Source organism: Cupriavidus lacunae (assembly GCF_003353055.1).
GTDB classification, from domain to species: Bacteria; Pseudomonadota; Gammaproteobacteria; order Burkholderiales; family Burkholderiaceae; genus Cupriavidus; species Cupriavidus lacunae.
Genome location: NZ_QKWJ01000012.1, coordinates 56,260 through 113,930, shown reverse-complemented (window position 1 = coordinate 113,930; position 57,671 = coordinate 56,260). Strand labels below are relative to the sequence as shown.

General features: G+C 65.9%; 49 protein-coding genes (2 of these 49 only partly in view). 35 read left to right on the top strand and 14 right to left on the bottom strand.

The annotated features are described in order from the left end of the window. The 4 genes from DN412_RS12825 to glaH all read right to left on the bottom strand — a co-directional run. Positions 1-924 carry the 5' portion of a porin gene (locus tag DN412_RS12825; RefSeq protein ID WP_115015927.1) on the bottom strand. 234 nt of this gene lie to the left of the window's left edge, so the window shows 924 of its 1,158 coding nt (coding positions 1-924); it begins with the start codon at positions 922-924; the stop codon falls past the left edge of the window. 406 nt (positions 925-1,330) lie between these two features. After that, positions 1,331-2,326, bottom strand: coding sequence for a Bug family tripartite tricarboxylate transporter substrate binding protein (locus tag DN412_RS12820; protein WP_115015925.1), 996 nt, complete (start codon positions 2,324-2,326; stop codon positions 1,331-1,333). A 272-nt stretch (positions 2,327-2,598) separates the two neighbouring features. Continuing rightward, complete coding sequence (locus DN412_RS12815; protein ID WP_115015923.1) at positions 2,599-3,873, bottom strand: alpha-hydroxy acid oxidase; 1,275 nt, start codon at positions 3,871-3,873, stop codon at positions 2,599-2,601. A 63-nt stretch (positions 3,874-3,936) separates the two neighbouring features. After that, positions 3,937-4,866, bottom strand: coding sequence for a glutarate dioxygenase GlaH (gene glaH, locus DN412_RS12810; protein ID WP_115015921.1), 930 nt, complete (start codon positions 4,864-4,866; stop codon positions 3,937-3,939). A gap of 51 nt (positions 4,867-4,917) precedes the next feature. Between glaH and DN412_RS12805 the strand changes: the two genes are divergently transcribed. Together DN412_RS12805 and DN412_RS12800 are read left to right on the top strand one after the other, a co-directional pair. After that, positions 4,918-5,874, top strand: a complete 957-nt coding sequence (locus tag DN412_RS12805; RefSeq protein WP_244222647.1) for a LysR family transcriptional regulator — start codon at positions 4,918-4,920, stop codon at positions 5,872-5,874. A gap of 170 nt (positions 5,875-6,044) precedes the next feature. Continuing rightward, on the top strand, positions 6,045-6,236 hold the full coding sequence (locus DN412_RS12800) for a hypothetical protein (RefSeq protein ID WP_244222646.1): 192 nt from the start codon (positions 6,045-6,047) through the stop codon (positions 6,234-6,236). A 156-nt stretch (positions 6,237-6,392) separates the two neighbouring features. Here the strand turns inward: DN412_RS12800 and DN412_RS45480 are convergent, their stop codons facing one another. Further along, positions 6,393-6,515: a hypothetical protein gene (locus tag DN412_RS45480; RefSeq protein ID WP_279635181.1), complete on the bottom strand. Its 123-nt coding sequence runs from the start codon at positions 6,513-6,515 to the stop codon at positions 6,393-6,395. 90 nt (positions 6,516-6,605) lie between these two features. On the opposite strand from DN412_RS45480, the gene dsdA reads away from it, so the two are divergent. From dsdA to DN412_RS12780, 3 genes are all read left to right on the top strand, one after another. Further along, complete coding sequence (gene dsdA, locus DN412_RS12790; RefSeq protein WP_115015919.1) at positions 6,606-7,961, top strand: D-serine ammonia-lyase; 1,356 nt, start codon at positions 6,606-6,608, stop codon at positions 7,959-7,961. A 42-nt stretch (positions 7,962-8,003) separates the two neighbouring features. Further along, a complete protein-coding gene (gene dsdC / locus DN412_RS12785) occupies positions 8,004-8,951 on the top strand; it encodes a DNA-binding transcriptional regulator DsdC (protein WP_115015914.1) in 948 nt (315 codons plus the stop codon). 116 nt (positions 8,952-9,067) lie between these two features. Then, on the top strand, positions 9,068-9,658 hold the full coding sequence (locus DN412_RS12780; RefSeq protein WP_115015912.1) for a J domain-containing protein: 591 nt from the start codon (positions 9,068-9,070) through the stop codon (positions 9,656-9,658). 31 nt (positions 9,659-9,689) lie between these two features. Here the strand turns inward: DN412_RS12780 and DN412_RS12775 are convergent, their stop codons facing one another. Next, positions 9,690-11,084 carry an aminotransferase-like domain-containing protein gene (locus DN412_RS12775; RefSeq protein WP_115015909.1) on the bottom strand — a complete coding sequence of 465 codons (1,395 nt, stop codon included), beginning with the start codon at positions 11,082-11,084 and terminating at the stop codon, positions 9,690-9,692. 168 nt (positions 11,085-11,252) lie between these two features. On the opposite strand from DN412_RS12775, the gene cyoA reads away from it, so the two are divergent. The 6 genes from cyoA to DN412_RS12745 are packed head-to-tail and all read left to right on the top strand — an operon-like array spanning position 11,253 to position 17,532. After that, on the top strand, positions 11,253-12,245 hold the full coding sequence (gene cyoA / locus DN412_RS12770) for a ubiquinol oxidase subunit II (RefSeq protein ID WP_115015907.1): 993 nt from the start codon (positions 11,253-11,255) through the stop codon (positions 12,243-12,245). Positions 12,246-12,247: 2 nt separating this feature from the next. Continuing rightward, the gene (cyoB, locus tag DN412_RS12765) at positions 12,248-14,224 is read left to right on the top strand and encodes a cytochrome o ubiquinol oxidase subunit I (protein ID WP_115015905.1); all 1,977 of its coding nucleotides are present in this window, start codon (positions 12,248-12,250) and stop codon (positions 14,222-14,224) included. A gap of 2 nt (positions 14,225-14,226) precedes the next feature. Beyond that, on the top strand, positions 14,227-14,859 hold the full coding sequence (cyoC, locus tag DN412_RS12760; RefSeq protein ID WP_115015902.1) for a cytochrome o ubiquinol oxidase subunit III: 633 nt from the start codon (positions 14,227-14,229) through the stop codon (positions 14,857-14,859). Next, positions 14,856-15,233 carry a cytochrome o ubiquinol oxidase subunit IV gene (cyoD, locus tag DN412_RS12755; protein ID WP_115015900.1) on the top strand — a complete coding sequence of 126 codons (378 nt, stop codon included), beginning with the start codon at positions 14,856-14,858 and terminating at the stop codon, positions 15,231-15,233. Before cyoC ends, cyoD begins: the two co-directional genes overlap by 4 nt. Before the next feature lie 27 nt (positions 15,234-15,260). Continuing rightward, positions 15,261-17,000, top strand: a complete 1,740-nt coding sequence (locus tag DN412_RS12750) for a nitrite/sulfite reductase (RefSeq protein ID WP_115015895.1) — start codon at positions 15,261-15,263, stop codon at positions 16,998-17,000. Further along, the gene (locus DN412_RS12745; RefSeq protein ID WP_115015892.1) at positions 16,993-17,532 is read left to right on the top strand and encodes a DUF934 domain-containing protein; all 540 of its coding nucleotides are present in this window, start codon (positions 16,993-16,995) and stop codon (positions 17,530-17,532) included. The genes DN412_RS12750 and DN412_RS12745 overlap by 8 nt, the downstream gene beginning before the upstream one ends. 338 nt (positions 17,533-17,870) lie before the next feature. Here DN412_RS12745 and DN412_RS12735 read toward each other — a convergent pair whose 3' ends face one another. Further along, entirely contained in the window at positions 17,871-18,251 is a 381-nt protein-coding gene (locus DN412_RS12735) for a hypothetical protein (protein WP_115015885.1), read from the bottom strand. A 448-nt stretch (positions 18,252-18,699) separates the two neighbouring features. Here DN412_RS12735 and DN412_RS12730 point away from each other — a divergent pair, with 448 nt between their 5' ends. The 10 genes from DN412_RS12730 to DN412_RS12685 all read left to right on the top strand — a co-directional run bounded on the left by DN412_RS12730 (position 18,700) and on the right by DN412_RS12685 (position 32,459). Beyond that, a complete protein-coding gene (locus DN412_RS12730; protein ID WP_115015883.1) occupies positions 18,700-20,994 on the top strand; it encodes a TonB-dependent receptor in 2,295 nt (764 codons plus the stop codon). 143 nt (positions 20,995-21,137) lie between these two features. Then, positions 21,138-22,160 carry a 2,3-diaminopropionate biosynthesis protein SbnA gene (gene sbnA, locus DN412_RS12725; RefSeq protein ID WP_115015880.1) on the top strand — a complete coding sequence of 341 codons (1,023 nt, stop codon included), beginning with the start codon at positions 21,138-21,140 and terminating at the stop codon, positions 22,158-22,160. After that, positions 22,157-23,185, top strand: a complete 1,029-nt coding sequence (gene sbnB / locus DN412_RS12720) for a 2,3-diaminopropionate biosynthesis protein SbnB (RefSeq protein ID WP_115015877.1) — start codon at positions 22,157-22,159, stop codon at positions 23,183-23,185. Before sbnA ends, sbnB begins: the two co-directional genes overlap by 4 nt. Before the next feature lie 296 nt (positions 23,186-23,481). After that, positions 23,482-24,969 (top strand): IucA/IucC family protein, encoded by a 1,488-nt coding sequence (locus DN412_RS12715; protein WP_425267414.1) that lies wholly within the window; start codon positions 23,482-23,484, stop codon positions 24,967-24,969. Continuing rightward, positions 24,966-26,168, top strand: coding sequence for an MFS transporter (locus DN412_RS12710; RefSeq protein WP_115015872.1), 1,203 nt, complete (start codon positions 24,966-24,968; stop codon positions 26,166-26,168). The genes DN412_RS12715 and DN412_RS12710 overlap by 4 nt, the downstream gene beginning before the upstream one ends. Positions 26,169-26,172: 4 nt before the next feature. Beyond that, positions 26,173-27,996, top strand: coding sequence for an IucA/IucC family protein (locus tag DN412_RS12705; RefSeq protein ID WP_115015868.1), 1,824 nt, complete (start codon positions 26,173-26,175; stop codon positions 27,994-27,996). 7 nt (positions 27,997-28,003) lie between these two features. Further along, positions 28,004-29,767 carry an IucA/IucC family protein gene (locus DN412_RS12700; protein WP_115015865.1) on the top strand — a complete coding sequence of 588 codons (1,764 nt, stop codon included), beginning with the start codon at positions 28,004-28,006 and terminating at the stop codon, positions 29,765-29,767. Next, positions 29,764-30,540, top strand: coding sequence for an HpcH/HpaI aldolase family protein (locus tag DN412_RS12695; protein ID WP_115015862.1), 777 nt, complete (start codon positions 29,764-29,766; stop codon positions 30,538-30,540). Before DN412_RS12700 ends, DN412_RS12695 begins: the two co-directional genes overlap by 4 nt. Before the next feature lie 18 nt (positions 30,541-30,558). Next, positions 30,559-31,761, top strand: a complete 1,203-nt coding sequence (locus tag DN412_RS12690; protein WP_115015858.1) for a type III PLP-dependent enzyme — start codon at positions 30,559-30,561, stop codon at positions 31,759-31,761. A gap of 131 nt (positions 31,762-31,892) precedes the next feature. After that, entirely contained in the window at positions 31,893-32,459 is a 567-nt protein-coding gene (locus DN412_RS12685) for a YbhB/YbcL family Raf kinase inhibitor-like protein (RefSeq protein ID WP_115015855.1), read from the top strand. 59 nt (positions 32,460-32,518) lie between these two features. Here the strand turns inward: DN412_RS12685 and DN412_RS12680 are convergent, their stop codons facing one another. The 4 genes from DN412_RS12680 to DN412_RS12665 all read right to left on the bottom strand — a co-directional run bounded on the left by DN412_RS12680 (position 32,519) and on the right by DN412_RS12665 (position 38,867). Beyond that, on the bottom strand, positions 32,519-33,379 hold the full coding sequence (locus DN412_RS12680; protein ID WP_115015851.1) for a hydroxymethylglutaryl-CoA lyase: 861 nt from the start codon (positions 33,377-33,379) through the stop codon (positions 32,519-32,521). 22 nt (positions 33,380-33,401) lie between these two features. Next, the gene (locus DN412_RS12675; RefSeq protein WP_115015848.1) at positions 33,402-35,417 is read right to left on the bottom strand and encodes an acetyl/propionyl/methylcrotonyl-CoA carboxylase subunit alpha; all 2,016 of its coding nucleotides are present in this window, start codon (positions 35,415-35,417) and stop codon (positions 33,402-33,404) included. A 73-nt stretch (positions 35,418-35,490) separates the two neighbouring features. Then, positions 35,491-37,098 (bottom strand): carboxyl transferase domain-containing protein, encoded by a 1,608-nt coding sequence (locus tag DN412_RS12670; RefSeq protein WP_115015844.1) that lies wholly within the window; start codon positions 37,096-37,098, stop codon positions 35,491-35,493. A gap of 44 nt (positions 37,099-37,142) precedes the next feature. Continuing rightward, entirely contained in the window at positions 37,143-38,867 is a 1,725-nt protein-coding gene (locus DN412_RS12665; RefSeq protein ID WP_425267411.1) for an AMP-binding protein, read from the bottom strand. A gap of 349 nt (positions 38,868-39,216) precedes the next feature. Between DN412_RS12665 and DN412_RS12660 the strand changes: the two genes are divergently transcribed. The 12 genes from DN412_RS12660 (at position 39,217) to DN412_RS12605 (ending at position 54,021) form a co-directional block, all read left to right on the top strand. Next, complete coding sequence (locus DN412_RS12660) at positions 39,217-39,912, top strand: TetR/AcrR family transcriptional regulator (protein WP_115015841.1); 696 nt, start codon at positions 39,217-39,219, stop codon at positions 39,910-39,912. 53 nt (positions 39,913-39,965) lie between these two features. Then, positions 39,966-40,334, top strand: a complete 369-nt coding sequence (locus DN412_RS12655) for a VOC family protein (RefSeq protein WP_115015838.1) — start codon at positions 39,966-39,968, stop codon at positions 40,332-40,334. A gap of 156 nt (positions 40,335-40,490) precedes the next feature. Next, complete coding sequence (locus DN412_RS12650; RefSeq protein WP_115015836.1) at positions 40,491-41,003, top strand: hypothetical protein; 513 nt, start codon at positions 40,491-40,493, stop codon at positions 41,001-41,003. A gap of 43 nt (positions 41,004-41,046) precedes the next feature. Next, positions 41,047-41,808 (top strand): cell envelope integrity protein TolA, encoded by a 762-nt coding sequence (tolA, locus tag DN412_RS12645; protein ID WP_115015832.1) that lies wholly within the window; start codon positions 41,047-41,049, stop codon positions 41,806-41,808. A 201-nt stretch (positions 41,809-42,009) separates the two neighbouring features. Next, complete coding sequence (locus tag DN412_RS12640; protein ID WP_115015828.1) at positions 42,010-42,585, top strand: cysteine dioxygenase family protein; 576 nt, start codon at positions 42,010-42,012, stop codon at positions 42,583-42,585. A gap of 59 nt (positions 42,586-42,644) precedes the next feature. Then, the gene (locus DN412_RS12635; protein ID WP_115015825.1) at positions 42,645-43,103 is read left to right on the top strand and encodes an Lrp/AsnC family transcriptional regulator; all 459 of its coding nucleotides are present in this window, start codon (positions 42,645-42,647) and stop codon (positions 43,101-43,103) included. Between the two features lie 318 nt (positions 43,104-43,421). Beyond that, positions 43,422-45,389 (top strand): RNA polymerase sigma factor RpoD, encoded by a 1,968-nt coding sequence (gene rpoD / locus DN412_RS12630; protein WP_115015821.1) that lies wholly within the window; start codon positions 43,422-43,424, stop codon positions 45,387-45,389. Positions 45,390-45,445: 56 nt separating this feature from the next. Further along, positions 45,446-46,036, top strand: coding sequence for a DUF2760 domain-containing protein (locus tag DN412_RS12625; RefSeq protein WP_115015818.1), 591 nt, complete (start codon positions 45,446-45,448; stop codon positions 46,034-46,036). Further along, on the top strand, positions 46,033-47,880 hold the full coding sequence (locus DN412_RS12620; protein WP_115015814.1) for an Hsp70 family protein: 1,848 nt from the start codon (positions 46,033-46,035) through the stop codon (positions 47,878-47,880). Before DN412_RS12625 ends, DN412_RS12620 begins: the two co-directional genes overlap by 4 nt. Beyond that, positions 47,855-50,683, top strand: a complete 2,829-nt coding sequence (locus DN412_RS12615; protein ID WP_115015810.1) for an Hsp70 family protein — start codon at positions 47,855-47,857, stop codon at positions 50,681-50,683. Before DN412_RS12620 ends, DN412_RS12615 begins: the two co-directional genes overlap by 26 nt. A gap of 100 nt (positions 50,684-50,783) precedes the next feature. Next, entirely contained in the window at positions 50,784-51,548 is a 765-nt protein-coding gene (locus DN412_RS12610; protein ID WP_115015808.1) for a protein-L-isoaspartate(D-aspartate) O-methyltransferase, read from the top strand. 31 nt (positions 51,549-51,579) lie between these two features. Continuing rightward, positions 51,580-54,021, top strand: a complete 2,442-nt coding sequence (locus DN412_RS12605; RefSeq protein WP_115015805.1) for a spermine/spermidine synthase domain-containing protein — start codon at positions 51,580-51,582, stop codon at positions 54,019-54,021. Positions 54,022-54,040: 19 nt separating this feature from the next. Here the strand turns inward: DN412_RS12605 and DN412_RS12600 are convergent, their stop codons facing one another. Together DN412_RS12600 and DN412_RS45475 are read right to left on the bottom strand one after the other, a co-directional pair. Next, positions 54,041-54,892, bottom strand: coding sequence for a class II glutamine amidotransferase (locus DN412_RS12600; RefSeq protein ID WP_115015801.1), 852 nt, complete (start codon positions 54,890-54,892; stop codon positions 54,041-54,043). A gap of 293 nt (positions 54,893-55,185) precedes the next feature. Continuing rightward, the gene (locus DN412_RS45475) at positions 55,186-55,308 is read right to left on the bottom strand and encodes a hypothetical protein (protein ID WP_279635180.1); all 123 of its coding nucleotides are present in this window, start codon (positions 55,306-55,308) and stop codon (positions 55,186-55,188) included. A gap of 164 nt (positions 55,309-55,472) precedes the next feature. Here DN412_RS45475 and DN412_RS12595 point away from each other — a divergent pair, with 164 nt between their 5' ends. Both DN412_RS12595 and DN412_RS12590 read left to right on the top strand, forming a co-directional pair. Continuing rightward, positions 55,473-55,673 (top strand): hypothetical protein, encoded by a 201-nt coding sequence (locus tag DN412_RS12595; RefSeq protein WP_115015798.1) that lies wholly within the window; start codon positions 55,473-55,475, stop codon positions 55,671-55,673. Between the two features lie 90 nt (positions 55,674-55,763). After that, positions 55,764-56,336 carry an ankyrin repeat domain-containing protein gene (locus tag DN412_RS12590; RefSeq protein WP_115015795.1) on the top strand — a complete coding sequence of 191 codons (573 nt, stop codon included), beginning with the start codon at positions 55,764-55,766 and terminating at the stop codon, positions 56,334-56,336. On the opposite strand, the gene aspT is transcribed toward DN412_RS12590, so the two are convergent. Continuing rightward, positions 56,329-57,671, bottom strand: partial view of an aspartate-alanine antiporter gene (gene aspT, locus DN412_RS12585; protein ID WP_115015792.1) — the 3' portion only. The gene runs 355 nt beyond the window's last position; the window shows 1,343 of its 1,698 coding nt (coding positions 356-1,698); its start codon lies off the right edge, out of view — the gene reads right to left on this strand; its stop codon occupies positions 56,329-56,331. The two genes, DN412_RS12590 and aspT, sit on opposite strands and share 8 nt — an antisense overlap.

Below are 57,671 nucleotides of genomic sequence, written 5' to 3'. Positions count from 1 at the left end.
CAGGCTCTTGACGTCCTGGTAGTTGTACTCAAGTGTCAGGGTGAGATCATTCAAGACCTTGTAATTGCCGCCGACCCAGTAGAAGTCATCTCGCAGCAACAAGGCGCCATTCTGGTCACGATTCTGTCCCCAGCGATAGCCGGCGCTGACATTGGCCTTGTCGGTACCAAAGTTGGCCATCACGGCAGCCTTCTTGTAGGTGCCGGAGCCGGTGCCGATGGTCGGGTTCCACTGGTCGTAGCCCACGCCCAGCCTGAAGAGGCCGGCGCCGTATGACAGCGCTGCGCCGTAGCCCGTGTCGCGGCGAAACTCCCCCGGGACTTCGCCGTTGCCGCCGGCGGTGACGGCAGTCGGACTGGTTCGCGGCAGGGTCAGGCCGGCGCCGAACGTCCAATGCGCCATCGCTGTCAGTGGACCGAACACGCCGGTGTACTTGACGGTATTGTCCTCCCGATAGTTGAAGCCGGTAATCAGCGCGGCCGGTTCATACTGGGTGGCAAAGCGTGCCGGAACGAAGTTCGCCACGGTACTGAACAGCGATGTGTACTGGCGGCCGAAGATAAGCTGACCGTAGTTCGTCTGCAAGCCGACAAAGGCCTGGCGGCCGAACAAGCGCCCCCCCTGTTGCGCCAGGCCGGAATCGATATTGAAGCCGCCTTCGAGCGCGAAGACGGACTTCAGCCCCCCGCCAAGATCCTCGGTGCCGCGCAGGCCCCAGCGTGAGCCCGAAAGGCCTCCGGAATTCTCGCGAAAGACATTGTTCGCCGGCCCCGGATTGAAGTTATTGCTTGCCTGAGGCGGAGCGCCGACGTGATTGACATATTCCACATTGGCGTCAGCCACCCCATACAACGTGACGCTGGACTGCGCCTGGACCGCGCCGCAGGCACAGCACGCGGCAACGGCCAGAATGGTTTTCTGCATCTTGTTTTCTCCTCCATTGATGTAGTGCAACGTCTTCTGGGGACTTGCTCAGGCGCGATCCCCGTCTGTCTTGCAGAAGGCTTCTTCCCGGGAACGTGCGGATGAATGGTTCCGACAGCGCGCGCCGTTCTTCAGGAAGGTCCTTTCTGTCCTCGTTCCTGCGACTGAGCTACCAATGATGTCCGCAGGGAGGCGTTGGCCGCCACTATAGCGCCATTATTAATTGATGTCGACATTATGCAGATTATAGGGAATCCGCGAATGGCAGGAAGTTGACGGATGTGGCCGCTCCCGGCTGTCCACCGGGACGATGGCCCATATGGCAATGGGCGGACTGCTGTCACGCAGAACCGCCCATCGTTTGGGTTGTCAGGCGATCGCCTGGATGTCGCAACCGCTACGCTGCTCAGTTCTCGATCTTGATATCCGAGCTCGTGGCAATTTGCTTCCAGACGTTCAGGTCCGTAGCGACGATGTCTCGAAATTGCTTCTGAGTCTTGACGGGAGGCGGTTCAAAATTCATGTTCTTCATCAGTTCCTTGAGACCCTCCGAACCTTGAATCTTGTTGACCTCGTCCGCCAGGCGGGCAACGATGGCTGCATCGGTACCAGGCGGGGCGAACATCCCGAACCACCCCACCGTATCGAACTGGAATCCCTGCTCGCCCAGGGTCGGGACGTCCAGCAACTGCGGAGCACGAACATTGCCGCTGACGGCAATACAACGAATCCTTTCCGACCGCAGCAATGGCAGTGGCGCGACCGGATCCGCCCAGCCAATCTTCAAGACGCCCGCCGACATCTCCGCCAGCAACTGCGGGACGGACCGATAGGCCACGTGACTCATCTTCATGCCTGTCTTTGTCTTTAACCACTCCATCATCAGGTTTCCGGATGAGCCATTGGCCCAGGTGCCGTATGTGTACTGCCCGGGGTTAGCCTTGACCAACTCCACCAGTTCGCGCAAATTGCTAACGGGCAGGTCCTTGTTGACGATGAGCAGTACGCCGCCTGCCGCAGTCTGTGCAATGGGCAAAAGGTCGCGCGTCGGATCGAACGTGATACTCCTGATGACTGCAGGCGCAACCACCGCGAACGAGGCATTCGTGTACAGCAACGTGTAGCCATCCGGAGCGGCCTTTACCACCGCGTTAGTGCCGATCATGCCGCTGGCGCCCGGCTTGTTCTCAACCACGACAGACTGCCCCAAGGCATGGCCGAGCCGTTGCGCCATTGCCCTTGCCATGACATCCGATCCGGAACCCGCTGAAGCCGGCACGATCATGTGGATCGGTCGATCCGGCCACTTCCCGACCAATGGTCCGGCAAAGCTTTGCGGCCCTCCGCACAACGCAGCCACCGTTAGTGAGAGCGATGCCAAAAGTCTTCTGACTGACGCCATGTCCCCTCCTGTGTGAGTTCTCACATCAATTCATCGACACTCATTCATGTCGACAGGAATAGTAGATGCTTATCTTGTCGACATCAATAAAAACGCGATGATGAGACTTCTCAAGCCATGGGGACCAGAGCGAAGGTGTGAAAGCAACAGGCGTGCGCAGTGCCGCTACCGGCGGCGGGCCTGCGCCTGTTGCAGGTCGTGCTGATCATGCCAAGCGGCGTGTTCCCGACTTTCTCGCGCGCCCCTCCCGAGGCTGCACACCAGGGGTTGGCTTACCTGGACGCAATTCTTCCGGTTCCGTGGCCCTGGACGATGACGGTGTCGTTCACGTCTGCGATGGTCGTCGCGCCAAGCATGGCCATGTTTCGATCGACCTCATCGCGCAAGAGCGTGATGGCGTGGCGAACGCCTTCGGCTCCCCCAACGGCCGCAGCGTAAATAAAGGGCCGTCCCAGGAAGACGAAGCGGGCTCCCAGTGCCAACGCCTTCAGGACATCACCGCCGCGACGGATACCGCTGTCCATCATGACGGTTGTCTTGTGGGCGACTGCCTCGCAGATCTCCGGCAGGACTGCCAGCGGTTCCACGGCGCCGTCCAGTTGGCGCCCACCGTGATTCGAGACAATGATGCCGTCGGCGCCCAGGGCGACAGCGCGTTCGGCGTCGGACTTATGCAAAATGCCCTTGATGACCAGGTTGCCGCGCCATCTTTTCCGGATTCGTTCGATATCCGTCCAGCTCAGGTGATCGCGCCCTGTCGTATCGCGAATGGCGGAGGCCGACAGGATCGGTGCGCCGCGAGACGCAAAGGAATTCTCAAAATGCGGCATCCCGCTCGAAATAAGCGTTCTGGCGAACGTCCCGGCCAGCCAGCGCGGCCGGAACACGCCATCGAATGCCAGACGCACAGATGGTCGCAAGGGCAAGGAGAAGCCGGTACGTACGTTATTCTCCCGGTTGGCCCAGACAGGGATATCCACCGTCAGGACAAGCGTTTCGAACCCGGCCGCTTCAATCCGGTCGATCAGCGCGTCCCTGCGCGTGGCGTCACCTGGCAGGTACGCCTGAAACCACGTGCCTGGCGCGGCCGCGTGAACGGTTTCCATCGGAATCAGCGACGTGCCGCTCATGATGGCGGGTATCCGCTCTTCCCGCGCCGTTTGCGCGAGGACCACATCGCCGCGGTAAGCGGCAATCGCACTGATTCCGACGGGCGCCACGCCAAAGGGCGCAGCGTAGCGTTGCCCGAAGATCTCGGTCGCCTGCGACCTTCCCGACACGTCGACCAGGACTTTTGGACGAAACCTGAACTCGTCGAAAGCGGTCCTGTTCGCGGCAAGCGACCTTTCATCCTCCGCGGCGCCGGCAATATAGCCAAAGATCGGGCGCGGCAGCATCCGCTTTGCCGCGACTTCAAAATCGGCAAGCGAGAGGATCGGCCGCAGTCGCCGATGAAGCTGACGATTGACGCCGTAGGCAGGCTTGGCAGGTTTTCCAGTGCTTGCAACGGCCTGGCTTCTTGCAACTTCGGTTTGAGATGTCATCATGATTTGAAGCTTCTGTCAGGCCCAACCGCTGTCACTGTCAGCCACGCCGGATCACATTGATAATTAGGCGAACGTGCCTCGCTGGCGCATCAACTCACGGAACAGGGCCTCATTCCTTTCGAACGGCGCACGCCCGTGGAGGTAGAAGTAGTTGTTCAGGACAACCAGGTCGCCGACGGGCAGCGACACTTCCCTGGTTCCCGGCGAAGCCTCCATGGAAGTCGACAGGTCGTTCAGGAATGCGGCCTCCTCGCGATTGCGAGGCTGTACAAACTGATCGATGAAGGACATCGACAAGCCAAACTCGTTCTGGAAGAAGAGCGGGCGCTCAACCCTTTCGCTGACATTCTTGGACCCCGGCGCCTTGTAGAGGAAAGGCTGCGTCCCGAGACGGTGACTGACAAACCGGTCACGCCCTTCCCAATCGTCCAGATGCAGGAATCGGGACTCGCCGCCGATTGCATTCTGTTCCGCAAATTTCATCATCAACAGCCAGTCCGTCGCTTCGGTAACGAAGGTGCCGTCGGTGTGCATCGTAAAGAGTCGATAGGCCTGGCGCAGATAGGAGTCGCTGTCGTCCGTATGCTTGACCAGGAAGCGAGCATAGTAAGTGCCCGACATCGAATCGTGGTTGCTGGGCCCCAGGAGATGCCCGATGGCAGTGCCGAAGCGAACGAAATCGTCGGCGTCCGTCGTCAGGCCCTGGAGGCCTACGGTAAAGCCACCGTGCTGCCGATCCTTCACGATCTCGTTGATGGTTATAGCGAAGTCTTCGCCGACATGCTTCGCGAGTACGTCCGCGAGCTCGTAACGCATGAAGGGGACATACTCCAGGTTCTGAACATCGACCTTGCGTACGTCATGCAGGAACCCAAGCAGAGCATCGCGCTCAACGGTCACATGCAGGATGCGATGGTGATCAGGGTGGGCAGACAACTGGAAGCGGCACTCGTCTTGGCTGGCAAGCACTGCCGCAGGAAGCGGGGCATTCATCGTTAGCTCTCATGGATGTGGTATGGCGTTATTTCATCTGGATTCTTTGATATGATCCAGATGGAAGTCTGTAATCTTTGTTCCGGAATCGAGATTAAAACGATGATTGACGTTCGCCAGCTGCAGAGCTTCCTCGCCGTGGCGGAAGAGCTTCACTTTGCGAAGGCGGCAGACCGCCTGGGGGTCGCACAGTCAGGGCTCAGCACCCAGATCCAGCGCCTTGAGCAGGATCTGGGGGTCACGCTCCTGAACCGCAACAAAAGGAAGCCGGTGTCACTTACCGACGCGGGGCACCTGTTCCATGCCGAGGCTGTCGCTGCGTTGCGGCACATTGAGCGAGCCGACCAGGTGGGACGCCTGGCTGCCCGAGGGCTGGCTGGCGTCATCCGTGTCGGCTATGTCGCATCTGGCGCAAGCAGCGGCCTGTTGTCCATGATGCTGAGCGAATTTCGGAAATCACATGAGATGGTCCGCATCGAAGTCGTGCCAATGGAAACCCCAAGGCAGCTCGAAGCGCTCAGCGACGGCCAGATCGATGTGGGAATTGTCAGGCCCAGACGGCTCTATCCGACTGGCGTTGTCACGAAAGTCGTACAGACTGAACGGCTGCTGGCTGCCATGACAGAAAGCCATCCCCTTGCAAGGCGAAGGACCATTTCAGCGCGCGCGCTGGCGGATCAGTCCTTCATCGTCCCGCAGTTTGCCGACGAGGAAGGATTCGGATCCGCGTTATCCGCCCTGGGCGAAGCCGGCGGGTTCACGCCGCATCTGGAATATCGCGTCCAGGATTTCATCTCGGCAATTTGCCTCGCGTCTGCGGGATATGGAGTGGCCATCGTGCCCGAGTCAATGCAGAAGTTTTCCCAGCCAGGTATCTTCTACACGCAGATCGCCGACTTTAAGCTCTCGGTGCACCTGGTGCTGGCTCACAGGCGTCGGGAGATCTCCCCGGCGGTACGGGCATTTGTGCATGTCGGCACCGAGATGTTCAATGACCGGGCATCCTAGCCTCGCATACTTTGCCGGATACCTGTCCATCACAAGGAGAGAAAATGGAAGACAACAGCGACGACCTGCGCATCGTTCTGCATGCGACCCACCGCCGCCGCGCTAGCCCGGGCGCGTAGCAACGCACCAACCTGAGCAAGAACTCGCCCCAGACGACCGTTCGCATCGTTGTGAATTCCGAGGCCGTGGAGGCCGCGCTGGACGTGCCGGATTCCTCTTCCGACGCCCTCACCCTGGTCTGTCCCAACACGCTGGCCAAGATCGGCCGGGAGGCGCGCGCGCCATTTACCGTGCTGCCCGAAGGTGCCGTGCTCGCGCTGGCGCGGATGCAGCGTGAGGGTTGGTGCTACGTTCGTGCCTGATCGGCCTGCTGCCCTGACGCTGGCCGCCCCGGCGTGTCACAGAAGTCGCCAGGTCGTTGATTTACCGGATCTTTTTCGCAACTCTGGGCTGGCGTCCTCACTGCACTTCACGACAGATGACGTACGGTCATCTGTCCCATGACAATCCATCCTTTGTCAGCCCTGCCACGGAAGCCGTTTAATGCGTCGACCGCAATAGTTCACCGCGCGGCTCTGCTGATTGAGCAGGCCGTTCAGCGACTTCACCCGGTAGCGATAGACAAGAAGCATGCTGGTCATTCTAAATCTGGATTGCTTGCTGCCGGCAGCACTCCTTCCACTCCCCGCCCTGAAGGGCCCTGAAGGGCGGGGTTTCTCGGAGCAAGTCTGATGATCTTGGGTAAGACACTGGAGAGCTGGTATGCAACGCATCCGCTGATCCGGGATCTGGTCGAGTGCCAGGAAACCAGCTGGTTCAATCCCGGCACCGCGCCGGCCGCCGATGCCTTGCAGGATGTCGGCCTGACCGCGGACGATGTCGCGGACGCGAGCGCCCGCCTGGCTCGCTTTGCCCCGTACATTGCGCGGGTGTTCCCGGAAACGGCCGGCAGCGGCGGCATGATCGAATCGGACATTCGTCCTCTGCGCGCACTGCAGCAGGCCTTGTGCCAGCAGTACGGCGTCGAACTGAACGGCACCATGTGGCTGAAGACGGATAGCCATCTGCCTATCTCCGGCTCAATCAAGGCCCGTGGCGGCATCTACGAAGTGCTCAAGCACGCGGAGGATGTCGCGCTTGCAGGTGGTTTGCTCCGGGCAGGAGACGACTACGCCGGACTGGACAGCGAACAGGCGCGCGCGCTCTTCAGCGGCCGCAAGATCGCGGTCGGCTCGACCGGCAATCTGGGCTTGTCCATCGGCATCATGGGTTCGACGCTCGGCTTTCAGGTGATCGTCCATATGTCGGCCGATGCGCGGCAGTGGAAGAAGGACAAACTGCGATCGCACGGCGTCACGGTCGTCGAGCACGAGCACACGTCCGACTATAGCGTGGCGGTCGCGGAAGGCCGCAGGCAGGCCGATGCCGATCCCACCTGCCACTTCATCGACGACGAGAACTCAACCAATCTGTTCCTCGGGTACGCGGTTGCGGCGGAGCGACTGAAGGCGCAACTGGCCAGCGCCGGTGTGGTGGTCGACAACGAGCATCCGTTGTTCGTGTACTTGCCCTGCGGCGTCGGCGGCGGTCCCGGTGGCGTGGCGTTTGGACTGAAGCTCGCGTTCGGCGATGCGGTGCATTGTGTCTTCGCCGAACCCACCCACTCGCCGTGCATGTTGCTCGGCGTTTATACGGGCCTGCATGACGAAGTGTCCGTACAGGACTTCGGCATCGACAACGTTACCGCTGCCGATGGCCTGGCGGTCGGGCGCGCGTCGGGGTTCGTCGGCAAGGCGATGCAACGTCTGCTGGATGGCTACTATACGGTCAGCGATGAATCACTGTACCGACTGCTCGCCGTGATGGAGCAAAGCGAAGGCGTCTGCCTGGAGCCGTCCGCGCTCGCGGGCGTTCCCGGAATCATGAGAGTCCTGGGCGAGCAACAAGGTTATCGTGCGCGCGCCGGCCTGAGCGCGCAATCCCTCGCGCAGGCGACCCATCTGGTCTGGGCAACTGGTGGTAGCATGGTTCCACCCGACGAGATGAAAGCCTACCTGGCCAAGGGTCGCGCGTTGCTCGAAACGTGAAACGACTTCCACGCGGCTTGTCGGTTCAAGGAAACCATCGCCTTGCTGAACCTTCCTCCCCGCGCTGGCTCCCGGCTTAACAGCAGCCAGTTTGCCAACCTCCATACGTTCCTGGTGGCGGCCCGGCACCTCAGCTTCGCCCGCGCCGCCGACGAGCTTTGCCTGACGGCGAGCGCGGTGAGTCACCGCATCAGCCGGCTGGAAAGCGCGCTGTCGATACGGCTGTTCGTGCGCCTGACGCGCCAGGTGCGCCTCACCGAAGAGGGCGAGCGCATCTTCTGGATTCTGCAGAATGCAGTGGGCGATCTGTCCGAGGCATTGCAGCAGTCGTCGCAAGCTGACATCGCGGGCGCGATCGTCCTGTATGCGAGGCCTTCCGTGGCGCAATGCTGGCTGGTGCCCCGCCTGGCCGATTTCGCGCGACGCTATCCGCTGGTGTCGGTGGATCTGCGTGTCGGGAACGAAAGCGTCGACTTCCGGACCCGAAACATCGATCTCGCACTCTATTACGCCAGCGGAGATTTCCCCGGGCTGACCGGCCTGAAGCTGATGGAGGAGCAGATGGCACCGGTCTGCAGTCCCGAGTACGCAAAACGCCATCGTCTGGTGGACAGGCCTGGCAATTTGCAGCACTGCACGCTGCTGCACGACTCGCTTGCATGGGAAAACGCCTCGCACGACGCGGAATGGAGGCTGTGGGCGCGCCAGCACGGCATGGAAGCATCGCTGCCCACCTGTCATTTCACGTTCGACAGCTCCAACCTGTCAGTCATCGCCGCGATGAATCACGCCGGGATTGCCATTGGCCGACAACGATTGGTTCAGGAGCGGGTCAGTCGAGGCGAGCTTGTGCTTCCGCTGGGCGATTTTTCCAGATGCGGCCACTACGACTACTACCTGGTCCACCCGCCTCTCGATCCCGTTCCCCGGCGGCTACTGGTCTTTATGGATTGGCTGAGGGAATGCGCGGACGGGGCGCTGTCAACTTGACGATAGCGGGGCAACGCAGTGGCACGCGGAATACAAGACGCGGCTGGTGCCAGTCACCGGCGGCTGTCCTCGTGCTAGCATGAGTGCTGCCTCCAGCCCCGCCGCTCCGCTCTCTCATGACCACCCTATACGCAACCCTCGGCGTACTACCGACCGCGACCCTGGACGAGATCAAGCGCGCCTACCGTCGCGCTGCCATGAAATGGCACCCCGACCGCAACCTTGGCCGCGAGGCGGAGGCGCATACGGCATTCCAGGAAATCCGCGATGCCTACGCCATTCTTTCCGATGCCGTTCAGCGCCAGGTCTACGACGAGGTATTCGAGCGAGAGATGCAGCGCTGGCAGGCCGAATGCGAGGCGCAGCAGGAACAGGAGCGCGAGGCGCAACGCGCCGCGCAGGAACACTACGAGAAAATGGTCGCCATCGCCATGCGCTTTGCCGACGAGGGCCACAACCGCGACGTGATCTTCGGCGTGCTGCTTGGCCGGGATTGCCAGGCCGAACTGGCAGCACGCATCGCGGACAGCACCTGGGCATTGCAGGCGTCGCGCAGGGCAAATGAGCCAGCCACGGGCGCGCCCGACACCGAGGCTGCCGCAACGTCTGCCGGCGCGGCGTCAGCACGCGACGAGGGGACCCGACCCAGGCGCCATCCCGGCGCCTTCGATTCGTTCTGGCACGGCTTGTTCGGGATCCGCTCGTAGAGGCACGGCTAAGGACCTGGGCTAACGGAACTCACACCACCATTTCCAGACCCGGCGTCGGCCGGCGTTCCAGCAAGGCGGCCAGTCTGCGCAGCGCAGCCGATAATTGCGCGCGGTCATCCACGCCACCGAGCGAGATACGGATGGCATTCGGCGCGCTGGGCCCCTCCCAGAATGCGTCAGACGGCGTGACGCGCAGGTCCTCCGCCAGCGCGGCCCGGGTGAGCTGCTGCGCCGACCAGTGCTCCGGCAAGCGGTGCCATGCGTGGATGGCGCTGGGTGGGAGCTGGCCGATCCCGCTCAGCCATCGGCTTGCCAGCGCGCATCTGGCCAACGCTTCGGTCCTGATGCCGTCGAGCAGCTGCATGGCCGAGCCATCGTGGATCCATTGCGTCGCCAGGGCCGCGGTCATCGGTGCAGCCATCAGGGCGAAGGCCCGCAGCGATGCCAGCAGATCGTCGCCGCGCCTGCCCTCCGGCAGCATGACATACGCGGTGCGCAGCCCCGGACTGAGCGTCTTGGACAGGGTCGAGACATAGTACGTGCGCTCGGGAGCGAAGCTGGCCAGCGGCGGCGGCGCCGACGGTGTCAGCAGCCAGTAGGGATCATCCTCCAGCAAGGTGACATCACAGTGCTCCGCGGCCCTGGCAATAGCCTCCCTGCGTGAGGCCGGCATGGTGTGCGTAGTGGGATTCTGGGCGGTCGGATTGAGGTAGGCCAGCGTCGCACCGTCGGCGCGGGCCGCTTCGAGGGCGTCGGGACGCATCCCGTCGGCGTCGACCTGCGCGATGACCACACGCCGCCCGAGTTGTGCCGCGGCTGCGCGAATGCCGGGGTAGGCCAGCGGCTCGGTCACGATTGCATCGCCTGGCCGGGTCCGGGCCAGGATCACGGCGGACAGGGCAGCCTGGGCGCCCGGGCACACCACGAGCCGCGCAGTCGCGATGGGCCCGAATATCTGCGCGAGCCAGAGCGTTCCGGCCGATCGGTCGGCAGCGCTTCCACCGCCGAGCTGGTAGGTCATCAGCAGGTGCGGGTCGCTGTGCAGCAGCACCTGCGACAGGCCGCGCCGCAACAGGTCCTGGAAATCCAGGCCCGCCGGTGGCGGCGGCACGTTCATGCTCATGTCGATCACGCGCGCCAACTCCGCCCGCGGCGCGGCGATGAAGGTGCCGAGTGCCCCGCGGGCATCGATCAGATGGCGCCGCTTGGCCTCGTTGTAGGCACGCGTCACGGTCGTCAGGTCCACGCGGAGGGCCTTGGCCAGGCTGCGCTGTGGCGGCACGCGGTCGCCGGCTGCCAGCCGGCCTTCGCCGATCGCCCGCTCGATAAAGTCCACGATCTGCAGGTAGCGTGCACCGCCACCTGTTGTGATCTCCAGATCCCATTTGGCACTGACATCGGCACGGACATCGGTTCCTTGCATGGATTTCATAGCGGCAGATTTCTTCGATGTATGGGTTTTGTCTTGCATTAGCATGCCAGACATTACCGAGGGAATCCATACAAACCACGCTCGCGCGGGGCTGAGACAGCACTTGAATCGGAGCGCGTGGCCGGGTGCCTTCGGTGATCCGTAACCAAGGTGTCTGAAATGCTCAAACATACTGCCGGGCCGGCAGACAAGAATCGACAAGGCCCGCTCCCCCGCCCGTCCCCCGGGCCGACGCGCCGATTTCCCACACTGTTGCTGTCCGCCTGCCTGAGCGTGTTGCTGAGCGGCTGCAACCTGGAACTGCTCAATCCCAAGGGCAGCATTGGGGAACAGGAAAAGTCACTGATCCTGGTCGCGCTGTTCGTCATGCTGATGGTCGTCATTCCCGTGATCGTCCTGACGCTGTGGTTTGCGTGGCGCTACCGTGAAACCAATACGCGCGCCACCTATGCCCCCAAATGGGCGCACTCCACGAAGATCGAGGTCGTGGTCTGGGGCATCCCCTGCGTGATCGTGGCCTGCCTGGCCGTGCTGATCTGGGACTCGACGCACAAGCTCGATCCCTACCGGCCGCTGCAGTCGCAGGTCAAGCCGGTCCAGGTCGACGTGATCGCCCTGAACTGGAAATGGTTGTTCATTTATCCGGAGTACGGCGTCGCGTCGCTGAATCAGCTTGCGATCCCGGTCGGCACGCCGATCAATTTCCGGCTGACCGCGGAATCGATGATGAACTCGTTCTTCATCCCGCAACTCGGCAGCATGGTCTACGCCATGGCGGGAATGCAGACGCGCCTGCACCTGATCGCCGACACGCCGGGCACCTACCTCGGCCAGTCTGCCGCCTACAGCGGCCCCGGCTTCTCGGACATGCACTTCAAGACCGTCGCGACCTCGCGCAAGGCGTTCGATGCCTGGATCCAGGCTGCCCGCGCTTCGTCCCAGGCGCTCGACCTGAAGACCTATCGCACGCTTGAACTGCCCAGCAGCAAGGATCCCGTGACGCTGTACGCCACCGTTGCGCCAAAGCTGTTCGACCAGGTCGTCGACAAATACATGCTGGCAAACGGCCAGATCTGCCGCGCGGACACCCCGGAATCTCTGCAGGCCTTCCAGCGCGTCCCGCCGGCGCCCGCTGGCCGCATGGAGCAATAAGAATGCTTGGAAAACTCAACCTGGACGCCATCCCCCTCCATGAGCCGATCATCATGGGGACGCTGGCCGTCGTGATCGTGCTGGGCATGGCGCTGATGGGCGCCATCACGTACTACGGCAAGTGGAAGACCCTGTGGAACGACTGGATTTGCTCCGTCGATCACAAGAAGGTCGGCGTGATGTACATCATCCTGGCGCTGGTGATGCTGCTGCGCGGCTTTGCCGATGCCATCATGATGCGCGTACAGCAGGCGATCGCGGTTGGCGATGCCGCGGGATACCTGCCGCCCCATCACTACGACCAGATTTTCACCGCCCACGGCGTGATCATGATCTTCTTCGTGGCCACGCCGCTGGTGCTCGGCCTGATGAACGTGATCGTGCCGCTGCAGATCGGTGCGCGCGACGTCGCCTTCCCGTTCGTCAATTCGCTGAGCTTCTGGATGTCGGCAATGGGCGCGGTGCTGGTGATGCTGTCGATGTTCGTCGGCGACTTCGCGGCCACTGGCTGGGTCGCCTACCCGCCCTTGTCCGGGCTCGGCTACAGCCCAACGCCAGGCGTCGACTACTACATCTGGTCACTGCAGATATCCGGGCTTGGCACCACGCTGACGGGCATCAACTTCATCGTCACGATCCTGCGCATGCGCGCGCCGGGCATGAACCTGATGAAGATGCCGGTCTTCACCTGGACTGCCCTGATCACCAACATCCTGATTGTGGCGATCTTCCCGGTACTGACCGCCACGCTCGCCCTGCTCACTGCCGACCGCTACCTCGGCATGCATTTCTTCACCAACGAGCTCGGCGGCAACGCCATGATGTACGTGAACCTGATCTGGATCTGGGGTCACCCGGAGGTCTACGTGCTGATCCTGCCGGCGTTCGGCGCCTTCTCCGAGATCATCGCCACGTTCTCGCGCAAGCCCCTGTTCGGCTACAAGTCGATGGTGTACGCCACCTCCTCGATCGGCGTGCTGTCGTTCTTCGTCTGGCTGCACCACTTCTTCACCATGGGCTCCGGGGCGAACGTCAATGCCTTCTTCGGCATCATGACCTCGATCATCTCGATCCCCACGGGCGTGAAGCTGTTCAACTGGCTGTTCACCATGTACCGGGGCCGCATCCGCTTCCATACCTCGACCATGTGGACCATCGGCTTTATGGTGACGTTCGCGGTCGGCGGCATGACCGGCGTGCTGCTCGCTATTCCGGGGGCGGACTTCGTGCTGCACAACAGCCTGTTCCTGGTCGCGCACTTCCATAACGTGATCATCGGCGGCGTGCTCTTCGGCTGCCTGGCCGCGATCAGCTTCTGGTTCCCGAAGGTGTTCGGCTTCAGGCTGAATGAGTTCTGGGGCAAGGTGTCGTTCTGGTGCTGGCTGACCGGCTTCTTCCTGGCCTTCATGCCGCTCTACGTGCTCGGCTTCAAGGGCATGACCCGCCGGATGAACCACTATGCCAACGTCGACTGGCATCCCTACCTGGTGGTGGCGCTGGTGGGTGCCTTTGTCATCGGCGCCGGCATCCTGGCGATGATGGTGCAGTTCGCGGTCAGTATCCGCGACCGCAAGCAGAACCAGGACCTGACCGGCGACCCGTGGGATGGCCGCAGCCTGGAATGGTCGACGGCCTCGCCCGCGCCGTTCTACAACTTTGCCCATGTGCCGAAGATCACGTCGCTGGAACAGCACTGGGACGACAAGGAAGCCGGGCGCGCGTGGCGCCAGCCCGCCCGCTACGAGGACATTCACATGCCGCGCAATTCCTCGGCCGGCTTCATCGTTTCCGCGTTCGGGCTGCTGCTCTGCTTCGCGCTGGTCTGGCACATGTGGCTGGTCGCCGTCGCGGGGCTGGTCGGCGCCATCGCCACCTTTATCGTGCGCAGCTATGACCGCGACGTGGACTACTACGTGCCGGCCGCCGAAGTCGAGCGGATCGAACGCGCGCGCTATGCACAACTGCAGGAAGCTGCCTGAAGATGACTCCGACTCTCTCCCCTACCCTGCACCACCCCGGGCACGAGGCGGCCCACGACGCGGCGCACCACCATCACGAAGCCGGCTCGCACACCCCGCTGGGGTTCTGGCTCTACCTGATGAGCGACTGCCTGATCTTCGCGGTGCTGTTCGCCACCTTCGGCGTACTGTCCGGCAACACAGCTGGCGGACCGGTCGGGCGGCAACTGTTCGAGCTGCCGTTCGTGTTCGCCGAGACCATGGTGCTGCTGCTCAGCAGCTACACCTTCGGCCTGGCCATGCTCAGCCAGGGCGCCGATGCCGCGCCGCGGATGATCCGCTGGCTGACGGTCACCTTCGCGCTCGGCGCGCTGTTTATCGCCATGGAAGTCTACGAGTTCGCGCACCTGCTGCATGAAGGCGCGGGTCCTGGCGTCAGCGCCTACCTGTCGGCCTTCTTCACGCTGGTCGGCACGCACGGGCTGCATGTCACGTCGGGCCTGCTGTGGCTCGCGGTGATGATTCACCAGATCCGGCATTTCGGGCTGGACGATATCGTGCGCCGCCGCCTTGCCTGCCTGAGCCTGTTCTGGCACTTCCTGGACCTGGTCTGGATCTGCGTCTTTACCTTTGTCTACCTGCGGGAATTCGCATGAAATCGTCCCATCTCCATGCCGTGCATGCGGACCAGCCGGCCGCGCATGGCAGCGTGCGCAGCTACACCATCGGACTGCTGCTGTCGGTGGCGCTGACGATCGCGTCGTTTGCGGCAGTGATGACCGGATCCCTGCCAACGCAGGCCGCGATCGCATTGGTCGTCGGCCTTTGTGTCGCGCAACTGCTGGTGCAGCTGGTGTACTTCCTGCATCTGGGCACCGGCCCCGGCCAGCGCGGCAACACCGCCATCTTTGCCTGTACCGGCTTCCTGATCGTCATCGTCGTGGCCGGCTCGTTGTGGGTGATGCACAACGCCGATATCAACATGATGCCGACCGACATGTCCATCCAACGGGCACGGGCAAAAGACTAGCGCTCGCGCGCAAGGAGGCTTTCCACCATGTACGTCTATGACGCCATTGACCAGAAGCTCGTCGACGAACGCGTCGTGCAGTTCGCCGACCAGACGCGCCGCTTCCTGAACAGCCAGCTTACCGAGGATGAGTTCCGTGTGCTGCGGCTGCAGAACGGCCTCTATATCCAGCGCCATGCGCCCATGCTGCGCGTGGCGATTCCCTACGGCATGCTGGCGTCCCGGCAGTTGCGCAAGCTCGCGGAGATCGCGCGCCGCTGGGATCGCGGCTACGGGCATTTCAGCACGCGGCAGAACCTGCAGTTCAACTGGCCGCGGCTCGAGGACGCTCCCGCGATTCTCGCGGAACTGGCGACGGTGCAGATGCACGCGATCCAGACCAGCGGCAACTGCATTCGCAACACCACCACCGACCACTTCGCCGGCATTGCGCCCGACGAACTGGTGAACCCCCTGGTGTGGTGCGAGATCGTCAGGCAATGGTCGATGCTGCATCCCGAGTTCGCCTTCCTGCCGCGCAAGTTCAAGATTGCCATCAGTGGCGCGCGGACGGACCGGGCAGCGGTCGGCGTCCACGACATCGGGCTACAGGCGGTTGAACAGGACGGCCAGGCCGGCTTCAAGGTCTGGGTCGGTGGGGGCATGGGCCGCACGCCGATGGTGGGCAAGCTGATCAACCCCTTCGTCCCCTGGCAAGACCTGCTGACCTACCTGCAGGCCACGCTGCGCGTCTACAACCTGCATGGCCGCCGCGACAACAAGTACAAGGCGCGCATCAAGATCCTGGTGAAGGACCTGACCCCGGAGGTGTTCCGTGCCCAGGTGGATGAGCAGTGGCAACGCATCCGCGGGGGCCCGGACACCGTGTCTGAAGGCTTTGTCGCGTCCATCGCCGAGCGCTTCACGATCCCGCCGTATGACCCCGCTGTCGCACACGAACCGGACGAGTCAGCCGAACTGGCGAAGACTGACCGCGCCTTCCGCCTCTGGCTGAGAAGCAATGTGCATCGGCACCGGGTGCCTGGCTACGCGGCCGTCACGGCATCGCTGAAAGCCGCGGGCCAGGCGCCCGGCGACATCACTGCCGACCAGATGGAAATCATGGCCGACCTGGCCGAGCGCCACGGCTTCGGCGAGCTGCGCGTGTCGCATGAGCAGAACCTGATCCTTGCCGATGTCCGCCGCAGCGGCCTGCACGCCTTGTGGCAGGAACTGGACGCCGCCGGGCTGGCCACGCCGAACGTAGGCCTGATCACCAACATCATCGCCTGCCCCGGCGGCGACTTCTGCTCGCTGGCCAATGCGGTCTCGATCCCCCTGGCGCAGGCCATCCAGGAGCGCTTCGACGACCTCGATCACGTGCACGACATCGGCGAACTGGACCTGAACATCTCCGGCTGCATCAACTCCTGCGGCCACCACCATATCGGCCACATCGGCATCCTCGGCGTCGACAAGGCCGGCGAGGCCTGGTACCAGATCACCATCGGCGGCCGGCAGAACGGCGCCGACGGCCAGGGCCGCACGGATGGCGTGGCAGCCGGCGGCGCGGCCATCGGGCGCATCATCGGGCCGTCCTTTGCCCAGGAGCAGGTTCCGGATGTGGTGGAACGACTGATCGAGACCTATTTGTCGCATCGGGACAGCGAAGCCGAGCGCTTTGTCGACGTGGTCGGCCGCATCGGCATCGAACCATTCCAGCGCGCTGTGTACCCGGACCTTGCCACCGGCGCGCGGCGAACTCGCCAGGAGACGGTGAATGCCTGACCACGACCATTCCGCCGGGCAGGACCGGCGCACCGTCATCCGTGACGGACAATTGATTGCGGACAACTGGCTCGCTCACATCGGGGATGCGCAAGACGCCGACAATGCCTGCCCCCCCGACGAGCCCGGCTACCTGGTAACACTGGAGAACTGGACCGCCAATCGCAAGCGGTATCGGCTTCGACAGCATTCGCTCGCGGTCTACCTGTCGCCGGATGCGGAGCCTCAGACCCTGCTGGAACCTGGTGCCACGGTTGTCGATCCGACCGGCATCGCGATGATTGCCATCGACTTTCCGATCTACACGGACGGGCGCGGCTATTCGATTGCACAGCTGCTCCGGCACCAGCTAGGCTGGACCGGAGAGCTGCGCGCCGTAGGTGACGTGATGATCGACACCGTGCACTACCTGGCGCGTTGCGGGTTCAACAGTTTTGCGATCAAGCCCGGACACGACCCTGCAGCGGCGATGCGCGCTCTGGCCACGTTCTCATCGTCGTACCAGCGTAGCTATGGCCCTGCGAGCCGATAGCAATAGCTGCTTGGCGCCGATACGAGAAATGCCCGTCCAACCCTGCGCAAAGCCTGATGACTTCTGGTCCGTTATCGCCGAACTTTCGGGCGAGCAGCTACATACGATTCTCGATATCGCGCACCTCGCACCGAAGGTAACGACAGATATGGCTTCGTTCAGGGCTCGCATTCTCGGTGTCTTCGAAAACGTCGCCGGCTTTGAAATCACACCGCCTTCGGAATCTATCCTGCGAGCGCTCTGGGAAAGATATCGCACCACACTCTCCTCGTTGTAGCACCGCGGATCATTCGAAAGACGTCGAGGCAGCTGGCTCGGCCTGGGGCGATGCCGAGCGCTCAGAAGTTTGCCTCGATGGCCATCCTGGCGCCCTCTGGCACCTCGTTCGGAATGACCCGGTGCGCAAGGATCGCGTAGCCGCGGGCGGCTGCCACTGCCGTGGGATTCACGAGCCGCTTCGGGCCTCCCAGCCACGCAAAATGGTCTCTCCCGTCGTCACTGCTGAACCAGGCAAAGTCGCCGATGGCGTCAAGGCCGCGCTTCACCATCTTCAGCAACGCCAGGGCTTCCTCTGAAACCCCCAGGTGCCGTCCTGTGTCATGAATGACCGTGGCCAGATGGCGGAGCTTGTTGGCCGGGGTGCCCTCTGCGTTCGCCTGGTCGGGTAATAGTTCGACGACCAGAATCCCCCTGTGCGCGGTGATGCGTGCGTGCTGCATAGATCCTCCCGACTGATGCCTGTCGCCTTGCGACCTTAAGCATTGAGCAAGCAAGTTTGTGGCCAGGCCTTGCCAAAAGTGCAGCCTACAGTCCCTGTATGACATGACGACCCGGCCCTGGCATGCGTGCGCGCCAGAAGTGGTGCCGGGATCAACGCCGGCGGACCCCGCCAGGCCAAGCCAGTGTGCCAACGCCGGTGCAGCGGTATGGGGGATGTTGGTGCCAGCCCGGCACTTCCCCGCGGACCGTTGGACCGCAGCGTCGCTGCGGCATCGTGGCGCGCTCGCGCCCCGAACCGCCCAATGACATCGTCTTCCTGCCCCTGAACGACCTAGAACGTCACGATCATCGTCATCGTCGTGTTGTAAATGCAAATCATTACTATTACAATTCGCGAACTTTGTTACCCCGCGTTACGCACATCACTACATTGACCTGACCATCACCATGCATACCGTAACTCGCCCACTGACTCCGGCGGCGACGGCCGGCCGTCGCCGGGTACGTCCGCTCGCATTTCTTGTGGCCGCCATCGGCGCGGGCTCGCCTGCGCTGGCCGAGGCACAGGGCGTACCCACAGGGTCCGCGGTCGCATCCACCGGCGCACCCGGTGCGGGCGCGAAGCAGAACAGCTCGTCGGCCCAGGCCGACGGGGGCGAGCTGAACGCGGTGGAGGTCAGGGTCGACCGGATCAAGAGCGACCTCGTCAGCCCGACCCGGCAGGTCACGGTGCTGGAGCGCGAGGAAATCGAGGAACTGAAGGTGGGTTCCAACAATCTCGCGACCATGCTGAGCAAGCTGATCCCGGGCATGGCGGACTCCAGCCGCACGGTCACGGACTTTGGTCAGACGCTGCGCGGCCGCGGCACGCTGATCCTGGTCGATGGCATTCCGCTCAACACCAACCGGGATTCGGCGCGAAACCTCGCCACCATCGATCCCAGCAACATCGAGAAGATCGAAATCATGCGCGGCAGCAGCGCGATCTATGGCGCCGGCGCCAACGGCGGCATCATCTCGATCACGACGCGGCCCGCGGGCGGCCCGCCCAGCGCGGATACCACCGTGACGCTCGGCACGCCGCTGACGCGGCTGAGCAAGGAAGGGCTCAGCGCCAATATCCAGCAGCATTTCTCCGGCAGCCAGGGGCCGCTCGACTACGCGTTCCACCTGGGCGCGCAGCATATCGGCAGCCCCTATGACGCGCACGGCCAGCGCATTGCCCCGGAGCCCAGCCAGGGCGACCTGTTCGATTCCAACGTCTACAACGTCAGCGGCAAGCTGGGCTGGCGCATCGACAGCCAGCAGCGCATCGAACTGAGCGTGAGCCAGTACCAGGCCAGGCAGAACACCGACTACGCCTCCGATCCGTCGGTGGCCAAACTGCCGCCGGGCACCGCCGCCGCGCGGGCGATCAAGGGGCTGCAGCTCGAAAACCAGAACGAGTTGCGCAATACCGTGGTCAACCTGGGCTACCAGAACCTGGACCTGTTCGGCAGCACGGTGTCCACGCAGATCTACTACCGCGACTATTTCACCCGCTTCCCGCCGTTCGATGCGCGCGCGGTGGCCACGCGCGGCGGCAATGTCGACCAGGTCAGCCAGAACAGCGACGTGTTCGGCGGACGCCTGACCATCAGCACCCCGCTGGGTGCCGACAAGAAGACCAGGCTGCTGTGGGGCGCGGACTACAACCAGGAGCGCAGCGACATGCCGCTCGACGTGTTCGATCCGCGCGCCTATGACCAGAGCGGCGGGCTGGTCTTCAACAAGACCGGTTCGCTGACCTACATGCCGCCGCTGACCACCCGCAGCGGCGGCATCTTCGGGCAGCTGCAGCACAAGTTCAACGAGCAGTGGTCGATGGAGGGCGGCATGCGCTATGAGCGCGCCAGTGCCACATTCGACGACTTCGTGCCGCTGTCGCAATCGCGGGTCAGCAACCCGGTGGCGGTCCAGGGCGGCACGGTCAACTACGGCGCCTGGCTCTTCAATATCGGCGGCGCGTACGCGCCGGTGAAAAACCAGGAGTTCTATGCCTCGTTCGGCCAGGGCTTCCAGTTGCCCGATATCGGCCTGCAGATCCGCAATGCGCGCCCGGGCTTCGATATCAACTCGTCGAATCTTGAGCCGGTCAAGACCAACAACTATGAAATCGGCTGGCGCGGCGCGTTCGGCAATACGATGGGGAGCCTGGCGCTGTTCTACAGCACCTCGCAGCTGGGCGACGTGCAGAGCTTTAACAACGGCCTGATCCTGACCCGCACCAAGGAGCACATCGCGGGCGTGGAAGCTTCCGCCGACTACCTGAGCGACAGCGAGACCTGGGGCGCGGGCGGCACGTTTACCTGGATCAACGGCCGCGAGCAGCCGCAAGGCAGCAGCGGCTTCCAGAACATGACGGGCTATCGCATACCGCCGCTGAAGCTGACCGCCTACGTCCAGTACCGGCCAATCAGCACGTGGAGCAATCGCCTGCAGGTGACGTACTACGGTGGCCGCGACTACCGGCTCAACGACCAGAACGGCTTCGGGCGGCGCGAGGTCAGCAGCTACACCACCGTCGACCTGATCAGCCGCTACCAGGTCAGCAAGAAGGACGCGATCACGGTAGGGATCGAGAACCTGTTCAACCGCTACTACTACCCGCTGTACAGCCAGTTGATGCGCAACAGCAATAACACCAGCCGCCTGCCGGCTGCGGGCATCACGCTGACTGCGATGTACCAGCACCGCTGGTAATGCCGCCGCCGGGCGGCGATGGCCTTGTCGGGACCATCGCCGTCCGGCATTTTTTTAAACTCAGATGTAAATAATTCTCATTTACAAAACGATACAAACTGGCCCGGGCACGCTGCAGGCCAACATCGAATGAGGGGTAAGCCATGGTTTGCAGCAGCATCATCGAGAGTATCGGCGGGACACCCGTGGTCCATCTGCGCCGCCTGTTCGGGGACACCGGGGCCGAGGTCTTTGCCAAGCTGGAGCTGTTCAATCCCGCCGGCAGCGTCAAGGACCGCCCTGCCCGCTACATCATCGAAAAGGGCCTCGCCGAAGGCACCATCGGCGCCAACGCCCACGTCGTCGAAAGCTCGTCGGGCAATCTGGCGATCGCGCTGGCCATGGTATGCCGCCTGAAGGGACTGCGCTTCACCGCCGTGGTCGACCCGAAGATCTCGCAGACCAACCTGACGATCCTGCGCTGCTATGGCGCCGGGATCGAGCTGGTCACCGAGAAAGACAGCCAGGGCGGCTACCTGGAAACGCGCATCGCGCGCGTGCGGCAGATGCTGCGCGACCTGCCGGATGCGGTCTGGATCAACCAGTACGGCAATCCGCGCAACTGGGAAAGCCATTACCACGGCGAAGGCGAGGAAATCCTGCGCCAGCTGGACCGGCCGGTCGACATGCTGGTGCTCGGCGTCAGCACCTCGGGCACGGTGCATGGCATCGCACGCCGGCTGCGCGAGGCGTGGCCCGCGCTGAAGGTGGTCGGCGTGGACGCCGCCGGCTCGGTGCTGTTCGGGCATCCGCCGGCCAGCCGCGAGCTGCCCGGCATCGGCGCGAGCCGCGTGCCGGAGCTGCTGTGCCGCGAAGAAATCGACCAGGTCATCCATGTGGACGACCACGCCGCGGCCCTCGGCTGCAGGCGCCTGCTGGCGCAGGAAGGCATCTTTGCCGGCGGCTCCTCCGGCGCGGTGGTTGCCGCGATCGGCCGCCTGTTGCAGGACCTGCCGCGCAGCGCACGGCCGCCCCGCATCCTCACGCTGTTTCCTGACCGCGGCGAACGCTACCTCGACACCGTCTACGACGACGCATGGCTTGAACGCGTCGCTGCCATCCATCGCGCGCGGACGGCTTCCGCTGCCGCGCAATCGTCCACCCCCGCACACGGAGTCACCGCATGAACGCTTCCATCCAGCCACCCGCAGCCGAGTTGCGCTACCTCAGCCGCGCCGACCTGATCGCCCTTGGCGCCGACCACTCCGACGCCTTCGTGCAGGCCATCGCCGAAGGCCTGGCGCTGCATGCGCGCGGCGCATGCGTGCAGCCGCTCAAGCCCTACCTGCGCTGGGCCGGCGCCGACCATATCGCCGATCGGATCATCGCGATGCCCTGCTACGTCGGCGGCGACAACCCGGTCGCCGGCATCAAGTGGATTGGCAGCCGCCAGCACAACCCGCAGCGCCACGGCCTGGAGCGCGCCAGCGCCGTGATCGTGCTCAACGACGCCCAGACCAACTATCCGGTCGCCATCATGGAAGGCGGCCTGATCAGCGGCATGCGCACCGCAGCCATCACCGCGGTCGCCACGCGCCACCTGGCGCGCGCGGGCTTTACCGACGTGGCCTGCATCGGCTGCGGCCCGATTGCGCGCATGCAGCTGCAGACGCTGCTGGAACAATTCCCCGGCATCCGCTGCATCCACCTGTTCGACCTGTCGCGCGACGCGATGCACGCGATGCGCAGCCAGCTGGGCGCGCGCTTCCCGGCGGCAGGCTGGGAGCTGTCGGCCAGCGCGGAGGCCGCGGTGCGCGCCGCCGACGTGACTGTGACCTGCACGGTTGCGGATGCGCCGTACCTCGAGCATGCCTGGCTCAAGCCCGGTGCCTTTGTCGCCAACGTCTCCATCATGGACGTGCACAAGGACGTCTATGAAAAGGTCGACAAGGTCGTGGTGGACGACTGGGACCAGTCGAACCGTGAAAAGAAGATCATCAACCAGCTCGTGCTGGAAGGCCGCTTCAGCCGCGAGCAGCTGCATGCGGAGCTTGGCGAGATCGTGATCGGCGCGAAGCCGGGGCGCGAGCGCGACGACGAGATCATCCTGCTCAACCCGATGGGGATGGCACTGGACGATATGGTGTGCGCGCGCCATTTCTACCAGCTCGCGCTGCAGCACGGCGTCGGCGTACGCCTGCCCCTGCTATGACGGTGCTGCCTCACGACCCCGTACGCGAGCGGATGCTGGCGCAGGACCTGCTGGACGCGTTGTGGCAAGAGGACCTGTACGGCATGCGCAAGCACTGCCGCGTGGTGGCCGCCGACGACGCAGCCCTGGCAGCGCTCGCCGTCGACCTGGGCGCGGCCGGAACGCTGCTCTGGCTTGGCCGCCGCCTTGACGGCCCCAGGCCGCTGCAGCTTGGCGCCGGCGATGACAGGCCACCGGTCGTCCTGCAACGCGACGGCAGCGCCATGGCGCTCGGCGCCGCCGCGGCGCTGGAGGCCTTGCAGTCCGCGGACTGGTGGCCGGGCCGCAGCCAGCGCCTGCAGACCCTGTTCGCGCTGGCCGAGGCGCAAGCCGCGCAGACGCTTGCGCATGAGCCGGCCATCCTGGACCGGCTCGCGGCGGCGCCGCGCTCGCTGCTGTCGTGGGAGGCGGTTTGCTGCCTGCGCGACCGCCCCTTCCATCCGCTCGCCCGCGCAAAGGCCTGGGGCGACGCGGCCGGGCCACACGCCGGCTTCGACGCGGAATCCGGGCAGCCTGTCTGGCTGCACTGGATTGCCGTGCCGTTGCACCGGGTCCGGACGGGTTCGGCAATGGAAGCGTCGGCGCAACCGCTGGCCCGTTCGCTGCTGCAGTCCGACGAGCTCGATCGCCTGGCGGCACGCGCGCAAGCCGCCGGCGCGCAGCGCGGCTACCTGTGGATGCCGGCGCATCCGTGGCAATGGCAGCAGCAAGCGCATGTCGCCACCGACAGCGGGCAAGCGCCGTGCATCGACCTCGGCGGCGGCATCGGTGCCGCCTACCCCACCGCGTCGCTGCGCTCGCTGGTCATGCACGAACATCCCGGCCTCCATCTCAAGCTCTCGCTGGGAATGCAGGCGCTGGGGGCCAGCCGCACCCTGCCCGTACGCTATCTGCACAACGGTGCGCTCGCACAGCAATGCGTGGCGCAACTGCGGGATCGCGATCCGTGGCTCGCCCAGCACCTGCTGCTTTGCGACGAGCGTGACTGGTGGGCACTGCGCCAGCACGAACCGCTGATCGCGGAGCCGGGCGACCTCGCCTGCGTGCTCAGGCGCTACCCCGGCGACCTGGCCCCGGGCACGTGGCTGTTGCCCATGGCAGCGTGCGCGGCACTGACTGCCAGCAACGACCTGCCCGCGCTGCGTCGGTCGTCCTGCACCGATGCCGCCCAGGCCTGGGCGACGTTCCGGCGCATCGCGGCCCTGTTGCTGGAAACCGGCCTGCGTTGCTTTGCCAACGGCGTCATGCCCGAGCTGCACGGACAGAACGTGGTGCTGGTGGTTGGCGAGGACGGCCCGCGGGCGCTGCTGCTGCGCGATCACGATACGCTGCGCATCTGCCCGTCGCTGCTCGCAGAGGCCGGCGTGGACGTGCCCGCGTACGCAGTGGACACTTCAACGCCGAATACGCTGGTGCTCGACGCCCCGCCGCAGCTGCTCGCGTACTTCCAGACGCTGGCCATCGAAGTGAACCTGTACGCCATCGCCGCAGCGATCGCCGTGGCCTTCGACAGCGACGAGCGCCTGGGCTGGCGCATCCTGGGCGAGGAGATCGCCACGCTGCTGCCAGCCGGCACCGGCAACCGGACCACAGAGATCGCGCGGGCTGCGTTGCTGGATGCGCCGGATTGGCCGTTCAAGCAATTGCTGGCGCCGCTGCTGGCGCGCGAGACCGCCGGCACCGGCATGCCCAGCGCGCTCGGCAGCCTGCGCAACCCGCTGCACGACAACGGAGTCCCGTCATGACGCCGGCGGCGCAAGCCGGCCCGTCGCGCGGCATCGCCCTGCTGCTGGCCGGCCAGGCAGTGGTGACGACCGGCCTGATGACGCTGGTGCCGATCATGCCGCTCTACCTGCGCGACCTCGCCGGCGCCGATGCCGCGCACTGGAGCAGCCTGGCGCTGGCCGCGCCCGGCGTTGGCGCGCTGCTGCTGGCGCCGTTCGCCGGCAGCTGGTGCGAACGCTGGGGCTATCGCCGGCCCTTGCTGCTGTCGTTGTCGGCCTTCACCGCCAGCCTGCTGCTGATGGGGCTGTCCACGCATGTGGCCGGCTTCATGGCCGGCCGACTGTTGCAGGGCGCGAGCGCGGTCGGCGTCCTGCTGACCATCTGCATCGGCCGCCTCAGCACGCCCGGCATGCGCGGGCGCGCCTTCGGCATGCAGGAATCGGCCGTCGCCACTGGGGCCTTGCTCGGTCCCGTGCTTGGCGGCGTGCTGCAGGACTGGTGGACGGTGCGGCCGATGCTGCTGGCCGTGGCCGGAGTCAACGCGGTGCTGACGCTGCTGCTCGCGTGGCGCCTGCGCGAACCGGTGCCGCAGGCACCGGCTAGCGCGGACACACCGAGAGGATTCGCCGCCATGCTGGCGGACGCGTCGCTGCGCCGGTGGCTGCTGGCCGGCTGCCTGACGCAGGCAGGCGCGTTCGCCCTGGTGAACGTGTTCGCGCTCTACCTGCAGCAGCGCTACCCGCACGATGCCATGCCCGGCAGCAAGACCGGCTTTCTGCACGCGCTGGGCTGGCTCGCCGCGTTGCTCGCCAGCCCGCTGTGGGGCGCGCTCAACGACCGCGGCACGGCGGTCCGCGCGTTCATGCTGGCCGCCGGCGGCTGCGCGCTCGCGCTGGCGTTGCTGCCGCTCGCGGATGCGCTCTGGCAGATCGGTGCGCTCCGCATCGTGCAAGGCGCGCTGTTCGCGGCGCTTGCGCAATCGATGCTGTCCTATTGCTGCGCCCGACTGCCCGCGAATTTGCACGGCAGCGCCACCGGCATCGCCAGGAGCGCCATGACCGCCGGGCAACTGGTCGGGCCGCTGGCGGTGATGGCATGGCTGCCGCGCACCGGTCCGGCCGGCACGTTATGGCTGATCGCCGCCATGTTCGCGCTGGCCGCCGCACTCGTCGTCCCTGATCGCTCATCGTTGTTTGCCACCGTTCCTGATGCGAGGTAACCACATGCTATCCAGTCTCCTGCCCCCGACCTCCGTGCTACCACAAGGGCGCCTGCGCCCCCATTGCCCGGACCATGATGTCGCAGCGCCCGACGCCATCGAGCGCCGCCTGATCGAGCAGTTCTTCAATACCTACTGCCGCGAAACCGGCATTGTCGATCCGCGCCGGGCCACGCACCTTCCCGCCCCGATGCCGGCCGCACTGCAAAGCACCCTGGCCCGCTGGCGTGCAGAGGGGCTGGAACCGGCGGTGCTGGCGTTGGCAGACCGCCATGGCGGCCACCGCTGGCTGGCCGCTGCGCTGGCCTACGTCTCCCCCATCGGCTACCACCGGCTCGCGGATGCGGTGCTGTCCGAGGGCAGTGTCTTCGCGCCTGTCTTCGCCCCATTACGCCGCGCCGAGAAGCTGGCCGATGCCATCACCGAGGCGCTCGCGCATGCCTACCCGCAGAGCGTCGCCACCGACTGGCCAGCGCGCTTTGCCGCGCTGATGAAGAACGGGATCCGGAAGGTGCGCCAATATCACCGCGAAGCGCCCGCACGGCAAGCGCCCTCGCGCTTTATCGCTGCCGAGCAAGGGCTGCGCTTCGGCCATATCTTCCACGCTACCTCGAAGGCGTCGGAAGGGTTCAGCGCTGACGCGTTGCAACGCTATGCGCCGGAACTGGGCGCCGCCTTCCAGCTGCACTACTTCGCCGTCGCCAGCGAACAGCTGGAGAGCGGTACCATCGATGGCCAGCCGCTGCCGATCGACCCCGCGGTCATGGAGACGGCCGCAGACCTGCTCAAGGAAGGCGATTACCGCCTGCTGCCGTGCCATCCCTGGCAGGCCGGGCAGTTGCTCTCGCACCCCGGGCTCCAGCCACTGCTGGCGAGCCGCGCCATGATTTCCCTGGGCCCCCTCGGCGAGCTGGCATGGCCGACATCGTCGGTACGCACGGTGTGGCTGCCACAGCAGCAACGCTTCCTCAAGCTGGCGCTCGATATCCGCATCACCAATTTTGTCCGCAACAATCCGCCCGAGCATGTCCGACGCGCGCTCGATGCCAGCCGCGCCATCGCGATGCTGCCCGAGGCAGCGCGTTCGTCCGCGCACTTCACGGTGCTGGCCGAGACCGGTTACGCCGTACTGGCGCTGCCCGACAACGCCCTGCGCGCCAGCACCGCGGTGATCTACCGACAGGGCATGACGGGCCCGCATGGCGACGCCGCGCAAGTCCTCGCCACCGTGCTGGAAGAGTCCGCGCAAGGCACCGGCATCCTGGAGCGCCTGCTGCACGAGGCGCTGGGCCATCGCCACAGCACAGCCGATATCCGCCGGTGGTGGGCCAGCTATCTCGACGTTACGCTGCTGCCGCTGGCGCGCCTGTTCGCCGATCACGGCATCAGCCTGGAAGCGCACCTGCAGAACAGCATGGTCGCGTTCGAGGGCGGCTGGCCGGTGCACGGCTATGTCCGCGACATGGAAGGCGCCAGCATCAGCCGCACCCGCTTTGCGTGGGCGGCGCAGTTCGATGCCGACAGCCCGGTCCTCTACACCGAGGAAGCGGCGCTGCATCGCTTTGCCTACTACGTACTGGTCAACCACATCGGCCACTTCATCGCTTGCCTGGCCCGCACGGGCGCCTGCGACGAAGCGACGCTCTGGCGGGACACCGCCGCCGCGCTCGACGCAGGCGGACCTTCGCTGCGCCACCTGCTGGCGTCGCTGCAGGCCCTGGAGACCCTTCCTGCCAAGGCGAACATGCTGAGCTGCTTCGGCCGCCACGGTGAAACGCCTGCATGGGCAGGCGTTCCGAACTTCCTCGTATCCGCACCGCAATCCTGAGTCCGCGATGAACACGACCGACTACCAATGCCTGATCCAGAGCCCGCACTACCGGCAAGCTGCTCGCCGCGTGGTGCGCCAGTTGCTGGAAGCCCTGTTGTTTGAAGACTGCCTGCGCGACGTGCTTGTCACCGGCGATGGCGTCGAACTGCCTGCCATGACGGCCGACGGCACGCCCGTGAGCTATCGCTGCACCGCCCGCCCCACCGCCAGCTTCGGCCGCATTCGCATCGATGGGCCGGTGCTGCGCTGCGACGCCAGCGCGCAAACCGAAGCCGACGACGTCGCGATGCTGCTGTCAGAACTCGCCGGCCTGCTCGATGCCGATCCGGTGCGGCTGCAGCAGTTCGGCCTGGAGCTGTTGTCCACGCAGATCAAGGATGCGCAGTCCCATCATGCCAACGGGCATGCGGGACGACCACTGCGCGAGGCCAGCTACGATGCGATCGAAGCGCGACTGACGGGGGCCCATCCCTACCACCCGAGCTACAAATCGCGCATGGGCTTCACGCTTGCGGACAACCGACGCTACGCGCCGGAATGCGCCGCGCCGCTGCACCCGGTGCTGCTTGCCGCGCACCGCTCGCATTGCCGATGGAACCTCGGCAATGCCGAGGCCTCGCCCGAAAACCTGCTGCCGCCCCCCGCGCGCGCCGCGTTCGAGGCCGCGGTGCGCGAGCGTGGCGCCGATCCCGCCGACTACCTGCCGCTGCCCGTCCATCCGTGGCAATGGGACGAGGTGATTGCCCCCGGCTACCACGGCGCGTTCGCGCGCGGCGAGCTGATCGTGGTCGGCGAGATGCCGGGCCGCTACCTGCCCCAGCAGTCGATCCGCACCCTCGCCAATGTCGACCAGCCCGACGCGCTGTCGCTGAAGCTGGCCATGAATCTCGTCAACACCTCCACCTCGCGCGTGCTGGCGCCGCACACCGTGTGCAATGCCGCCGTGCTGAGCGACTGGCTGGCGAGCCTGGTCGCACGCACCGAATGGTCCGCACCAATGGCGGCGCCAGTGCTGTTGCGCGAAGTCGCCGGCATCAGCCACGTACCTGCCGCCCCTGTGCAGGGCCAGTACGGCGCGCTTTCCTGCATCTGGCGCGAAAGCATCAATGGCCATCTGGCATCCGGCGAGGCCGCCATCCCAATGACCGCGCTCACGCATATCGATGTCGATGGCCTTCCGCTGATTGACTTGTGGATTCGCCGACATGGGGTGCGCGTGTGGCTGCAGCGGCTGGTGGAGCGTGCCTGGTTGCCAGTCTTGCACCTGTTGTGGGAACACGGCACCGCGCTCGAGTCGCACGCGCAGAACATGCTGCTGCTGCACGTCGACGGCCTACCGCAGCGCGTGGCGCTCAAGGACTTCCACGACGGCGTGCGCTTCTCGCGGCAATGGCTGTCCGGCACGGCCCCGCAACTCACGCCGCCGCCAGCGGAGCATGCGCGCGTCAATCCGAACTCGTTTATCGAAACCGACGATGCCGAGGAACTCCGAGACTTCACCTGCGACGCACTGTTCTTCGTCAACCTGGCTGAGCTCGCCCCGTTGCTCGCCGCGTATTACCAACTCGAGGAAACAGAGTTCTGGACCATCGTGGCAGGCGTGATCCGCAGCTACCAGCGCGCGCACCCGCACCTGGCCGACAGCTTCCGGCGCTTCGATTGCTTTGCGCCCACCATGTCGATCGAATTGCTGGCCAGCCGCCGCTTCATGCCTGAAATCCGGCTGCGCACGCGGCAGGCGCCGAATCCGCTGGCGGAGGCGGCATGAGGTCGCTGAAAGCACGTTTGTCGGATCCGGACGCCCGCCCGGTCCACGGCCTCTTCTGTTCGACGCCCGCCGCACTGACCGTCGAACTGGTCGCCGCCGCCGGCTATGACTTCGTGGTGATCGACCTGGAACATACGCTGATCGATGGCGCACAGCTCAACGCAATGTTGCTGGCGGCCCGCGCCAGCAGCATTGCGGCACTGGTGCGCGTGGGGGCGCCGCACCAGGTGGCGCCGGCGCTGGACGCCGGTGCCGAAGGCATTGTCTTCCCACGCATCGGCGGCGTGACGCAGGCACAGCTGGCGGCCCGGCTCTGCCACTACGCCCAGCACCCGCAGCTGCCCGGCGAGCGCGGGCTGAACGCCACCTGGCATAGCGCATTCGGCCGCGACGACCTTGCCGCGGCCACCGCCGCAGCCAGTGCCGATACCCTGGTCGTGGCGATGATCGAAGATGGCGCGGCGCTCAATGCGCTCGACGACATCGCCGCGGTACCCGGGATCGACGTGCTGCTCGAAGGTGCCGCAGACCTCTCGCAATCGCTGGGCGTGCCATGGCAGACGCGTCATCCGCTGGTGCAGGATGCCGTGGCGCGCATTGCCGCTGCCGCGAGCCGGCACCGCAAGCACTTCTGCGCGCTGCCGCGCACCCCGGAGGACGCCGCGCAGCGGCGCCGGCAAGGCGCCCGCATGCTGGTGCTCGGCGACGACCGCGGCATCGCGCGCCGGGCCATGGCCGCGCACCTGCACTCCCATTCCCAGTCATCGACATAAAGCCGCCCCCGCCACAACATGAACCCGCAAATCATTACCCGTTACCTGGATGAACTCGATCCACGCAAGGGACCTGCGTGCGCGTATCTCTATGACCTGAACCACTTGCGCTCGCGCGCAGCAGGCCTGGTCTCCACCTTGCCCGGGGACTGCGATCTTTACTACGCGATCAAGGCGAACAGCGATGAGCCGGTGCTGCGCGCGCTGCTGGGCGCAATGACTGGCTTCGAAGTCGCGTCGCTGGGCGAAATCGAACGCGTGCGCGCCGTCGACGCCGACGTGCCGGTCGTCTTCGGTGGCCCCGGCAAGACCGACGACGAACTGGAGGGCGCGCTGCGCCTTGGCGTGCGGCTGATCCACGTGGAAAGCGCGCTGCAGCTGCGCCGGCTGGACCGCATCTCCCAACGCATGGACCGCCGTGCCGACGTGCTGCTGCGCGTCAATCCGGCCTACGGCCTCCCTGGCGCCACGCTGCAGATGGGCGGGCGCCCCACGCAGTTCGGCATCGACCAGGCGGAACTACCCGCCGTGATCGCGCTGGCCCGCGACCTGCCCGGCGTGCGCGTGGTCGGGCTGCACCTGCATGCGGGCTCCAACAGTCTCGATGCCGACCATCATCTGGCGCTGGTCTCACGCCACATTGCGCTGGCGCAGCAATGCCGGGACGAGCACGGGATGACGCTGGAATGGCTGAACGTCGGCGGCGGCATCGGCATCGACTACGCCGATCCCGACCGCACCTTCGACTGGCCGCGCTTCTGCGCTGGGCTGGCGCAACTGCTGCAGGAACGGCGGCCCGGCTGCCGCATCGTGCTGGAATGCGGCCGTTTCATCAGTGCCGATTGCGGATCCTACGTGGCCGAAGTCATCGACCTCAAGCACAATCACGGCAAGCACTTCGCCATCGTGCGCGGCGGCACGCATCATTTCCGGCTGCCAGTGTCGTGGCAGCACAATCATCCGTTCATTGTCGTGCCGAACGACACGTGGCCTTACCAGTTTGCCCGCCCGGAACTCACGGATGCGAAGCTCACGATCTGCGGCGAGCTTTGCACGCCGAAAGACGTCCTCGCACAGGAGGTGACGGTACCGCGCGTGAGGGTCGGCGACCGCATCGTCTTCATGCTGGCGGGGGCCTACGGCTGGCATATCTCGCACCACGACTTTCTCAGCCATCCGCATCCGGAGCGGGTGTTTGTGGGTACCGTGGTGGGCGGGTGAGATAGCCGACGCCGTTCGGGCGCCCGATCTTCCGGAGTCATGAAAATTGGTGCATTATCTGCAAGCGCCAACAGCCGGTCAGGGGGACCTCCCAGTCTTTGTTCCGCTGACTGCATTCCTGGAGAACTCGAATGAAGATCGCTAGCGCAGTTTCCGCTCCGGTAGCCGGGGCGTTGATGTGTCTGTTCATCGGCAACGCCTGCGCCGCCGGCATGCAGGTGTCGTCCACTTCGTACACCGACGGCGCCACGATCGCTGCGCCGTACGCGCATGATGGCGCTGGCGGCGACCAGAAGCCCTGCGGTGGCAAGGGCGTGTCGCCGCAGGTCTCGTGGTCAAAGCTTCCCGCGGGCGCGAAGTCCGTCGCCATCCTGATGTATGACATGGACGGCAACGCCGGTCTCGGGGTCTCGCACTGGGTCGCCTACAACATTGCCGCGAATCGCGGCCAGCTGAAGGAAGGCGAAGGCAAGGCGGACGGGCCTGGCATCACGGTCGGCAAGAACGTACTTGGCGCGGCAGCGTACCGCGGTCCCTGCGCGCCAACTGGAGAGACGCCCCACCATTACGTCATGACGGTCATCGCGACGGATCTGGACCCGAACCTGCCTCCGGGCATGACGCGCGACGAACTGATGGCGGCGCTCAAGGGGCATGCCCTGGAGGCCCAGAGCCTGGTTGGACGGTTTGGGCGTTGAAGGCCCCCTGATGCCTTGCCGGCCGGCATGCACCGGGGTTCTGCACGCATGATGCGGATTCAGCGCTTGCCTACCGCTTCCGAGACAAACTGCGCGGCAACCGCGACCTTGCCCAGGTCAATGCCGGTCTCAAGACCCATGTCCTGCAGCAGCCTGAGCAGCGACTCTGTCGCCACGTTCCCGGTTGCCCCTTCGGCGTAGGGGCAGCCGCCCAGACCGGCGACTGACGAGTGGAAGATACGGATGCCGGCCTCGAGACTCGCGACGACGTTCGCCAGCGCATGGCCATAGGTATCGTGGAAATGCCCTGACAACGCTTCCATAGGGAATTCCGTCGAGGCAGCGCGCATCACCTCCCTCACCCGCTCCGGCGTGCCTACGCCGATCGTGTCCGCGATATCGATCTCGTCGCAGCCCAGTTCGCGCATGCCGCGCACCACCTCCGCCACCGCGCTGACAGGAACCTCCCCCTGGTAGGGACATCCCAGCGCACAGGACACGCTGGCACGCAGGCGCAAGCCATGCGCCTTCGCGGCCGCGGCCACCGGCGCGAAGCGAGCCATCGACTCGGCAATCGAGCAATTGATGTTCTTCTGCGAGAACGCCTCGCTCGCGGCGCCGAAGATCACGACCTCGTCGACGCCAGCGGCCAGCGCGGCCTCGAGACCCTTCATGTTCGGCGTCAGCGCCGAGTACAGGGCCCCGGGGCGCCGGCGGATGCCAGCCATCACCTGCGCCCCGTCGGCCATCTGCGGCACCCATTTGGGCGACACGAACGACGCTGCCTCGATGTTCACGAATCCGGCGTCGGAGAGCTGGTCGATCAGGGCCACCTTGATCCCGGTCGGCACCAGGATCTTTTCGTTCTGCAAGCCGTCGCGGGGACCGACCTCGACGACCTTGACGAAATCCGCATGCATATTGCGCCTCCTTGACAGCGTGTCAGGCGTTGAACGCCAGCAGCTGGGCACCCTCTGTCACTTGTTCGCCGATGCCGTACAGCACTTCGCTGACGACGCCGTCGGCCGGCGCACAGATGGTGTGCTCCATCTTCATCGCCTCCATCACCAGCAGCGGCGCGCCGCGCGTCACGGCGCTGCCGGCTTCGACCATCACGGCGATGACCTTTCCCGGCATCGGCGCGGTGAGCTTGCCGCCCTCGCCTTCGGCTTCGCCGGCGTGGGCCAGCGGGTCGAGCCAGGTCAGTGCGACATGGCGGCCGGCATGGAAGACATGGAACTCGTCGGCTTCCGCATGCACCTGTCCATGCACGCGCCGGGTGCCAAGGTCGATGCGGATGTCGTCGGCCTGGCAGGCAGCAGTGAAAGGAGCGGCCTGGTCGGCGTAAGTCAGCGTGCTGCCGCGTTCATTGGTGTTCAGCGTCACGCCCAGCACCTGATCGCCATAGGCAAACTGCAGCGTGCGTGACGCACCGCCGTTCAACCGCCACGCCCCGCCACGGGTCCACGGCGAATGCTGGTCGGCGGCGTCGATGCGGCGTTCCTTGTTCTCGCGGTCCAGCAGCGCCGCCACCGCCAGCGCGATGATCTCCATGCCGACCGGCGCCGGCGGCGGGAACAGGACCTTCTCGTTGCGCTCGATCAGCCCGGTGTCGAGATCGGCGGTGCGGAAGGCTTGTGACGACACCAGCCGCTGCAGGAAGGCCACATTGGTCGACAACCCCACCACGTGGTAGGCCGCCAGCGCCTGGCGCATGCGCGCCAGCGCCTCGTCGCGGTCCTTGCCCCACACGATCAGCTTGGCGATCATCGGGTCGTAGAACGGGCTGATGGTGTCGCCCTCGCGCACGCCGGCATCGATGCGGATACCGGCCGGGCCGTGTGCATCGTCACCGCGCATGAACTGCACCGCCGGCGGCGTGCGCAGGAAGCGCAGCGTGCCGGTGGACGGCAGGAACTGCTTGTCGGGATTCTCGGCGTAGATGCGCGCTTCCAGCGCATGGCCGTCGATGCGCAGTTGCTCCTGCGTGAGCGGCAGCGCTTCGCCTGCGGCCACGCGCAACTGCCATTCGACGAGGTCCTGCCCGGTGATCATCTCGGTGACCGGGTGCTCTACCTGCAGGCGCGTGTTCATCTCCATGAAATAGAACGAGCCGTCCTGGTTGGCGATGAACTCGACCGTGCCGGCGCCGACATAGCCGACCGCCTTGGCCGCGGCAACGGCCGCTTCGCCCATGGCGCGGCGGCGCTCCTCGGTCATGCCCGGTGCCGGGGCTTCTTCCAGCACCTTCTGGTGGCGGCGCTGCACCGAACAGTCGCGCTCGAACAGGTAGACACAGTTGCCGTGGGTATCGGCAAACACCTGGATCTCGATATGGCGCGGGCGCGTCAGGTACTTCTCCACCAGCACCTTGTCGTCGCCGAAGCTGGCCGACGCCTCGCGCTTGACCGCGGCCAGCGCGGCCTCGAAGCCGTCACCCGACTCGACCACGCGCATGCCCTTGCCGCCGCCGCCCGCGCTGGCCTTGAGCAGCACCGGGTAGCCGATGCGGTCGGCCTCGCGGCGCAGCAGCGCCGGATCCTGGTCCTCGCCGTGGTAGCCCGGCACCAGCGGCACCGCGGCTTTCTCCATCAACTGCTTGGCCGCGCTCTTGCTGCCCATCGCGTGGATGGCCGACGCGGGCGGGCCGATGAAGACCAGCCCCGCCGCGGCGCAGGCCTCGGCAAAGGCTTCGTTCTCGGACAGGAAGCCGTAGCCCGGGTGGATGGCCTGGGCGCCGGCCTCCTTCGCCATCTCGATGATGTGGTCCGCGCGCAGGTAGCTGTCGCGCGCGGCCGCGCCGCCGATATGCACGGCCTCGTCGCAGAAGGCGACGTGGCGTGCATCGGCGTCGGCATCCGAGTACACCGCGACGGTGCGGATGCCGAGCCGGCGGCAGGTGGCGGCCACGCGGCAAGCGATTTCGCCACGGTTTGCGATCAGTACTTTGTTGAACATGACTTCGCCTTTCGCTCCTCGGGGGGAGCGTTCGTGAAAACGATTCTGGGTGCTGCCTTGCAGGCTGGCAGCCTTACATGCGGAACACGCCGAACTTCATGTCGTCGATCGGCGCATTGAGGCTGGCCGAAAGACCCAGCCCCAGCACCGTGCGTGTCTGCGCCGGGTCAATCACGCCGTCGTCCCACAAGCGTGCGCTGGCGTAGTACGGATGCCCCTGGTGTTCGTACTGGTCGCGGATCGGCTGCTTGAAGGCGTCTTCCTCTTCTGCGCTCCACTCGCCGCCCTTGCCCTCGATGCCATCGCGGCGCACCGTGGCCAGCACACTGGCCGCCTGCTCGCCGCCCATCACCGAGATGCGCGCATTCGGCCACATCCACAGGAAGCGCGGCGAATACGCGCGCCCGCACATGCCGTAGTTGCCCGCGCCGAACGAGCCGCCGATGATCACCGTGAACTTGGGCACCTGCGCGGTGGCCACCGCGGTCACCATCTTGGCGCCGTTGCGGGCGATGCCTTCATTCTCGTACTTGCGGCCCACCATGAAGCCGGTGATGTTCTGCAGGAACACCAGCGGGATCTTGCGCTGGCAGCACAGCTCGATGAAGTGCGCGCCCTTCAGTGCCGATTCGGAGAACAGGATGCCGTTGTTGGCGACGATGCCGACCGGGTAGCCCCAGATGCGCGCGAAACCGCAGACCAGCGTGGTGCCGTAGCGCGCCTTGAACTCGTCGAACTCGGAACCATCGACCAGGCGCGCGATCACCTCGCGCACGTCATAGGGCTTGCGCGTGTCGTTCGGGATCACGCCGTACAGTTCTTCCACCGGGTACAGCGGCTCGACCGGCTCGTGCAGGCGAATCTGGTCCGGCTTGCGGCGGTTCAGGTGCTGCACGATATTGCGCGCCAGGCTCAGCGCATGGTGGTCGTTCTGCGCGAAGTAGTCGGCCACGCCCGACAGGCGCGTATGCACGTCGGCGCCGCCCAGGTCCTCGGCGCTGACTTCCTCGCCGGTGGCAGCCTTCACCAGCGGCGGGCCGCCCAGGAAGATGGTGCCCTGGTTCTTGACGATGATGGACTCGTCGCTCATCGCCGGCACGTAGGCGCCGCCCGCGGTGCAAGAGCCCATCACCACCGCGATCTGCGGAATGCCCTGCTTGGACAGGTTGGCCTGGTTGTAGAAGATGCGGCCGAAGTGGTCGCGGTCGGGGAACACGTCGTCCTGGTTGGGCAGGTTGGCGCCGCCGGAATCCACCAGGTAGATGCACGGCAGGTTGTTCTCCTCGGCGATCTCCTGCGCGCGCACATGCTTCTTGACCGTCATCGGGTAGTAGGTGCCGCCCTTGACGGTGGCATCGTTGCAGACGATCACGCATTCCTGCCCGGCCACGCGGCCGATGCCGGTGATGATGCCCGCGCCGGGCGCGGCATTGTCGTACATGTCGTACGCGGCCAGCTGCGACAGCTCCAGGAACGGCGTGCCCGGATCGAGGAGTTGCTGCACGCGCTCGCGCGGCAGCAGCTTGCCGCGCGACAGGTGCTTGTCGCGGGCCGCCTCGCCGCCGCCTTCGGCCAGCGCGGCGATCCTGGCTTCCAGGTCGGCAACCAGTGCCTGCATTGCCTGCGCATTCGTCCTGAACGTCTCGGAGCGCGCGTTCAGCTTAGTTTCTATTGCCGCCATATGGGCCTCGGGAGTCGGTTGTTGGTTGTGTGCAGTCAGCGCGATCAGGCCGTCCTGGATTCGCCGAGGTTCAGGTCACGCACCATCTGGTCGCGCATCACGAACTTCTGCACCTTGCCGGTCACGGTCAGGGGCATCTCGTCGACAAAGCGGATGTAGCGCGGGATCTTGTAGTGGGCGATCTGGTCGCGGCAAAACGCGCGGATCTCGTCCTCGGTGGCACTTTCGCCCGGCTTGAGCACGATCCACGCGCACACCTCCTCGCCATACTTCGGGTCGGGCACGCCGAACACCTGCACGGCCTGGACCTTGGGGTGGCGGAACAGGAATTCCTCGATCTCGCGCGGGTAGATGTTCTCGCCGCCGCGGATCAGCATATCCTTCACGCGGCCGACGATATTGCAGTAGCCCTCGTCGTCGATGGTGGCGAGGTCGCCCGTGTGCATCCAGCCGTCGCGGATGGATTCGGCGGTGCGGGCCTCGTCATCCCAGTAACCCAGCATCACCGAATAGCCGCGCGTGCACAGTTCGCCCTTCTCACCTACCGGCACCGTGGCGCCGGTTGCATCGACGATCCTGACTTCCAGGTGAGGCTGGATCCGGCCGACCGTGGCGGTGCGCTTGTCGAGCGGGTCGGTGGTGCTGCTCTGGAACGAGACCGGGCTGGTCTCGGTCATGCCGTAGGCGATCGTCACCTCGGACATGTGCATCTGCGCGACCACGCGCTTCATGGTCTCGATCGGGCACGGCGAGCCGGCCATGATGCCGGTGCGCAGGGAAGAGAAGTCATAGTCGGCAAAGCGCGGGTGGTCGAGCTGCGCGATAAACATCGTCGGCACGCCGTGCAGCGCGGTGCAGCGCTCTTCGCTGACGGCTTTCATGGTGGCTTCCGGATCGAAGGCCTCGCCGGGGAATACCATCGCCGCGCCGGTCGAGACGCAGGCCAGCACCGACAGCACCATGCCAAAGCAGTGGTAGAACGGCACCGGGATGCACAGCTTGTCCTGCTCGGAGAAGCGCATCGCCATGGCGATGTAGCGCGCGTTGTTGACGATATTGCGATGCGTCAGCGTGGCGCCCTTGGGCGCGCCGGTGGTGCCGCTGGTGAACTGCACGTTGATCGGATCATGGCAGTCGAGTTGGGCCGTGATGGCGTCGAGCGCCGCGCGCGCCACGCCGGTGCCGCGTGCCACCACATCCGCATAGCGGATCATGCCGGGCGTCTCGTCGTCGCCCATCCGGATCACCCAGCGCAGCGACGGCAGGCGTGCTGCCTGCAACGCGCCCGGCTCGCTGGTCGCCAGTTCCGGCGCCAGCGCCTGCAGCATCTCCAGGTAGCGCGAAGTCTTGAAGGCCTCGGCCGCCACAATGGCTTTGACGCCGACCTTGTTCAGCGCGTACTCAAGCTCGGCCAGCCGGTAGGCCGGGTTGATGTTGACCAGCACCAGCCCCAGCCGCGCGGTGGCGAACTGCGTCACCAGCCACTCCACCCGGTTGGGCGCCCAGATGCCGACGCGATCTCCCCTGGCAAGCCCCAGCGCATGCAGGCCCGATGCCAGCGCGTCGATCGCCTCGGCGAACTCCCGCCAGTTCCAGCGCACGCCCTGCTCGCGAAAGACCACGGCTTCGCGCTCCGGGAAGGCGGCCACAGTCTGCGCCAGAAACGCCGGCACGGTCTGCTCGGACAGCGGGATGCTGGTGTCGCCTCGCACATGCGACAGGCCGTCTATCGGCAGAATGGTGTGAAGCGGGTCTCCCTGCATCTTCATACTTGTCTCCAAAGCTCGTCGTGTTTCGCGTTCGATGTTTCTTGAGCTTAGCTCAATTTCTCGAATACCGCTGGATTCCAAATCAGATCTGGGGTTTACCCCCAAACACCGCGCTGACTCTGCCAGACCTACGACTCACTCTATTGGCACCTCAGCTGATTGATGGAAAGGTATACGGCGGCCGAGGAAAATTCAACAGGTATTTGAGTATTACTCAACTCCGCATCAAAAGGAGTACCATGTGAGCACATTGAGCGCGCACGCAGCCTCGGCAGCCGACCCCCCCCGGCGCCGCGGCCAATCGGGCGCGGCCTATAATTCCGCGTTTCCGCTAGCTGGGCTCAGACACATGGAAGAGATCACCACCCCTCGCCGCGTACCGGCCGGCGCCAAGGCGGAACAGCGCATCCGGGATATCCTGCGCGTCAGCCGCGAGGTGTTCGCCGAACTGGGCTACGAAAGAGCCACGACCACCGAGATTGCCCAACGCCTGGGCGTGTCCGAGGCAACGGTCTTCACGTACTTCCATGGCAAGCGCGCGCTTTGCGTGCGGGTGATCGAGGATTGGTACGACGAGATCATCGACACCTTCGAGCAGGGCATGCCTCGCGGCCAGAGCGCCAGGGCGCAACTGGCGTTCTATGTGAAGACGCACCTGCAGTTGTTCCTGATCCAGGGGACCGGCCTTTGCGCCCTGGTGCTGTCGGAAGGCCGGGCCAAGGGGCCAGACCTGGGCGAGGTGTTCGTGCCGCTGCAACGCCGCTATACGGCCCCGCTGATGGACCTGCTGGCGCGCGGAAGGGAAAACGGCGAGATTCGCGACGACCTGCCGCTGAGCCTGATGCGCTCGGCCATTCTCGGGCCGATGGAGCATATCCTCTGGGATGCGATCGCACGCGAGCGGGAAGTCGATATCGACAAGACCGCCAGCGACATGGTGGCCTTGCTGTGGCCCGCATTGCTGCCGGTGAATGTCGAGGCGGAAAAGCTGCGGGCCTTCTATGGAGAAGTCGGCGCGGCGCTGAGGAAGGTCGAAGGCGCCTGACCGCCCGGCCATCCTGGGCGGCGGGCGCAAACCCATGTACCGGAGATTGCGACATGGCCATCCAGCTCAACCACACCATCGTCTTCTCTCATGACAAGAAGGCATCCGCGGACTTCTTCTGCGAAGTCCTCGGACGCCCCCCGGCCGAGCCTTTCGGGCCGTTTCTCGGGGTACGGCTCGACAACGATGTCACCCTGGACTTCATGGACGCCGAAGGCGATGTGGCCCTGCAGCACTATGCCTTCCTGGTCAGCGACGCCGAATTCGACCAGGGCTTTGCCCGCATCCGCGCGCGCAACCTGACGTACTGGGCCGACCCCTACCGCCGCCGCCCCGGCGAGGTCAATACGGACGATGGCGGCCGCAGGATCTACTTCGAGGATCCAAGCAAGCACTTCCTGGAAATTTTCACGAAGGGCTAGCGCCGCTGTGGGGCTTTGACGAGACACGGGCACCCGACCACACCCGCTCGATGCTTTTCAGCGTTTACTGCGCTTGGTTGATGCGGTTGCACCCCATAGAATGAAGTTGCGCCTTGGAACGCGGCTTTGGTTTCTGCCGCATCAAAGGAGGATGTCATGGAACTTCATATGCAATCGCATCGCTACACGCACCGGTGGCCGGACTGGCGTGCGGCGGCGCTGGCGGGCCTCGTCGCCGGGCTGGTATTCCTGGTGTTAGACCTGCTGGCGGCCATGTTGATGGGGGCCAGTGTCTGGAAGACGCTGACCATGATCGGCGCCATCCTGCTCGGCCCGGATGTGCTGGCGCAACCTGCCACCTTCCAGGTGAGCGTGCTGCTGGCAGCCGTGGTGGTCCACTTCGCGCTCTCTGTCGTGTTCGCGCTGATCCTGGCGACGATCATGGCACCCTTCCATTTCGATTCGAGCGTCGGCATGGCCTCGGTGGTGGGGGCGCTTTTCGGCCTGGGCTTGTTGCTGGTGAACTTTTACGGCATGACCGCCGTCTTCCCATGGTTTGCCGAAGCGCGAGGCTGGGTGACCGCCATTGCCCACATCGTGTTCGGCCTGGTTGCGGCCGACTCGTACCTGAAACTGGAGCGGCACGCTGATGTGCCTGCCGGCGCATAGGAAGCAGGAGCCCGGCAGCGAACAGCGGCACGGTGCCTGATCCATGCAGACCGCTGCCTATCCCTACCAGCCCGTGCGTGAGCGGGGCACGCTGACGTGCTTCCTGCTGGCCTTGCTCATGCACCTGCTGCTGGGCGTCCTGCTCTATTACGGCGTGCGCTGGCACAGCGCGGCGCCGGAGGGTGTCGCGGCCGAGTTGTGGGAACCCATCCCCGAAGCCGCAACCCCGGAGCCGGCAATCAGGCCAGCGCCAAAGCCGGTCGAAGAGGAAGAGGCCGATATCTCGCTGCAGGAAAAGCAGCGCAAGGCCGAGCTTGCCGCACGCGAGCAAGCGCAGGCGCGGCAGCGCGAGAGCCAGGCGCGCGCCGAAGCCGCCCGCAAGGAGGATGCGCAACGCAAGGCAATGGAAGCACAGCGCCAGGCCAGCAACGCCCAGCGCCAGAGCGAACTGGCACGGTTGCGGGCGCAGGCGGGCGGCACAAGCGCCGCGGCCAACGCCGGGACCGGCTCCGGCGCCTCCGCAAAGGCTTCATCCGGCTATGCCGAGCGCGTGCGGCAGCGGGTCAAGCCGAACATCATCTTCAACGAAGACGTCCCCGGCAATCCGCCGGCGGTGGTGGCCGTGAGCATGGCGCCGGACGGCTCGCTGCTGTCCACCCGCCTTGCCAAGTCAAGCGGCAATGCCGGCTGGGACAACGCCGTGCTGCGCGCGGTGCAGCGATCCGACCCGCTGCCCCGCGACACCAACGGCGTCGCCCCTTCCAATATCCTCATTACCTTCTGGCCCAAGGACCAGGGCGGCTAGCAGGGCCGGCGCTTCCCGCGCCATGGCCGGCATCGGCCCCTTCGCCTCGTTTCCGGCACGATTTGAGCATTCCATTCTACGAATCGATATTTTTTAGGAATGCCATTACAATTCCGGCCAACCAGGAAGGAAAATTTGCATGCATGTGCTCCAGGCCCGCCAATATCATAAATAAACAAAAACAAGCCGACGGAGCCCGCCATGCAAACCGCACCCCCCCTCACTGCCGCGCGTTCGGCCAATACGCCTCCCCTGGCGCTGCCGGCCGCACCGCTGGACCAGCTGGCGCTGGACCTCGCAGCCATTTTCGCCAACAGCGCGCGCATGGTGGGCAGCCACATTGCTTCACACCTGCCAGACACCGACACCCTGCTTGCCGCCTTGCCGCCGGGCGCCCTGCAAGGCTCGCCGGATACCTATACCCGCCACCTGGTCTATGGCGATCCGCTGGAACGCTTCTCGGCGATGGTGTTGGTCTGGCGCCCCGGGCAGGCGAGCCCCGTGCACGGCCATCGCACCTGGTGCGCCTACCGCGTGCTGCGCGGCACGATGACCGAGCAGCACTACCAGTGGGATGCCGCCAGCCGGCACGCGCGCCATACCAATACCGTCGAGCGCGCGGCCGGCGATACCTTCAGCGTGCCGGGCGGGCTGCAGCACATCCATGCACTGGGCAATGCCAGCGACGATATCGCCGTGTCCCTGCATCTCTATGGCGTCAGCCGCGACCATATTGCTACCGGCGTGAACCTGCTGGTGCCCACCGCCGACGTCTAGCCGCCGCGCGCAGCGCTGCGGGCGGGCGTCGCCCCACCCTCACCTGACCGCTACGTGCCATGGACCGCTACGACAAACAGATCCTTGCCATCCTGCAGGAAGACGCCACCGTGCCGGTGGCGGAAATCGGGGAACGGGTCGGGCTGAGCTCGACGCCATGCTGGCGCCGCATCCAGAAGCTGGAAGAGGCCGGCCTGATCCGCAAGCGCGTGGCGCTGCTCGACGCCGGCAAGCTCAATGCCGGCGTCACCGTCTTTGTGTCGGTCCGGACCAGCCAGCACAACGTGAACTGGCTCAAGCAGTTCCACGGCCTGGTATCGTCGATCCCGGAAGTGACAGAGTTCTATCGCATGGCCGGCGACACGGATTACCTGCTGCGCGTGGTGGTGCCCGATATCGCCGCCTACGACCGTGTCTACAAGAAACTGATCCAGGGGGCGGAACTGGCCGACGTCAGCTCCAGTTTTGCCATGGAGCAGATCAAATACACCACGGCCCTGCCGCTCGACTATGCCTGAGGCGGCACTTGCGCTGCATCCGGGGTTGGGGGCCGGCCCATCGCGACTAGCAATTTCCGCCATTTCGGGGCTTTTTTCGCCTCAAAAACACGAATTCCGACCTCCCAGGCCTGTTCGTCACCCCGAAATCACCACCATTCGACCTGCTGCGACGCACCAATGGCTGTAGAATACACGGCCCCTATTCAAACGGTCGCGGCGTCCGGTTTTGTCCCTCGCCCCACCGAGACCCCCCGCGAGCCTTGACAGCAGGTCCGATAACGCACGCCATCGTGCGCACTGCCGTCGACACGCGATGCACGAAGGAAACAGTTGTAGATGACAAGCGGCGCACAACGAACGGCAGCCAAAACACGAGTAGCAGCAAGCAAGGACCTTGGCCAGACAAACACGGCGTCTACGGCGCAGCCTGGTTCCGCGGCCGAGGCCACGGAGCGCAGTCAGCAGCTGCGCGCCCTGATCCAGCTGGGCAGGCAGCGTGGCTACCTGACCCACGCGGACATCAGCGACCACCTGCCGGACAACTTCACGGACACGGCGGCGATGGAAGGCATCGTCAGCACGTTCGCCGAGATGGGCGTGAAGATCTACGAGCAGACGCCGGACGCCGAGACGCTCCTGCTGAGCGATGGCCCGGTAGTCGCCTCGGACGAGCAGGCCGAGGAAGAAGCCGAGGTGGCACTGGCCACCGTGGACTCCGAGTTCGGCCGGACCACCGACCCGGTGCGCATGTACATGCGCGAGATGAGCTCGGCAACGCTGCTCACGCGCAAGCAGGAAGTCGAGATTGCCAAGCGGATCGAGGACGGCCTGAACAATATGGTGCATGCCATCTCGGCCTGCCCGTTCACCGTCGCCGCCATTCTCGAGCTGTCGGCCAAGGTCGCCAGCAATGAAATCAGCATCGACGACGTGGTCGACGGCCTGAGCGACGAGAGCATTGCCGAGCCCGTCGCGGCGGCGGCCACCGACGAGACCGACGACACCATCGACGGCGCCGACGAGACCGATGACGACGCCGACGACGCCGCGGATGAAGGCAGCAGCCAGCAGAGCGCCGAAGCCGATCTGGCCAGGCTGCGCGACGAATGCATGAAGCGCTTTGCGCGCGTCGCCGAGCAGTTCGAGCGCATGCGCCAGGAGAGCGAAGCAAACGGCACGGCGTCGGCAGGCTTCCTGTCTGCGCGGGATGCGGTGCGCGAGGAACTGCGCACGATCCGCTTTACCGCGCGAACCATCGAGCGCCTGTGCGCCAACGTCCAGGCGATGGTCGACGAGGTCCGCGTGGTCGAGCGCCAGGTTGTCCAGCTGCTGGTCGAGCGGTGCGGGATGGAGCGTGAGGATGTCATTGCGCGCTTCCCCGGCAATGAAACCAACCTCGCCTGGGGCCAGGATCTGGTCGCCGAATCGCGCCCGTACAGCGCGGCGGTCGCGCGCGCGCTGCCGGACCTCGAGGCGCATCAGCAAAAGCTGATCGACATCCAGGCCCGGGCGGCCCTGTCGCTGCCCGAGCTGAAGACCGTCAACCGCAAGATGCTGGCCGCCGAACGGCAGATGCGCCAGGCCAAGCATGAAATGACGCAGGCCAACCTGCGCCTGGTGATCTCGATTGCCAAGAAGTACACCAACCGCGGGATGCAGTTCCTGGACCTGATCCAGGAGGGCAACATCGGCCTGATGAAGGCGGTCGACAAGTTCGAGTATCGCCGCGGCTGGAAATTCTCTACCTACGCAACGTGGTGGGTCCGCCAGGCCGTCACGCGCGCGATCGCCGACCAGGCCCGCACCATCCGGGTGCCGGTGCACATGATCGAGCAGATCAACAAGCTCAATCGCCTGTCGCGCGAGATCATGCAGCAGACCGGCAAGGAGCCCGATCCGGCGGTGCTGGCCGAGCGCCTGGACATGACCGAGGACAAGGTCCGCTCGATCATGAAGATCGCAAAGGAGCCGGTCTCGATGGAAACCCCGGTCGGCGAGGATGGCGACACCAGCTTGGGCGACATGATCGCCGACTCGGACACGGCCACGCCGGCCGACGCCGCGTTGCAGGCGGGCCTGCGTGCGGTCGTGCGCGAGATGCTCGATGAGCTCTCGCCCCGCGAAGCCAAGGTGCTGCGCATGCGTTTTGGCATCGACATGTCCACCGACTACACGCTGGAAGAAGTCGGCAAGCAGTTCGATGTCACGCGCGAGCGGATTCGCCAGATTGAAAGCAAGGCAATGAAGAAGCTGCGGCATCCCAGCCGCGCGGATCAGCTGATCACCTACCTGCGTGACGCCTGATGCTTGCCGGCAATCGCAGATTGGCCGACTGACACAGAGCAGACAGGAGCGTTTGGATGACTGACTCGAACCTATCTTTCTTCGGCAGGGTCTCGCTTGCCCTGGGCACCTTCTTCGCCATCCTTGGCAACCGCGAACTCGCAGCCAGCGTCAAGCGGCTGCGGGACGGTGAGGGATTCGCCCCGGCGCCGGTATCCGCACCTGCACCTGCACCTGCACCTGCACCCGCCCCGGTGGCGGAAGCTGCCGCACCCATGCTGAAAGAAGCCAGCCCGGTGGCAGCGCTTCAGTTGCTGGGCTTGCTCCAGCGCGACGCACGCTTTGTCGACTTCGTCGAGGAAGACGTCGCGCGCTATTCCGACGCGGATATCGGCGCCGCCGCCCGCCTGGTGCACGATGGCTGCCGCGCGGTGCTGCGCGAGCATTTCACCATCCGGCCGGTGCGCGAGGAAGCCGAGGGCAGCCGCGTGACGCTGGCCGACGGCTTCGACGCCAGCGCCATCCGCCTGACCGGGAATGTGGTCGGCAGCGCGCCGTTCCACGGCAGCATCAGCCACCGCGGCTGGAAGGTCGCGGAGGTACGCCTGCCGCGCGTGGCCGAGCGCCATGACGCCACGGTGATCGCCCCCGCCGAGGTGGAGCTATGAGCGAAGCACGCTATGCCATCGGCATCGACCTGGGCACCACGCACAGCGCCGTTTCCTACGTCGACCTAGCCGCCAGCGATGGCGAAAAGACCAGCCAGGCGGTGCTGCCCATCACGCAACTGACCGCGCCGGGGGCCATCGAAGACCTCGACCTGCTGCCCTCCTTCCTGTACCTGCCGCACGCCAGCGAACTCGCCCCGGGCGACCTGCGGCTGCCGTGGAACGCCGAGCGCGACTTCGCCGTGGGCGAGCTGGCGCGCAGCCGCGGCGCGGCCACGCCGATCCGCCTGGTGTCGAGCGCCAAGAGCTGGCTGTGTCATCCCGGCGTCGACCGCCGCTCGCCGATCCTGCCCAACGACGCGCCGCCCGAGGTGCCGCGCGTCTCGCCGCTCGAGGCTTCGGTGCGTTACCTGACGCACCTGCGTGAGGCCTGGGACCAGGCCCACCCCGAAGCGCCATTCGGCGAGCAGGACGTCACCGTGACGATTCCCGCATCGTTCGACCCGGCCGCGCGCGAACTGACGGCCGAGGCGGCCGCCGCGGCCGGCTATGCCCGCATGACCCTGCTCGAGGAACCCCAGGCAGCGCTCTATAGCTGGATCCAGAAGAGCGGCGGCCAATGGCGCAAGCAGGTAAAGGTCGGCGACATCATCCTCGTCGTTGACGTCGGCGGCGGCACCACCGACCTGTCGCTGATCGCCGTGATCGAGCGCGACGGCAACCTTGAACTGCATCGCATTGCGGTCGGCGACCATATCCTGCTTGGCGGCGACAACATGGACCTGGCGCTGGCCCACGTGGTGGCGCGCAAGCTGGCCGCCCAGGGCACGCAGGCCGACCCGTGGCAACTGCGCGCGCTGACCTATGCCTGCCGCGCGGCCAAGGAAACGCTGCTGACCGACCCGACCACGGATACCGTGCCGCTGGTCGTGCCCAGCCGCGGCTCCAAGCTGATCGGCGGCTCGATCCGCACGGACCTGACCCGCGCCGAGCTGACCCAGACCATCCTGGAAGGGTTCTTCCCGCAAGTCGAGGCCTCGGCCCGCCCGGTGAGCCGGGCCCGCGTCGGCCTGACGCAGTTGGGCCTGCCCTATGCGCAGGATGCCGCCGTCACGCGGCACCTGGCCGCGTTCCTGGGCCGCCAGGTGGCGGCGCTGGCCGAAGTCGAAGGCATGCAGAGCGCACAGCCGGAAGGCGCGACCTTCCTGCACCCGACCGCCGTCCTGTTCAATGGCGGCGTGTTCAAGTCAGGCCTGCTAGCAGAGCGCATCCTGCAGACACTCAACGGCTGGCTGGCCGCGGAAAGCGCGACCCCGGCCCGACTGCTTGACGGCGCGGAGCTGGACCTGGCCGTGGCACGCGGCGCCGCTTACTACGGCTACGTGCGGCGCGGCAAGGGGGTGCGGATTCGTGGCGGCACCGCGCGCGCTTACTATATCGCCGTGGAATCGTCGATGCCCGCCGTGCCTGGCTTCGAACCGCCGATCCAGGCCCTGTGCGTGGCGCCGTTCGGCATGGAAGAAGGCACCGACGCCGAACTGCCGCCGCAGGAATTCGGCCTGGTGGTGGGCGAACCCGTGCACTTCCGCTTCTTTGGCTCGTCGGTGCGCCGCCAGGACCAGGTCGGCACCCTGCTGGATTTCTGGGGGCCGGAGGAATTGCAGGAGCTGGAAGAAATCCAGGCAACCCTGCCCGCCGAAGGCCGCACCGCGGGTGAAGTGGTACCGGTCAGGCTGCATGCGCGGGTGACCGAGACCGGCACCCTGGAACTCGAAGCCGTGCCCCGAGCCAGCGGCGAGCGCTGGAAGGTCGAGTTCGATGTGCGCGGCAGCGCCGATGCCTGAGCAAACGGGCGGGCCGACGACCAGGCAATACGTCGTCGGCATCGACCTTGGCACCAGCAATACGGTCGTCGCCTATGCGAAGGCCGGATCCGACGACATCCGCGTCTTCGATATCGACCAGCTGGTCAGCCCGGGCGAGGTCGCGGCCCGCCCCCTGCTGCCCTCGGTGCGCTACCACGCGGCGCCGGGCGAGCTCAGCGGCGATGACCTGCAGCTGCCCTGGCAATCCGCCGCCAGCGCGGCCGCGCGGCGGACCGTGTTCGGCCGCCTGGCCGCGACGCTCGGCGCGCAGGTGCCCGGGCGTCTCGTGGCCAGCGCAAAGAGCTGGCTGTCGCATGCGTCGGTCGACCGCACCGCGCCCATCCTGCCATGGGGCGGGGACGACGACCTCGACAAGATCTCGCCGGTGGTCGCCAGCGCGAGCTACCTTGGCTATGTGTGCGCGGCATGGAACCACCGTTTTCCCGATGCCCGGCTCGAAAACCAGGACGTGGTCCTCACCGTGCCCGCCTCGTTCGACGAAGGCGCGCGTGCGCTGACGCTGGAGGCCGCACGCCTGGCCGGGCTGCCCGCCCTGCGCCTGCTCGAAGAACCGCAGGCCGCGCTCTACGACTGGCTGTTCCACCATCGCCAGACCCTGGACAAGGACCTGGCGCAAACCCGCCTGGTGCTGATCTGCGACGTAGGCGGCGGTACCACCGACCTCACCCTGATCCGCGTAGAGATGCAGGACGGCCAGCCGCAGCTGACCCGCATCGGCGTGGGCAACCACCTGATGCTCGGCGGCGACAACATGGATCTGGGCCTGGCGCATCTGGTCGAAGCACGCCTCGGGTCCGGCGCGCAGGCGCAGGCACGCCTGTCGGCGGCCAGCCTGTCGCAGCTGGTCGCGCGCTGCCGCGCCGCCAAGGAACAACTGCTGAGCGCGCAGGCACCGGACTCGGTCATGGTGACCCTGCTGGGCGCGGGCTCAAAACTGATCGGCGGCGCACGGTCGGTGGAAGTGACGCGGCAGGAAGTCGAGCAGCTTGTCGTCGACGGCTTCTTCCCCAGGGTGCCTGCCAGCGAAAGGCCCGGCCGCGCGCGCGGCGCCATCATCGAGTTCGGCCTGCCGTATGCATCCGACCCGGCCGTGACCCGGCACGTTGCCGCCTTCCTGGGGCAGCACGCCGCGCAGTCGCGGGCGGCACTGGATGCGCCACCCGCGCAGGATGACGCGCTGCCGGTGCCAGACACCCTGCTGCTCAACGGCGGCGTGTTCCGCGCGCAAGCCCTGGCCGGCCGCATCGCCGATACGCTGGGCAGCTGGCGCGGCGCGCCGCTGCATGTCCTGCACAACGCCGATCCCGACATTGCCGTGGCACGCGGCGCGGTCGCGTATGCGCGGGCGCGTGCCGGCCAGGCGCCGCGCATCGGTGGCGGCTCGCCGCGCAGCTATTTCCTGATGCTCGACGATGGCGCGTCGGGGCCGCAAGGGATCTGCCTGCTGCCACGGGGCACCGAAGAAGGCCATGAGATCCATCTCAGCGACCGCACCTTTGCCTTGCGGCTTGGGCATCCGGTGCAGTTCCACCTGGTTTCCTCCGTCGCCGATACGGCCTACCAGCCGGGCCAGCTGACCGACCTGTCGACGGGCGACTTCGTCCGCCTGCCGCCGATCGCCACCGTGGTGCAGCCGCGCGGCGCCAGCGGCCCGCGGGAAACGCCCGTACAGATCACCACCTCGCTGACTGAGGTCGGTACGCTCGAAGTCCACTGCATCAATATTGCCGATGCCTCGCAGCGATGGCGCCTTGAATTCCAGCTGCGCGGCAACGAGGCCCCGGTGGCGGCGCCCGCGGCGGACACGGCGCACCCGTCCCTGCCCCAGGCCCTGGAAGCGATAGACCGCACCTTCGGCGCCCGCTCGCAGGAGGTCGGCCCCAAGGAAGTCAAGCGGCTGCGGGCGCAGCTGGAGCAGCTGCTGGGCGCGCGCGAGCAGTGGGACAGCGCCCTGCTGCGCGAGCTCTTCGGCGCCTTCTGGGAGCGCGCCCGGCGGCGGCGGCGCACTGCCGACCATGAGCGCCTGTGGCTGAACCTGGCCGGCTACTGCGTGCGCCCGGGGTTCGGCTATCCGCTCGACGAATGGCGCGTGGAACAGCTCTGGTCGCAGTACGACCAGGGCATCCAGTACGTCAACGAAAGCCAGAACTGGTCGGAGTGGTGGACGCTGTGGCGGCGCGCGGCAGGCGGCCTGGACGAGAGCGCCCAGCTGCGCCTGCTGGAAGACATGGCCTTCTACCTGCAGCCTCCCGGCAGCGCCCGCTACAAGAAGCCCGCCGGTCCCACCCGGGGCGGCTATGCCGATATGGTGCGCCTGGCCGGCTCCCTGGAGCGCATTCCCACCGACGCCAAGATCGAACTGGCCGAGTGGCTGCTGACCCGCCTGCGCAAGCCATCGGAAAACAACCAGGGCTGGTGGGCCGTGGGCCGCATCGGCGCGCGCCGGCCGTTCTACGGCAGCGCGCACAGCGTCGTGCCGGCCGAGACCGCCGCGCGCTGGGTGGACACCATCCTTGCGCTCGACTGGAAAAAGGTCGAGCCGGCTGCGTTCGCCGCGGTGCAGATCGCGCGCATGACCGGCGACCGCACCCGGGACCTGCCCGACGAGACCCGGGTCAGCGTCGTCCGCCGGCTGGAAGCCGCCAACGCGCCGCAAAGCTGGATTGCCATGGTGCGCGAGGTCGTGGAACTCAATGCCGCCGACGAAGGACGGGTATTTGGCGAGGCGCTGCCCGCCGGCCTCAAGCTGATCGCGGGCTGACAGGCAGATCGGGACTGGCGACGGCGGCGATCTGGCCGCGAACAGGTTGGCAAGCGCCTTGTCTGTCACTTGCCTGCACCAGCCAGACCGATGACCTACGATGACGGTAGGCTCCTTGCCTGTCCCACCCGTGAAGCTGTCAGCACTCCTCCCATCCATCGCCATCGCCGCCACGGCCTGGCTCTGCCCGGCCGCTGCAGACGACGCCCTGGCACCCCAACGCGCCGACATGGTCAGGGAGATTGCCACGGTCGCCGCGGGTGCCGCAGCCCAGAGCGGCAGGCATGCCATCGACCCGCGCGTCATGGCCGTGATGGGGCAAGTGCCTCGCCACGAGTTCGTGCCCGATGCGCAAAAGCCGCACGCGTATGAAAACCGGCCGTTGCCCATCGGCCATGGCCAGACTATTTCGCAGCCGTATATCGTCGCCCTGATGACTGACCTGATGATGGTCAAGCCTGGCGACACCGTGCTGGAGATCGGCACCGGCTCCGGCTACCAGGCCGCGGTGCTGGCCGGGCTGGCGCGCGCGGTATACACCATCGAGATCATCGAGCCGCTGGGACGCGAGGCCTGCGAGCGCCTGAAGCGGCTGGCCTACCGGCAGGTGGCGTGCAAGGTCGACGACGGCTACTACGGCTGGGACGAGCACGCGCCCTATGACGCCATCGTCGTCACCGCCGCGGCCAGCCACGTGCCGCCGCCGCTGATCCGGCAACTGAAGCCTGGCGGCCGGATGGTGATCCCGGTGGGCGCCCAGTTCCTGACGCAATACCTGCTACTGGTGGAAAAGTCCGCGGATGGCACCGTTTCCACCAGGCAGATCCTGCCGGTCAGGTTCGTGCCGCTGGTCGGCAAGCACTGAGGCGCGGCATCTCAGCCGGCCCGCTGACGCCATGCCACGCCCGCCGCTGTTCGCCCTGGCGCTGCTCTCCGCCGCGGCGCTCGGGTATGAGATCCTGCTGATGCGGCTGTTCTCCATCATCCAGTGGCATCACTTCGCCTACATGATGATCAGCGTGGCACTGCTGGGCTACGGCGCGGCGGGGGCGCTGGTGGCACTGGCGCGGCAAACGCTGATCCGCCATTTCGTGCCGGTCTTTGCCGGCGGCGCGCTGCTCTTCGGCCTCGGCGCGATGGCCTGCTTCGCGCTCGCCCAGCAGGTCACGTTCAATCCGCTGGAAATCCTGTGGGACCCATCGCAGCCGCTGCGCCTGGTGCTGATCTACCTGCTGCTGTTCGTGCCGTTCCTATGCGCCGCCACCAGTATCTGCCTATGCTTTTCCCGCTTCCACGCACAGGTTCCCCGCATCTACAGCTTCGATATCCTTGGCGCCGGGCTGGGTTGCCTGGGCATCATCGTGGCGCTGTTCGTGCTGGACCCGGTCGATGCCCTGCGGCTGGTCGGCACGGCAGGCATGTCGGCGGCGGCCCTGGCCTGCGTTGAGTGCGGCTGGCACCGGCCCTGGCTGCCGGCGCTGCTGCTGCTGTCGGCGGCGATCGTGCCGGCCGCGGTGCCAGGCAACTGGATTGCGCTGCGGCCGTCCGAGTACAAGGAGCTGAGCCAGGCCATGCGCATCGGCGGCGCGCGCGTGGTGGCGCAGCGCTCGAGTCCCCTCGGCCTGGTCACGGTGGTCGAGAGTCCCACGATCCCGTTGCGGCACGCGCCCGGGCTAAGCCTCAATGCCACACAGGAGCCGCCACCGCAACTGGCCGTGTTTACCGATGGCGACGGGCTCAGTGCGCTCAACCACTATGACGGCCGACGCGAACCGCTTGCCTACCTTGGCGACCTCACCTCTGCCCTGCCTTACCACTTGCTGCAAGGTCCAAACGTGCTGGTGCTGGGCAGCGGAGCCGGGGCGGACGTGTTGCAAGCGGTTTACCACGGGGCCAGCGCGATCGATGCGGTGGAGCTGAATCCGCAGGTGATCGACCTGGTTCAGGGCCGCTTCGCCGCGTTTTCCGGCAAGCCCTACAGCGCGGCCGGCGTGCGTGCCTTTGCCGGCGAGGCACGCGGCTTCCTGGCGGCCAGCACAAAACACTACGACCTTATCCAGGTAGCCCTGCTGGATTCCTTCAGCACGTCGTCGGCGGGACTGTATGCGCTATCGGAGAGTTATCTCTATACCGTGGAAGCCTTCCAGGGCTACCTGCGCCATCTTCGGCCCGGCGGCCTGCTTGCGATCACGCGCTGGGTCACGCTGCCGCCGCGCGACATACCGAAACTGTTCGCCACCGCCGTGGCGGCGATGGAAGGCGCCGGCGTAGCCGATCCGTCGCGGCGGCTGGCGCTGGTCCGCGGCTGGAAGACGGCCACGCTGGTCGTCAAGAACGGCGAATTCAGTGCCGCGGACCTGGCTGCCCTGCTCGAGTTCTGCCGCGCGCGCTCGTTCGACGTCGAATACCATCCCGGCATCCAGCCCGGCCAGGCGAATCGCTACAACGTGCTGGATCAACCCTACTTCTATGACGCCGCGCAGGCCCTGCTCGGCCCCGGGCGCGACGGCTTCCTGTCCCGCTACAAGTTCGACGTGCGCCCCGCCACCGATGACAGGCCCTACTTCTTCCATTTCTTCAAATGGCGCACGCTGCCAGAGCTGCTGTCGCTGAAGGCGCAGGGCGGGCTGCCCTTGCTGGAATGGGGCTATCCGGTGCTGGTGGCCACGCTGCTGCAGGCCACCGCCGCGGCAGGCTTGCTGATCGGGATCCCGCTCTGGATCCTGCGGCGCCGCGCCGGGCCGCAGCCCGGCGGCGATGGCATGGCGGTGCGGCGCTTGCCCGAATGGCGGGCCGGCATCTACTTCCTGGCGGTCGGGCTCGGCTTCATGTTCGTGGAGATCGCCTTTATCCAGAAATTCATCCTGTTCCTGAGCCACCCGCTCTATGCGGTCGCGGTGGTGCTGTGCGCCTTCCTGTGCTTTGCGGGACTGGGAAGCCGATATGCCCCGCGCATGCCCGCGCGCGCTGGCCAAGACCGCGGCAGGCGCCAGGCGGCGCTGGCCGTCAGCGGCATCTGCGCGGCCTCGCTGATCTACCTGGTGGCGCTGCCGGCGGTCTTCAGGCTGCTGATCGCGTTGCCGGATCCGGCCAGGATCGGCGTCTCCGTACTGCTGATCGCGCCGCTGGCGTTCCTGATGGGGATGCCGTTCCCGCTTGGCCTGGCGCGGGTCGCGGCCCGCGATGAATCGCTGGTGCCCTGGGCATGGGGCATCAACGCCTGCGCCTCGGTGGTTGCGGCAGTCCTTGCCACGCTGGTCGCGATCCAGGCCGGGTTCACCGTGGTGGTGCTGGTGGCGCTGCTGCTGTACGCCGCCGCTGCGCTGGCGTGCCCGTGAGCCGGGGTTGGGAGCCGCTCTAGCTTACGTCGGCTGGATTTGGCATGCGTGGCACGAAGCGGTTGCGGTCGATCTCACCACCCCGCGCAACCAGGATGGTCCCCTCGGGAATCTCCTCCCACACTCCCTGCACGTCGATCAGCGGCTCCGACAGGACCAGGAAGGCATCGTCGCCGGCGGCGGCGATGCGCGGGTCGTCCGGGTAAAGCGCGCGCAGCTGCCGGAACGAGGTGCTGTGGAACAGCGAACGCGAGTTGGCCTCGCTCGAATAGCGCACCGCCACGATCTGCTGGCCATCGGTCACGCAGACCGTCATGTTGAGCGGAAACTGGACGTCGTAGCGGTGGCCGACGTCCTCGATCAGCCCGGCCATCTGCTCGAGCGAGCCGAGCGGGTCGCGCTCGAGGCCGAAGGTCAGGGCCAGGAAGAACATCACCTCGGAATCGGTCGAGCCCTCGATCCAGCGAAACAGATGAGGCGCCACCGCCATCATCAGGTCGCGCCGCACCAGCGGGTATTCGCGGATCAGGCCGTTGTGGACGAACAGCCAGCGGCCGAAGCGGAACGGATGGCAGTTGGTCTCCTGCGTCGGCGTGCCGGTGGCCGCGCGCACGTGGGCCACGAACAGCGGCGCCCGCACCGCCCGTGCCGTCTCGCGCAGGTTGGTATCGCTCCAGGCCGGGTGCAGGCAGCGGTAGCGGAACGGCACCTCCGAGTGACGACCGTACCAACCGACGCCGAAGCCATCGCCATTGGTAGTGGTATGACCCAGCCGCGAATTCAGGCTCTGGTCGATCAGCGAATGTTCCGGCTGGAACAGCACCGTCTCCAGCGCAACGGATTTGCCCGAATAAGCCAGCCAGCGGCACATGATGCTCCTCCTTTGACCCTTGCAAGCGCGGCCCGGTGCCTTCCGGCCCACTCTCCAGTTGTAGGACGGCCAGGCGCGAACGGCAAAGTGCATGGCAGGGGATGACGCGCCGTGCGAGGAGAGCGGCGGCAAAAAGGGCGATTCGGCCCGGCAACTGCGATCAGCGCGGGGGAGCATGGAGACGTGTCGCCACGCCAAATGATAAAAATGCCTCATCAGGCATATTCAGGCACGAATGTCCGGCATCGGCCCGCAAAATCAATGGGGCGTGCCATCACCGGTCGGCGCCGATGCTACATGGAAAGCACTAGGTAGAGCGCCCCCAGCACGACAAGCCCTGCGCCAAGCATCAGGTAGTAGCGGGCACCATGCAGTGGCAACTCCGGGTGACCACGCTGGTGGAAGATAAGTCTCATGGGAGATAGAGGCCTCTGAGTCAGTACTTCATGGTAGACCGCTACGCGAAATGTCACAGCTTTGCCTTGACGACTTGCCATTCACGTCATTGAATGAATGTTCGCGCGAGAAACGGAAGATTGCCCAGGAATCCAGCCCCAGCCAGCCTACCCGGGAGACAGCCATGCTAACGCCTCATGAAGTGGCCACACTCATGTTGATCGACGAAGCAACGCCCAACATCAAGGACCTGGACCGTGCGGCTGTGCATGCGCTCATCGAGCAAGACCTGGTTGAGCTGGAAGACTATGATCCCGGACATTGGCGTCCCAGCATTACGACCCGAGGCAGCAGCATTCTCAGCGCCATTGCCAGGGGGCGTTGACTCCTTGACTCAGCGCCGCTTCCCAGGCGCATTCACCCTGCATGACATTCACCCCTTGCCTGAAGGCCACTAGCCTTGTCAGGATCCACCATGAGGCCAGACAAGGAGCGCTGCGAGGCGTACCGGCAATTTGAAAGAATCCATGCCGCCTTCCGCGCCGGCGACATTGACGCCCTGCGAGCCGCGGTGGACGACCCGGCCTGCATTCCCAACGGGCCCATGCCGCCAGGGATTGGCGCCTGCCTGGAATACGCGATCTACCATAGCCCGCTGCCCTTTGTCCGTACCCTGCTCGAAGCCGGCGCCGATCCCCGGCCGGCGGATCACGCGGGCTTTCCGCCGCTGATTGCCGCGCTGTCATGCACGCTCGCCCCGCCCGGCGGCAGCGCGCGATCGGACGTGGCCGAGCTGATCCGGCTGCTGCTGGATTTCGGCGCCGATCCCGCGCAGCGCGGCGTTAACGACTACACCGCGCTGCATATGGCGGTGAGCATGCGCAATCTGCCCGCGGTGGCGCTGTTGCTTGCGGCGGGGGCGGATGCGGCTTGCCGGACGCGCATCGACGACTGCGAGACCCCGCGCGAGATGGCCGAAGCCATGGGACTGTCCGATATTGCGCGGCTGCTCGCCGCGCATGGCGGCCAGCGCCAGGACACTAAGTGAACTTGTGCGCCAGCGAAATGATGATCGGCCCCAGCACCGGCAGCAGCACGTTGGCAATCGCATAAGTGATCGTGTAGCCAAGCAACGGCACCGAACTCTGGCTGGCCGCGAGGATGGCGCTGATCGCCGGGGTGCTCACGTGCTGCCCGGCGATCGCGCCGACCAGCAGCGGGCCTTCGATCTTGAGAAACTTGTGCCCGATCCACAGGGACAGGCGCGCCGGTCCCAGGGACACAGCCAGCCCGATCAGCGGCAGCACGGCCCCGTGCTCACGGATCAGCGAGATCGCATCCGGTCCGGCGGACAGGCCGACGCAGGCGACAAACACCGCCAGGCCGAGATCCTTCAGGATCTGGACGGCCGACCTCGGGAAGGTGCCAAGCGACGGCCTTCTCGAATTGATCCACCCGAACACCAGCCCGCTAAGCAGCGCCCCGCCGCCGCTGCCGCGCGAGATATTCATGCCGCCAAGGTGCAGCGTGAGCGTGCCCACCAGCAAGCCCGCCAGGATGCCCACGCACAGGAAGACCAGATCGGTGACCTCCGTTGCCTTCGCTTCCACGCCGATGCCCGCGATGGCTTCGGACAGCGACGGCTCCAGGCCGACAATGGTCACCACATCGCCATGCTGCAGCGGCGTGGAACGCGTGATCGGCAGCGACATGCCCGAGCGCCGCACCTGCAGGATCCAGACTTCGCTCAGGCGGCGCGCGCCGGCCAGCCGGGACAATTCGTCAATGGTCTTGCCGTTGACCCTGGGCTTGTTCACGATCACCTGCTTCTCGAACAGCTGGATGGCATCCGTGTGGGTATCGGGCAGCAGCACTTCCGGCCCGATCAGGGAGGCAGCCTTCAGCAGGTTGCTGCGGATGCCCACCATGGCGAGGATATCGCCGGCCTGCACGGTGTCGTCGTCGCCCAGGTCGATGGCGGCGCCGGCCCGCAGTGCCTTGACGACGGAGGCCCGGCCGCCCACCTGGTGCTGGAGTTCGCCTACCGTCATGCCGGCGGCCTGGTGCACGGAGTACGCGCGCCCGATCAGGCGCGGCGGCGCGGGTTGGGTGGCAACGTCGTCGTCGGACGCGGCATCCATCTTCGCCGCGACTTCCCTGGCGGCCTTGCGCAGGTCGATGCCGAGCAGGGCCGGGGCGATCTGGCTGGTGAAGAACACAATGCTGATCAGGCCGACCAGGTAAGTCAGCGTATAGGCCGTGGCGATATTGGCCTCGTAGCGGCTCACGGTGGCGGCGTCCAGGCCCAGGTGCTTCAACGCTTCGGCGGCGGTGCCGACCACCGCGGATTCCGTCGCCGCCCCGGCGGCCAGGCCGGCGGCGG

Bases quoted from the DNA above. Each gene is read 5' to 3' on its own strand.
- DN412_RS12820 (WP_115015925.1), bottom strand. From the start codon at position 2,326: ATGGCGTCAGTCAGAAGACTTTTGGCATCGCTCTCACTAACGGTGGCT.
- DN412_RS12815 (WP_115015923.1), bottom strand. From the start codon at position 3,873: ATGATGACATCTCAAACCGAAGTTGCAAGAAGCCAGGCCGTTGCAAGC.
- glaH (WP_115015921.1), bottom strand. From the start codon at position 4,866: ATGAATGCCCCGCTTCCTGCGGCAGTGCTTGCCAGCCAAGACGAGTGC.
- DN412_RS12805 (WP_244222647.1), top strand. From the start codon at position 4,918: ATGATCCAGATGGAAGTCTGTAATCTTTGTTCCGGAATCGAGATTAAA.
- DN412_RS45480 (WP_279635181.1), bottom strand. From the start codon at position 6,515: ATGACCAGCATGCTTCTTGTCTATCGCTACCGGGTGAAGTCGCTGAAC.
- dsdA (WP_115015919.1), top strand. From the start codon at position 6,606: ATGATCTTGGGTAAGACACTGGAGAGCTGGTATGCAACGCATCCGCTG.
- DN412_RS12780 (WP_115015912.1), top strand. From the start codon at position 9,068: ATGACCACCCTATACGCAACCCTCGGCGTACTACCGACCGCGACCCTG.
- DN412_RS12775 (WP_115015909.1), bottom strand. From the start codon at position 11,084: ATGCAAGGAACCGATGTCCGTGCCGATGTCAGTGCCAAATGGGATCTG.
- cyoA (WP_115015907.1), top strand. From the start codon at position 11,253: ATGCTCAAACATACTGCCGGGCCGGCAGACAAGAATCGACAAGGCCCG.
- cyoB (WP_115015905.1), top strand. From the start codon at position 12,248: ATGCTTGGAAAACTCAACCTGGACGCCATCCCCCTCCATGAGCCGATC.
- cyoC (WP_115015902.1), top strand. From the start codon at position 14,227: ATGACTCCGACTCTCTCCCCTACCCTGCACCACCCCGGGCACGAGGCG.
- cyoD (WP_115015900.1), top strand. From the start codon at position 14,856: ATGAAATCGTCCCATCTCCATGCCGTGCATGCGGACCAGCCGGCCGCG.
- DN412_RS12750 (WP_115015895.1), top strand. From the start codon at position 15,261: ATGTACGTCTATGACGCCATTGACCAGAAGCTCGTCGACGAACGCGTC.
- DN412_RS12745 (WP_115015892.1), top strand. From the start codon at position 16,993: ATGCCTGACCACGACCATTCCGCCGGGCAGGACCGGCGCACCGTCATC.
- DN412_RS12735 (WP_115015885.1), bottom strand. From the start codon at position 18,251: ATGCAGCACGCACGCATCACCGCGCACAGGGGGATTCTGGTCGTCGAA.
- DN412_RS12730 (WP_115015883.1), top strand. From the start codon at position 18,700: ATGCATACCGTAACTCGCCCACTGACTCCGGCGGCGACGGCCGGCCGT.
- sbnA (WP_115015880.1), top strand. From the start codon at position 21,138: ATGGTTTGCAGCAGCATCATCGAGAGTATCGGCGGGACACCCGTGGTC.
- sbnB (WP_115015877.1), top strand. From the start codon at position 22,157: ATGAACGCTTCCATCCAGCCACCCGCAGCCGAGTTGCGCTACCTCAGC.
- DN412_RS12710 (WP_115015872.1), top strand. From the start codon at position 24,966: ATGACGCCGGCGGCGCAAGCCGGCCCGTCGCGCGGCATCGCCCTGCTG.
- DN412_RS12705 (WP_115015868.1), top strand. From the start codon at position 26,173: ATGCTATCCAGTCTCCTGCCCCCGACCTCCGTGCTACCACAAGGGCGC.
- DN412_RS12700 (WP_115015865.1), top strand. From the start codon at position 28,004: ATGAACACGACCGACTACCAATGCCTGATCCAGAGCCCGCACTACCGG.
- DN412_RS12695 (WP_115015862.1), top strand. From the start codon at position 29,764: ATGAGGTCGCTGAAAGCACGTTTGTCGGATCCGGACGCCCGCCCGGTC.
- DN412_RS12690 (WP_115015858.1), top strand. From the start codon at position 30,559: ATGAACCCGCAAATCATTACCCGTTACCTGGATGAACTCGATCCACGC.
- DN412_RS12685 (WP_115015855.1), top strand. From the start codon at position 31,893: ATGAAGATCGCTAGCGCAGTTTCCGCTCCGGTAGCCGGGGCGTTGATG.
- DN412_RS12680 (WP_115015851.1), bottom strand. From the start codon at position 33,379: ATGCATGCGGATTTCGTCAAGGTCGTCGAGGTCGGTCCCCGCGACGGC.
- DN412_RS12675 (WP_115015848.1), bottom strand. From the start codon at position 35,417: ATGTTCAACAAAGTACTGATCGCAAACCGTGGCGAAATCGCTTGCCGC.
- DN412_RS12670 (WP_115015844.1), bottom strand. From the start codon at position 37,098: ATGGCGGCAATAGAAACTAAGCTGAACGCGCGCTCCGAGACGTTCAGG.
- DN412_RS12665 (WP_425267411.1), bottom strand. From the start codon at position 38,867: ATGAAGATGCAGGGAGACCCGCTTCACACCATTCTGCCGATAGACGGC.
- DN412_RS12660 (WP_115015841.1), top strand. From the start codon at position 39,217: ATGGAAGAGATCACCACCCCTCGCCGCGTACCGGCCGGCGCCAAGGCG.
- DN412_RS12655 (WP_115015838.1), top strand. From the start codon at position 39,966: ATGGCCATCCAGCTCAACCACACCATCGTCTTCTCTCATGACAAGAAG.
- DN412_RS12650 (WP_115015836.1), top strand. From the start codon at position 40,491: ATGGAACTTCATATGCAATCGCATCGCTACACGCACCGGTGGCCGGAC.
- tolA (WP_115015832.1), top strand. From the start codon at position 41,047: ATGCAGACCGCTGCCTATCCCTACCAGCCCGTGCGTGAGCGGGGCACG.
- DN412_RS12640 (WP_115015828.1), top strand. From the start codon at position 42,010: ATGCAAACCGCACCCCCCCTCACTGCCGCGCGTTCGGCCAATACGCCT.
- DN412_RS12635 (WP_115015825.1), top strand. From the start codon at position 42,645: ATGGACCGCTACGACAAACAGATCCTTGCCATCCTGCAGGAAGACGCC.
- rpoD (WP_115015821.1), top strand. From the start codon at position 43,422: ATGACAAGCGGCGCACAACGAACGGCAGCCAAAACACGAGTAGCAGCA.
- DN412_RS12625 (WP_115015818.1), top strand. From the start codon at position 45,446: ATGACTGACTCGAACCTATCTTTCTTCGGCAGGGTCTCGCTTGCCCTG.
- DN412_RS12620 (WP_115015814.1), top strand. From the start codon at position 46,033: ATGAGCGAAGCACGCTATGCCATCGGCATCGACCTGGGCACCACGCAC.
- DN412_RS12615 (WP_115015810.1), top strand. From the start codon at position 47,855: ATGTGCGCGGCAGCGCCGATGCCTGAGCAAACGGGCGGGCCGACGACC.
- DN412_RS12610 (WP_115015808.1), top strand. From the start codon at position 50,784: ATGACGGTAGGCTCCTTGCCTGTCCCACCCGTGAAGCTGTCAGCACTC.
- DN412_RS12605 (WP_115015805.1), top strand. From the start codon at position 51,580: ATGCCACGCCCGCCGCTGTTCGCCCTGGCGCTGCTCTCCGCCGCGGCG.
- DN412_RS12600 (WP_115015801.1), bottom strand. From the start codon at position 54,892: ATGTGCCGCTGGCTGGCTTATTCGGGCAAATCCGTTGCGCTGGAGACG.
- DN412_RS45475 (WP_279635180.1), bottom strand. From the start codon at position 55,308: ATGAGACTTATCTTCCACCAGCGTGGTCACCCGGAGTTGCCACTGCAT.
- DN412_RS12595 (WP_115015798.1), top strand. From the start codon at position 55,473: ATGCTAACGCCTCATGAAGTGGCCACACTCATGTTGATCGACGAAGCA.
- DN412_RS12590 (WP_115015795.1), top strand. From the start codon at position 55,764: ATGAGGCCAGACAAGGAGCGCTGCGAGGCGTACCGGCAATTTGAAAGA.